52 protein-coding genes and 2 pseudogenes (1 of these 54 running past the window's edge) are annotated in these 56,669 nt (G+C 69.2%); 22 read left to right on the forward strand and 32 right to left on the reverse strand.

Annotated features, from left to right (window positions below; genetic code table 11):
- Positions 1–96: 96 nt before the first annotated feature.
- From ACWGDB_RS22830 to ACWGDB_RS22845, 4 genes are all read right to left on the reverse strand, one after another.
- A complete protein-coding gene (locus ACWGDB_RS22830; protein WP_453824075.1) occupies positions 97–2,709 on the reverse strand; it encodes a LuxR C-terminal-related transcriptional regulator in 2,613 nt (870 codons plus the stop codon).
- A gap of 385 nt (positions 2,710–3,094) precedes the next feature.
- Positions 3,095–3,274 (reverse strand): MbtH family protein, encoded by a 180-nt coding sequence (locus ACWGDB_RS22835; RefSeq protein ID WP_383599709.1) that lies wholly within the window; start codon positions 3,272–3,274, stop codon positions 3,095–3,097.
- A gap of 423 nt (positions 3,275–3,697) precedes the next feature.
- Complete coding sequence (locus tag ACWGDB_RS22840) at positions 3,698–4,090, reverse strand: VOC family protein (protein ID WP_369269323.1); 393 nt, start codon at positions 4,088–4,090, stop codon at positions 3,698–3,700.
- Positions 4,091–4,188: 98 nt separating this feature from the next.
- Positions 4,189–5,055 carry a GNAT family N-acetyltransferase gene (locus tag ACWGDB_RS22845; protein ID WP_453824076.1) on the reverse strand — a complete coding sequence of 289 codons (867 nt, stop codon included), beginning with the start codon at positions 5,053–5,055 and terminating at the stop codon, positions 4,189–4,191.
- 214 nt (positions 5,056–5,269) lie between these two features.
- Here ACWGDB_RS22845 and ACWGDB_RS22850 point away from each other — a divergent pair, with 214 nt between their 5' ends.
- Entirely contained in the window at positions 5,270–5,698 is a 429-nt protein-coding gene (locus ACWGDB_RS22850) for a VOC family protein (RefSeq protein WP_453824077.1), read from the forward strand.
- A gap of 111 nt (positions 5,699–5,809) precedes the next feature.
- Here the strand turns inward: ACWGDB_RS22850 and ACWGDB_RS22855 are convergent, their stop codons facing one another.
- Positions 5,810–7,036, reverse strand: a complete 1,227-nt coding sequence (locus ACWGDB_RS22855) for an NlpC/P60 family protein (protein ID WP_453824078.1) — start codon at positions 7,034–7,036, stop codon at positions 5,810–5,812.
- 273 nt (positions 7,037–7,309) lie between these two features.
- Between ACWGDB_RS22855 and ACWGDB_RS22860 the strand changes: the two genes are divergently transcribed.
- From ACWGDB_RS22860 to ACWGDB_RS22875, 4 genes are all read left to right on the forward strand, one after another.
- Entirely contained in the window at positions 7,310–7,684 is a 375-nt protein-coding gene (locus ACWGDB_RS22860) for a hypothetical protein (protein WP_453824079.1), read from the forward strand.
- Positions 7,685–7,922: 238 nt separating this feature from the next.
- Positions 7,923–10,388 carry a CHAT domain-containing protein gene (locus tag ACWGDB_RS22865; RefSeq protein ID WP_453824080.1) on the forward strand — a complete coding sequence of 822 codons (2,466 nt, stop codon included), beginning with the start codon at positions 7,923–7,925 and terminating at the stop codon, positions 10,386–10,388.
- Positions 10,389–10,448: 60 nt separating this feature from the next.
- Positions 10,449–10,670 carry a hypothetical protein gene (locus tag ACWGDB_RS22870; protein ID WP_453824081.1) on the forward strand — a complete coding sequence of 74 codons (222 nt, stop codon included), beginning with the start codon at positions 10,449–10,451 and terminating at the stop codon, positions 10,668–10,670.
- Positions 10,660–11,415 (forward strand): DUF6338 family protein, encoded by a 756-nt coding sequence (locus tag ACWGDB_RS22875; protein WP_453824082.1) that lies wholly within the window; start codon positions 10,660–10,662, stop codon positions 11,413–11,415. The genes ACWGDB_RS22870 and ACWGDB_RS22875 overlap by 11 nt, the downstream gene beginning before the upstream one ends.
- A gap of 170 nt (positions 11,416–11,585) precedes the next feature.
- On the opposite strand, the gene ACWGDB_RS22880 is transcribed toward ACWGDB_RS22875, so the two are convergent.
- The gene (locus tag ACWGDB_RS22880) at positions 11,586–12,710 is read right to left on the reverse strand and encodes a PP2C family protein-serine/threonine phosphatase (protein ID WP_453824083.1); all 1,125 of its coding nucleotides are present in this window, start codon (positions 12,708–12,710) and stop codon (positions 11,586–11,588) included.
- A 197-nt stretch (positions 12,711–12,907) separates the two neighbouring features.
- Here ACWGDB_RS22880 and ACWGDB_RS22885 point away from each other — a divergent pair, with 197 nt between their 5' ends.
- Positions 12,908–15,649, forward strand: a complete 2,742-nt coding sequence (locus ACWGDB_RS22885; protein ID WP_453824084.1) for a SpoIIE family protein phosphatase — start codon at positions 12,908–12,910, stop codon at positions 15,647–15,649.
- Between the two features lie 121 nt (positions 15,650–15,770).
- Here the strand turns inward: ACWGDB_RS22885 and ACWGDB_RS22890 are convergent, their stop codons facing one another.
- Complete coding sequence (locus ACWGDB_RS22890; protein ID WP_453824085.1) at positions 15,771–17,015, reverse strand: PucR family transcriptional regulator; 1,245 nt, start codon at positions 17,013–17,015, stop codon at positions 15,771–15,773.
- Positions 17,016–17,374: 359 nt separating this feature from the next.
- Here ACWGDB_RS22890 and ACWGDB_RS22895 point away from each other — a divergent pair, with 359 nt between their 5' ends.
- The 4 genes and pseudogenes from ACWGDB_RS22895 (at position 17,375) to ACWGDB_RS22910 (ending at position 21,302) form a co-directional block, all read left to right on the forward strand.
- The gene (locus ACWGDB_RS22895; protein WP_453824086.1) at positions 17,375–18,226 is read left to right on the forward strand and encodes a DUF4394 domain-containing protein; all 852 of its coding nucleotides are present in this window, start codon (positions 17,375–17,377) and stop codon (positions 18,224–18,226) included.
- Between the two features lie 240 nt (positions 18,227–18,466).
- Positions 18,467–18,718 carry a hypothetical protein gene (locus ACWGDB_RS22900; RefSeq protein WP_453824087.1) on the forward strand — a complete coding sequence of 84 codons (252 nt, stop codon included), beginning with the start codon at positions 18,467–18,469 and terminating at the stop codon, positions 18,716–18,718.
- A gap of 237 nt (positions 18,719–18,955) precedes the next feature.
- A pseudogene (locus ACWGDB_RS22905) lies at positions 18,956–20,572 on the forward strand (molybdopterin-dependent oxidoreductase).
- A 70-nt stretch (positions 20,573–20,642) separates the two neighbouring features.
- Positions 20,643–21,302, forward strand: coding sequence for a fasciclin domain-containing protein (locus ACWGDB_RS22910; protein ID WP_453824088.1), 660 nt, complete (start codon positions 20,643–20,645; stop codon positions 21,300–21,302).
- Positions 21,303–21,439: 137 nt separating this feature from the next.
- Here the strand turns inward: ACWGDB_RS22910 and ACWGDB_RS22915 are convergent, their stop codons facing one another.
- From ACWGDB_RS22915 to ACWGDB_RS22930, 4 genes are all read right to left on the reverse strand, one after another.
- On the reverse strand, positions 21,440–23,212 hold the full coding sequence (locus ACWGDB_RS22915) for a SpoIIE family protein phosphatase (RefSeq protein WP_453824089.1): 1,773 nt from the start codon (positions 23,210–23,212) through the stop codon (positions 21,440–21,442).
- Positions 23,213–23,270: 58 nt separating this feature from the next.
- Positions 23,271–23,627, reverse strand: coding sequence for an STAS domain-containing protein (locus tag ACWGDB_RS22920; protein WP_453824090.1), 357 nt, complete (start codon positions 23,625–23,627; stop codon positions 23,271–23,273).
- A gap of 406 nt (positions 23,628–24,033) precedes the next feature.
- On the reverse strand, positions 24,034–24,204 hold the full coding sequence (locus ACWGDB_RS22925) for a hydrophobic protein (protein ID WP_453824091.1): 171 nt from the start codon (positions 24,202–24,204) through the stop codon (positions 24,034–24,036).
- Between the two features lie 124 nt (positions 24,205–24,328).
- Positions 24,329–25,552: a phospholipase D-like domain-containing protein gene (locus tag ACWGDB_RS22930; protein WP_453824092.1), complete on the reverse strand. Its 1,224-nt coding sequence runs from the start codon at positions 25,550–25,552 to the stop codon at positions 24,329–24,331.
- 295 nt (positions 25,553–25,847) lie between these two features.
- On the opposite strand from ACWGDB_RS22930, the gene ACWGDB_RS22935 reads away from it, so the two are divergent.
- From ACWGDB_RS22935 to ACWGDB_RS22955, 5 genes are all read left to right on the forward strand, one after another.
- The gene (locus tag ACWGDB_RS22935) at positions 25,848–26,660 is read left to right on the forward strand and encodes a SigB/SigF/SigG family RNA polymerase sigma factor (RefSeq protein WP_453824093.1); all 813 of its coding nucleotides are present in this window, start codon (positions 25,848–25,850) and stop codon (positions 26,658–26,660) included.
- A gap of 38 nt (positions 26,661–26,698) precedes the next feature.
- The gene (locus ACWGDB_RS22940; RefSeq protein WP_453824094.1) at positions 26,699–27,130 is read left to right on the forward strand and encodes a hypothetical protein; all 432 of its coding nucleotides are present in this window, start codon (positions 26,699–26,701) and stop codon (positions 27,128–27,130) included.
- A gap of 235 nt (positions 27,131–27,365) precedes the next feature.
- Complete coding sequence (locus ACWGDB_RS22945; protein ID WP_453824095.1) at positions 27,366–28,175, forward strand: alpha/beta fold hydrolase; 810 nt, start codon at positions 27,366–27,368, stop codon at positions 28,173–28,175.
- On the forward strand, positions 28,175–29,446 hold the full coding sequence (locus ACWGDB_RS22950) for a PP2C family protein-serine/threonine phosphatase (RefSeq protein WP_453824204.1): 1,272 nt from the start codon (positions 28,175–28,177) through the stop codon (positions 29,444–29,446). Before ACWGDB_RS22945 ends, ACWGDB_RS22950 begins: the two co-directional genes overlap by 1 nt.
- Positions 29,443–29,805 (forward strand): STAS domain-containing protein, encoded by a 363-nt coding sequence (locus ACWGDB_RS22955; RefSeq protein WP_453824096.1) that lies wholly within the window; start codon positions 29,443–29,445, stop codon positions 29,803–29,805. Before ACWGDB_RS22950 ends, ACWGDB_RS22955 begins: the two co-directional genes overlap by 4 nt.
- 27 nt (positions 29,806–29,832) lie before the next feature.
- Here ACWGDB_RS22955 and ACWGDB_RS22960 read toward each other — a convergent pair whose 3' ends face one another.
- Positions 29,833–30,132, reverse strand: coding sequence for a hypothetical protein (locus ACWGDB_RS22960; RefSeq protein ID WP_453824097.1), 300 nt, complete (start codon positions 30,130–30,132; stop codon positions 29,833–29,835).
- A gap of 250 nt (positions 30,133–30,382) precedes the next feature.
- On the opposite strand from ACWGDB_RS22960, the gene ACWGDB_RS22965 reads away from it, so the two are divergent.
- Positions 30,383–30,787 carry an ATP-binding protein gene (locus ACWGDB_RS22965; protein ID WP_453824205.1) on the forward strand — a complete coding sequence of 135 codons (405 nt, stop codon included), beginning with the start codon at positions 30,383–30,385 and terminating at the stop codon, positions 30,785–30,787.
- Positions 30,788–31,090: 303 nt separating this feature from the next.
- Here the strand turns inward: ACWGDB_RS22965 and ACWGDB_RS22970 are convergent, their stop codons facing one another.
- Positions 31,091–31,549, reverse strand: a complete 459-nt coding sequence (locus tag ACWGDB_RS22970) for a MarR family winged helix-turn-helix transcriptional regulator (RefSeq protein ID WP_453824098.1) — start codon at positions 31,547–31,549, stop codon at positions 31,091–31,093.
- A 324-nt stretch (positions 31,550–31,873) separates the two neighbouring features.
- Positions 31,874–32,791: an RNA polymerase sigma factor SigF gene (locus tag ACWGDB_RS22975; protein ID WP_453824099.1), complete on the reverse strand. Its 918-nt coding sequence runs from the start codon at positions 32,789–32,791 to the stop codon at positions 31,874–31,876.
- A 312-nt stretch (positions 32,792–33,103) separates the two neighbouring features.
- Here ACWGDB_RS22975 and ACWGDB_RS22980 point away from each other — a divergent pair, with 312 nt between their 5' ends.
- Complete coding sequence (locus tag ACWGDB_RS22980; protein WP_453824100.1) at positions 33,104–33,601, forward strand: hemerythrin domain-containing protein; 498 nt, start codon at positions 33,104–33,106, stop codon at positions 33,599–33,601.
- A 59-nt stretch (positions 33,602–33,660) separates the two neighbouring features.
- Positions 33,661–34,062, forward strand: a complete 402-nt coding sequence (locus ACWGDB_RS22985) for a DUF2267 domain-containing protein (protein ID WP_453824101.1) — start codon at positions 33,661–33,663, stop codon at positions 34,060–34,062.
- A gap of 107 nt (positions 34,063–34,169) precedes the next feature.
- Here ACWGDB_RS22985 and ACWGDB_RS22990 read toward each other — a convergent pair whose 3' ends face one another.
- The 3 genes from ACWGDB_RS22990 to ACWGDB_RS23000 all read right to left on the reverse strand — a co-directional run bounded on the left by ACWGDB_RS22990 (position 34,170) and on the right by ACWGDB_RS23000 (position 36,836).
- The gene (locus ACWGDB_RS22990) at positions 34,170–35,693 is read right to left on the reverse strand and encodes a diacylglycerol kinase family protein (RefSeq protein WP_453824102.1); all 1,524 of its coding nucleotides are present in this window, start codon (positions 35,691–35,693) and stop codon (positions 34,170–34,172) included.
- A gap of 97 nt (positions 35,694–35,790) precedes the next feature.
- Positions 35,791–36,216 carry a DUF6003 family protein gene (locus ACWGDB_RS22995; RefSeq protein ID WP_453824103.1) on the reverse strand — a complete coding sequence of 142 codons (426 nt, stop codon included), beginning with the start codon at positions 36,214–36,216 and terminating at the stop codon, positions 35,791–35,793.
- Between the two features lie 188 nt (positions 36,217–36,404).
- Positions 36,405–36,836, reverse strand: coding sequence for an STAS domain-containing protein (locus ACWGDB_RS23000; RefSeq protein ID WP_453824104.1), 432 nt, complete (start codon positions 36,834–36,836; stop codon positions 36,405–36,407).
- Positions 36,837–36,988: 152 nt separating this feature from the next.
- Here ACWGDB_RS23000 and ACWGDB_RS23005 point away from each other — a divergent pair.
- Positions 36,989–37,195: pseudogene (locus tag ACWGDB_RS23005) on the forward strand (FhaA domain-containing protein); the annotation flags it as partial.
- 38 nt (positions 37,196–37,233) lie between these two features.
- Here the strand turns inward: ACWGDB_RS23005 and ACWGDB_RS23010 are convergent.
- Complete coding sequence (locus tag ACWGDB_RS23010) at positions 37,234–38,031, reverse strand: YihY/virulence factor BrkB family protein (protein WP_453824105.1); 798 nt, start codon at positions 38,029–38,031, stop codon at positions 37,234–37,236.
- 475 nt (positions 38,032–38,506) lie between these two features.
- Here ACWGDB_RS23010 and ACWGDB_RS23015 point away from each other — a divergent pair, with 475 nt between their 5' ends.
- On the forward strand, positions 38,507–39,340 hold the full coding sequence (locus tag ACWGDB_RS23015; RefSeq protein ID WP_453824106.1) for an NAD(P)H-binding protein: 834 nt from the start codon (positions 38,507–38,509) through the stop codon (positions 39,338–39,340).
- Between the two features lie 27 nt (positions 39,341–39,367).
- Here ACWGDB_RS23015 and ACWGDB_RS23020 read toward each other — a convergent pair whose 3' ends face one another.
- Positions 39,368–40,129, reverse strand: coding sequence for a helix-turn-helix domain-containing protein (locus ACWGDB_RS23020; protein WP_453824107.1), 762 nt, complete (start codon positions 40,127–40,129; stop codon positions 39,368–39,370).
- Here ACWGDB_RS23020 and ACWGDB_RS23025 point away from each other — a divergent pair.
- Positions 40,124–40,495 carry a hypothetical protein gene (locus ACWGDB_RS23025; RefSeq protein ID WP_453824108.1) on the forward strand — a complete coding sequence of 124 codons (372 nt, stop codon included), beginning with the start codon at positions 40,124–40,126 and terminating at the stop codon, positions 40,493–40,495. The two genes, ACWGDB_RS23020 and ACWGDB_RS23025, sit on opposite strands and share 6 nt — an antisense overlap.
- Before the next feature lie 216 nt (positions 40,496–40,711).
- On the opposite strand, the gene ACWGDB_RS23030 is transcribed toward ACWGDB_RS23025, so the two are convergent.
- From ACWGDB_RS23030 to ACWGDB_RS23085, 12 genes are all read right to left on the reverse strand, one after another.
- Positions 40,712–41,452 carry a hypothetical protein gene (locus ACWGDB_RS23030; protein ID WP_453824109.1) on the reverse strand — a complete coding sequence of 247 codons (741 nt, stop codon included), beginning with the start codon at positions 41,450–41,452 and terminating at the stop codon, positions 40,712–40,714.
- Between the two features lie 27 nt (positions 41,453–41,479).
- Entirely contained in the window at positions 41,480–41,944 is a 465-nt protein-coding gene (locus ACWGDB_RS23035) for a hypothetical protein (protein WP_453824110.1), read from the reverse strand.
- A gap of 38 nt (positions 41,945–41,982) precedes the next feature.
- Positions 41,983–43,254, reverse strand: coding sequence for an MCE family protein (locus ACWGDB_RS23040; RefSeq protein WP_453824111.1), 1,272 nt, complete (start codon positions 43,252–43,254; stop codon positions 41,983–41,985).
- Positions 43,251–44,573 (reverse strand): MCE family protein, encoded by a 1,323-nt coding sequence (locus tag ACWGDB_RS23045; protein ID WP_453824112.1) that lies wholly within the window; start codon positions 44,571–44,573, stop codon positions 43,251–43,253. Before ACWGDB_RS23045 ends, ACWGDB_RS23040 begins: the two co-directional genes overlap by 4 nt.
- The gene (locus ACWGDB_RS23050) at positions 44,570–45,673 is read right to left on the reverse strand and encodes an MCE family protein (RefSeq protein ID WP_453824206.1); all 1,104 of its coding nucleotides are present in this window, start codon (positions 45,671–45,673) and stop codon (positions 44,570–44,572) included. The genes ACWGDB_RS23045 and ACWGDB_RS23050 overlap by 4 nt, the downstream gene beginning before the upstream one ends.
- Before the next feature lie 26 nt (positions 45,674–45,699).
- Positions 45,700–46,860, reverse strand: coding sequence for an MCE family protein (locus ACWGDB_RS23055; protein ID WP_453824113.1), 1,161 nt, complete (start codon positions 46,858–46,860; stop codon positions 45,700–45,702).
- The gene (locus ACWGDB_RS23060; protein WP_453824114.1) at positions 46,857–47,909 is read right to left on the reverse strand and encodes an MCE family protein; all 1,053 of its coding nucleotides are present in this window, start codon (positions 47,907–47,909) and stop codon (positions 46,857–46,859) included. The genes ACWGDB_RS23055 and ACWGDB_RS23060 overlap by 4 nt, the downstream gene beginning before the upstream one ends.
- Entirely contained in the window at positions 47,906–49,156 is a 1,251-nt protein-coding gene (locus tag ACWGDB_RS23065; protein ID WP_453824115.1) for an MCE family protein, read from the reverse strand. The genes ACWGDB_RS23060 and ACWGDB_RS23065 overlap by 4 nt, the downstream gene beginning before the upstream one ends.
- Before the next feature lie 8 nt (positions 49,157–49,164).
- A complete protein-coding gene (locus tag ACWGDB_RS23070; RefSeq protein WP_453824116.1) occupies positions 49,165–49,980 on the reverse strand; it encodes an MlaE family ABC transporter permease in 816 nt (271 codons plus the stop codon).
- Positions 49,981–49,983: 3 nt separating this feature from the next.
- On the reverse strand, positions 49,984–50,754 hold the full coding sequence (locus tag ACWGDB_RS23075) for an MlaE family ABC transporter permease (RefSeq protein WP_453824117.1): 771 nt from the start codon (positions 50,752–50,754) through the stop codon (positions 49,984–49,986).
- Complete coding sequence (locus tag ACWGDB_RS23080; RefSeq protein WP_453824118.1) at positions 50,751–51,698, reverse strand: ABC transporter ATP-binding protein; 948 nt, start codon at positions 51,696–51,698, stop codon at positions 50,751–50,753. The genes ACWGDB_RS23075 and ACWGDB_RS23080 overlap by 4 nt, the downstream gene beginning before the upstream one ends.
- Before the next feature lie 143 nt (positions 51,699–51,841).
- A complete protein-coding gene (locus ACWGDB_RS23085; protein WP_453824119.1) occupies positions 51,842–52,888 on the reverse strand; it encodes a sigma-70 family RNA polymerase sigma factor in 1,047 nt (348 codons plus the stop codon).
- Between the two features lie 559 nt (positions 52,889–53,447).
- On the opposite strand from ACWGDB_RS23085, the gene ACWGDB_RS23090 reads away from it, so the two are divergent.
- Positions 53,448–54,842: an MFS transporter gene (locus ACWGDB_RS23090; protein WP_453824120.1), complete on the forward strand. Its 1,395-nt coding sequence runs from the start codon at positions 53,448–53,450 to the stop codon at positions 54,840–54,842.
- A 56-nt stretch (positions 54,843–54,898) separates the two neighbouring features.
- Here the strand turns inward: ACWGDB_RS23090 and ACWGDB_RS23095 are convergent, their stop codons facing one another.
- A protein-coding gene (locus ACWGDB_RS23095; RefSeq protein ID WP_453824121.1) for a helix-turn-helix domain-containing protein crosses the window boundary here: on the reverse strand, positions 54,899–56,669 show its 3' portion. It continues 197 nt past the right edge of the window; 1,771 of the gene's 1,968 nt are visible here — the last part of the coding sequence; the start codon falls outside the window, past its right edge; its stop codon occupies positions 54,899–54,901.

The raw sequence follows: 56,669 nt of genomic DNA on the forward strand, positions 1-56,669 counted from the left end.
TTGGCGGTGTGGGGGCCGTAACCCCAAAACCCCGTGGGTCGGGGCTGTAGTGGGGGGTAGGCCCCCGCCGGCCGCCGCCACCCGCCACGGGGTCTTTCAGCGGGCGGCAGCCGTCCGTCGAGGCCGCGCGATCACCGAGGAGCGGCCGACCATGCTCGCGATCTCGGCGCGCGACGAGACGTTGAGCTTGGTGAAGATCCTGCCCAGATGTGTCTCCACGGTCTTGTGACTGACCTCGAGCTGACGGGCGATCTGCCGATTCGTCCGGCCCTGGCTGACCAGCCGTGCGATCTCGAACTCCCGCTGGCTGAGCATGTACTGCTCCGCCGGGGGCTGCGCCGTCGCCACGGTGGCGGCGTGCAACTCTGCGCGCAGTTCCCGCACCCGGGGTGCGAGGTCGAGCGCCGCGTAGCCCGCGACCGCCGCCTCGGCGGCGTCGAGATGCTTCTCGGCCCCGGCGGGGGCGCCGAGGGCCAGCAGAGCCTGGGACGCCAGCAAGTGCCCCGTCCCGGCCTCCAGGACCTGCTCGTTCGCCGTTCCCGCGTCGATGGCCTCCAAGGCGTGGGCCAGGACCTCGGCCGGGTCGTCGGCCACCCGGGCCCGCGCCATCGCGACCGGACCTGCCCCGCCCGGCAGGCCCAGCTTCTCAGCCGCCGCCTGGTGACGGTCCACCCAGGTGCGCGCTTCGGCCCTGCGGCCCAGGGCGAGTTCCGAGCGGCCCATCAGGTCGTGGGCGCGCGGGTGGTCCCACATCGGGAGTTCGGGCAGCGTCGGGCCGCCCCCGGCGTCCAGGACGGCTGCCAGGCAACCGGCCGGGTCGTCGTTCGCGAGCCGGGCGGCAGCCTGCGCCAGCCGGGCCTGGCGCCATGTGGGGCTGTCCGGGGTCACCGCTTCGCAGGCGGCCCGGCTGTCGGCGAGGGAGTTCAGAACGGCCCCCTCCGCGAGTGCCGTCCGCGCGCGCAGGGTCAGTGCCATCGCGAGCAGGTCTTCGCAGCCGGGGCTCTGTGCCAGCCGGATCGCCTGCTCGGCATGGCTCCGGGCACTCTCGAGGTGCCGTTGCCGCAGGTGGACGGAGCCCAGTCCGACGAGCAGCGGGATCGTCGACTGCCACTGGCCGTAGGCCTTGCTGAGGGCGAGGCCACGGCTGAAGCGCCGGGCGGCCTGTGCGCGGCGTTCGAGATGCAGTTCGATGAAGCCGAGGTGCCACACCGCGTCGAGTCCGTGCGCCAACTGGTCGTCGGTCTGCCGCTCGATCAGCTGCGCCGCCTCGCTGGCACTGCGCCGCGAGACCGCGGAAGCACCCTTGGCGAGGGCGGCCGTGGCGTGGATGGCGAGTGCGAGCGACTGCAACATCTGGTCGCCGCTGCCGACGGCTCCGAGCAGAGCGTCTTCGGACCAGTCCCATCCGGTGTCCCAGACGGTGGTGGCCGCCAGGGCCAGCCGCAGCCGCGTGGAGCCGACCGTGGCGTCGCTGCGGTTCACCGCCCGGTGCAGCATGGCGCGTGCCTCGGTGTACCGGCCGGCGTACCGGGCGAGGACGGCGCGGCACTCGATCGCCATGGCCGCGTCGGCGCTGATGTCCGCCTTGCCCTCGACCAGCGCGTCGCGCCGGCTCAGCGCCTCCCAGCCATCGCTGAGGCGTCCGGTCAGCACGGCGCCGCGGGCCAGCGCGGTGAGCAGTTCACGTCGTCGCTCACGGTGCTCGGATCCATCGCCGGTCAGCCGCAACGCCGTGCGGTACCAGGCAGCGGCGGTGTCCGGGTCACTCAGCTCGATGGCACGGGCCGCGGCGATCAGTGCCGCACCGCGCTCCGGCCCCGCACCACCGACGCGTTCGACATGCTCGGCGATGCGGACGGCCGGCTGGTTGCGGCTGTGCAGCGCGTCGATGGCGCGGGCGTGCGCACCGAGCCGCCAGCCGTCCGGCGCGGTGCGGTAGACGACGCCGCGGACGACGGAGTGACGGAAGCCGAATCGGCCGGGCACCGACGCCGCCTGGATCAGGTCCCGTGCCAGTAGTTCGTCGAGGGCGACCAGTACGGTCGGGTGGTCCAGCTCCGCGACCGCGGAGGCCACTTCGAGTTCGAAGACGTCGCCCACCACCGCCGCCGACTGTGCCACGAGCCGGGCCGTGGCGGAGAGCCGATCAAGGTCCATCAGCATCGGGGCGGCGACCTCGACGGGGATCTGCGCGTCGGTCCTGAGCAAGGACTCGCCACGGCAGTCGGGTCCCTGGCAGAGCGACATCAGGAGCTGCAGATAGCGCGGATTGCCGCCGCTCTCCTGATGCAGCGTCATCTGATGGCGGCCGCACAGGCGTTCCGGGAAGAGTTCCCCGACCGCCTCACCGCTGAGTCCGGTGAGCGGGAGTTCCTCGATGTGCCATTGCGACTGCGCGGCGCCGAGCGCGGCGAGCAGCCGGTTGGCGATTCCCCGGGGCCGGTACGCCAGCACGACGAGGAGATCCGTGCGTGGCGGGTGCCGGAGCAACTGCTCCAGGGCGATGTTGATCTGGTGCGTCGCATCGTGCACGTCGTCGACGAGCAGCACCAGCCCGCCGGGCCCCGCGAGGTCGTGCAGCGGCGGGAGCGAGGCGAGGCCGTCGAACGGGCCCTGCTGGCGCTCGGTGGCGGTGCTGGGCACCACGGTCACGTCCGGGATCTCCGCCGCGATGTCCAGGAACTCCGTCAGCAGCCGGGTTTTCCCCACGCCTGCTTCTCCCGGAATCTTGATGAGCCCGGGCCGACCCTGCCGATTGTGGAGGGCTTTCGCAAGAGTGGTCAACTCTTCCTGCCGCCCGGTGAAACATGTGCCGTTCAATGTGCCGGACAAAACTGATCCCCCGTTACCAATGATTGGTTCGGTTTTCCCTCTTCTGGCCATGAGGTTGTTGAACCGCACACAAATAACCGGCCACGCGTTTGGGGAAGCATGGGCGGCATCGGCCTCCCGCGGACGGGAGGCGGCGGTCATCCTTGGAATCAAGAAAACACAGGGCTCGAGCCGCGGCCCGCTACGGGACCGCGGCTCCATCCCCAAGGGCCGTTCCCCTGGACGGAAACGGCGACACGAGATGCGAGATGCGCGCCGATTCCTACTCGGCCATCGCGTTGCGCAGACTCAGCGGGCGCATGTCGGTCCACACCTCTTCGACGTGGGCCAGGCACTCCTGCTTCGTGCCCGTGACGCCGACCTCCCGCCAGCCGTCCGGCAGGTCACGGCCCACTGGCCAGATGGAGTACTGCTCCTCGTCGTTGACCACCACGGTGTACATGATCTCGTTGCCTGCCTCTGTCACGACATCTCCCCGTTTGGCAATTGATCGATCCGCGCAAACGCGACAGTTCTGCAGCAGGCAAGTGGTTTCACCTGTGCGCACATCGCGTTCAGGTCAGCACATGGGGCCACAGTAAGGACATCCCAAAGGATGTGCCATTACTTTCTCGGGAGAAATGCGTCGCTGTTCAGCCACGCATATTCGACGCGAAAGAGGACCGAGCGGAATCACGAACCCGGGGGTACACCACCCAGTCACCTCGCGCAACGTTCCCCAAGAGCTGGTCAGGCCCCGCCGGTGACGCCGTCTTAGATCCTGAGATAGGTGAGCACTCGTTGTCAACATCAAGCGCGGAACAGCCAGTTCAGGCCATTTCCGCGGCATTGGCCTCTGCTGTGCCCAGGGTCACCATAACGAGGACTACGAGGACATTGGGGGCAGCGCGGCCCGTTCGGATTCAGCCAGGAGGATGCAGAACTCGTTGCCCTCCGGGTCGGCGAGTACGACCCATCCCCAGCCGTTGGGCTTGCGGTGGTCGGCGACAAGGGCGGCTCCCAGGGCCAGCAGCCGCTCCACCTCCGCGTCCCGCGAGGTCTCGGGACGCAGGCACAGATGAAGCCGGTTCTTGCCCGCCTTCGGCTCCGGTACCTCGTTGAAGTGCAGGGCCAGACCACCCGGCAGCATGATCTCCGTCTCGTCGTCGCCGGGTTCGTCCTCGGGATCGAGTGGATGCCCGGTCACCTCGCTCCAGAACCGGGCCAGTTGGTACGCGTTTGCACAGTCCACCGTCATGTTCGTCACTGTTGCAACCATGCGGGTGATCCTCTCCGAGGGATGGGACGGACGCCACCGGATGTGCCGAATCGACGTGATGTCGCGGGCCGGTTGGCGGACTTCGGGAAAAGCGGCGGTCAGGGTGCGAGACCGAGGACCTCGTGCCCCGCACCCCGCAGGGCCGCACATGCCTCGCGCCGGAGTGACCTCGGCACCAGCACCAGGTCCGCATGGTAGGTGGAGGCCACGAAGACCGGCACGGCCGCACCGGCGAGGGGGCTCACGACCGCGGCCAGGAGCCCCGGTACGTCCAGGCCGTGACCGGCATCGGCGTCGTACAGGCCGATCCAGCGTTCGCCCTCCGGAGTGCTCGGGTCCGCCTCCTTGATCACGGTGAGTCCCTCCGGCGCCCGCACCAAGGCATGCCAGGTCCGGTCCACCAGCTCCCCGCGATCGGCGCGGAGTTCCAGCGCGAAGACCGGCTCGAGGATCCTCAGGCGGAGCGCGACGCCGCCACTGGATGTGCCGTCCGACGGTCCGATGCGGTGCTGGGGGCGCGCGGCGACGTCGAGCTCGACGGTTGACGTCTCAGGCGCCGGCACGAATCCGAGCCGTTCATGGAGCATTGCGTGGCCTGCGCCGACAACCGCGTCGGACCGGACCACTCGGCGGCCCTGCGCCCGTACGGCAGCGAAGAACATCTCGTACAGCACCGTCGCCACGCCCCGCCGGCGTACTCGGGGAGCCACGGCGACCTGGTGGACGTACGCCGCGCGCCGGTCGCTCTGCGAGAAGGAACCGATCAGGAACCCCGCGAGTTCACCGGCCGCGTTCTCGGCCGCAAAGCAGGTGGCCAGGAAATCCTCGAAGAGGAGCCTCGACATCGGCATCTCATACCTCGCGTCGTCCGGCCCGCACCAGGCATCGAGCGCGGAGAGCACCTGTGTGTAGTCCTCGGCACGGGCGGGGCGGACGGTCAGATCTTCGGGGAGTTCTCTGGTCACCAGCCGAACATGCCGGTACGCGATTCCGCTCCGACAGTCGGGAACTTCCCTGGCGAAGCCCACCGGGTGGTGCGCGTGCGGGGCCCGCCACGCCGGCCCGGCCGACGACGCCGCCCAGCCCTCCCTTGGCCGTCGCACCCCTGGTCGGCCAACCCCGGCTCCGTGGCCACGGTCCGGTCCGGAACGACGGAGGTGTCCTTGCTAGGGTGCGCCGATGTCGTCGATCAAGCAGTTCCAGGTCACCTTTGACTGCGCGGAACCTGAGCGTGTCGCTCGCTTTTGGTGCGAGGTGCTGGGGTACGTCCTGCCGAAGCCGCCGGAGGGGTTCGCCTCCTGGGACGATTACAACCGCTCGCTGCCTGCGGAGGATCGGGGTGCATGCGCCGCCTGCAGTGATCCCTCGGGTGTCGGACCGCGACTGTTCTTTCAGCGCGTTCCCGAAGGCAAGGTCGTGAAGAATCGGGTTCATCTCGACGTGCGGGTCGGCACCGGGCTCGTGGGTGAAGAGCGCCTCGCCGTGCTCGAGGCCGAGTGCGCACGCCTGATCCCGCTCGGCGCGGTACGCGTGCAGCTCCTGTACGACGGCAACGACTCGTGCATCGTCATGCAGGACATCGAGGGCAACGAGTTCTGTATCGACTGAGCATCCTCCGGGACTGGTGCCGCCCCTCATGTGCCAAGGCGCCGGCCGGCTCCGGGATGGAAGGGTCCAGTGGGGGCGCTCCCGGAACCGGCCGGACCGGCCGTCGTTGGGTCAGAACCAGCCGGTGCATGCGATGGCGCCGCCCGGGCCGTTGGTGCCGCAGGCTCGCATGACGAGGCCGGCGTCGTTCCACTGGGTGGTGTACGCGTCGCTGCCCGAGGTGATGGTGGTGAAGCCGAGCATCGAGTCCCAGGTCTCGCCTCCGTCGGAGCTGCGGTCGACCCAGATCTCGTCGCCGACCGTGCCGCCGACGATGCGGCCCCAGGCGCACTGGGTGGTGCTGCTGTAGCGCAACTCCACGGTGCGGCCGAAGACGGTGGTCGACTTGGCCGTCCAGGCGCCCGTGGAGTTGGGCTCCGTTCCGTCGCCGCAGGACGTGTTGTTCTCCGCGCCGGCCAGCGTGCCGCCGATCTCCGGGTAGTCACCGCAGGACGGCACATCCTTGAGCACGGCCGGACCCTGCACGAAGAGGTTGCTGATCCAGCTGTGGTAGTCCGGCAGGAACGACCAGACGTTGTTCACCATGCCGTCGACCGTGGCCCGCTCGCCCACCCGCTGGCACAGCACCCGCACCTTCACGGAGATGCCGTTGCCGTTGGTGAAGTTGATACCGCTGCTCGTGTTCGAGTTCTGCCGCAGGTTGGGCCGGCCCCAGGTCTTGTGGAACCCGCCACGGCCGTCCCAGGACCAGACCGCCGGCGCGACGTCGGCGTGCGGGCGGAAAGCACCCTGGAAGCGATCCCAGCGGGCACTGATGTCGTTGACCTGGATGTTCGATCCCGACTGGGGTGCCTCGACCATCTTGCCGTTGCCGAGGTAGAGCGCGACGTGCGTCGGGCCGAAGCCCTCACGACCGAAGTACATGATGTCGCCGGGCCGCAGGACGGCCGAGCCTTGCGACTTCAGGAATTTGGTGTGCGCGTACCCCGGCGCCGCGAAGGTCGCCTGTGTCGTGCGCTCGGTGATGAGGTCCCGGCCGGTCGCCTTGTACCAGGCCCAGCGCACCAGGCCGATGCAGTCGAAGCTCCACAGCTCGGGGTCCGCGTACGACGCGGGGTCCGTGCGGTCGACCATGCCCTGGCTCGGGCCGGGCACGCCCTGTGCGTGACCGCCACCCCAGGCGTACTGCTGACCGACGTACCGGCACGCGACCTCGACGGCCGCCTGCGCCGCCGCGCTCGCACCCGACTCGAGCGGCGCGCACCCGGGGGCTGCGGCCGCCGGCGTGGCCGAGACGGCCGGCAGGCCGAGACTCATCACCGTGACGATCGCGGCCATGAGGAGCCGCACCCGACGACCCCATGACCGTTCTCCCCACCCCGTTCTTCCGGACCCTGTTCTTCCAGACCGTGTTCTTCCGGTCACTCGGACTCTGCGCACTCTGTTGATCACAGGACTCCCCCTGGGCTCGGTGGTCTCCCGCGAACGTACGGACCGCGTCGACCCGCCGGTCCCTGTCATCTGTCAGGATGCGACCCGCCTGCCTGCTCCCTACGGTTTCCAGCGATCGGACGCACACCCAACAGCCCCACAGGAGAGGCAGAACCCCCTATGCGCAGCATGCTGAGACGCGCCGCCGCCCTGGTCTTCGCGACCGCCACGACGGCCCTGATCGCAACAGGTACCGCTCAGGCCAAGCCGGCCGCCGACTGGGCCGGTTGCCCGTACGGGGCCGTCTGTGTCTACCCCCAGAACCAGAACCCGGCCGTGTCGCCGAGCCACATCTACTGGACCTATGGCGCGCACAACCTGAACAACCAGTACGGGAACCACTGGGTGCTGAACAACCAGTACGACGGCGCGGTTGTCGAGCTGTGCCTCAGCTACAACGCGAACGACTGCACGTCCTCGATCGCGGCGGGCCATGGTGAGTACCGGGACCTGTCGCCCATCAACTCGCTCCATCTGAGGCCGCATTACAACTAGGGTCCATCTTCAAGGACCAGTTGGTCACGTTTGCCGATTCCGTCACTCTCGTCTCCCTCTGTCCGTAAGCTCAGCGTCCTACGCCCAGGCAGACCGTGGGCGGAGGCCGGGGGCGGGGGGCGTCGTGACGCACGTTGGCAGGGGTCAGGAGACATCCACCGAGAAGCAGCCGACTCGCTTCTCGTGGCGAGGATTCGTCGGTGCGGGGGTGTTCTCGTACCTCGTCTCCCGTGCCGTCATGGGTGGTTCGTGGTACCCGCCGGTCGTGTTCCTGGTCGCGGTAGTCGTCGTGTTCGCGGTCCGACACGGCCGGCAGGGGCCGATGGTCGGCGTCAAGGAGGTCCGCCGCGAGGCCGTGCATCTGAAGCCGTTGACCGATCGGCTGAAGCGGGCGATGGAACTGGGCGAGGCAGGAGATCTCGCCGCCGCCGTCGAACTGATCGACTCCGTCGCCGCGCATCCGGCCACACAGCGGCTGCCGCTGGTGGCCGCGAACGTGGCCATGCTGCGCAGCGACATCGCGGTGGCGCAGGGCGACCTGCCCACCGCCGAACGGGAGGCCGTCACCGCGGTCCGCCACCACGAGCAGGGCACGAACCGCTCCACCTGGTCCGAGGCGCTGGAGAAACTCGGCAGGATCCAGCTCACGTTGGGACGTAACGACGACGCCCACCACACCCTGACGCGGGCTTTGGAGGTCGGCGGGGGATTCATGTACCGGCTCAGCCGGGTCCGCGTGGAGCTCTACCTCACCAACATCGCCCTCGACGCCGACGACATCCCTCGTGCCCTCGAACATGCCACGACCGCACGGAAGTTGGCCGCCAAGTGGCGTTGCAGACCGCAGCACGCGAGCGCGTGCGACATGCTCGCCATCCTGGCCCTCGCGGAGAACCGTACCGAGGACGCCGCTCGGTTGACAGGCGAGGCCGCACGAGTCCTGGGGCACGACGACTGCGCCCTGCCCCATCGCGTCCGCCACCTCATCGCCACCGCCCTTGTCGCGCACGCACAGGGCAACGACCAGGAGGCGCTCGCCGCTTACCTGGCCATGATGCGCGGCGTCGCCGAACTACGCGCCGGCTGGGGCTGGCGCGACGCGCAAACGTTCTACGTCGACCTCTACAGCGAACACGAGTTCAGTGCCTACGCCACCGCCCACACCCTGCACCTGAACGGCGACCAACAGGCCGTGGAGGCCTACGCGTTGCTCCTGGAACTCGGCAACCGGACCGCCCTGCGCCGCATGCTCCGCGGCGAACTGATCCTGCGGACACCTGACGACATCGAGCAGGAAGGCATGGCCGAGATCGTCGGGCTGCTGACCACGCTGGCCGGCGCCGAGGGCACGACTCCACCGGAGGCGGCGCGGGCCGCCGAAGTGCATACGCCGGCCTCGTCTCCGGGCGCCGGGCAGCAGCAGGTGGCGCGTGCGTATGAACGACTGGAGACGCTGGTTTCCCTGCGGTTTCGGTGGGCGCTGAGCGCCGGCGACGAGGGACGGACCGGAGATCCCCGCGCCTACGCGAAGCGCTGGAGCAGCCATGTGCTGCAGGTTCGACTCGTCGGCAACGGCCGGACGAACTGCATCGCCGGCCTGTGGACGGACCCGTACGGCACACAGCATCCGTTCCTCCACCCGGTCGAGGGCGCCGCAGGGGTACTGCTCGGCGAGGTCACCGGAGTCCAGGACCTGCGCCCGGGCCCGACGCCTCCGACGCCGGCCCAGGTCGTGCCGGACAGCGCGGACGGCGAAACGGAGGGGGTCCGCGCGGAAGCTCCCGACTGGCGCACGACACCACGCTTCCGCCATCTGACCGCCCGCGACAACACCCCCTGGGCGACCCTCGCCCGGCTCCTGCTGCCACCCGGCCTGATGGACCTGCTGCGGAACACCGCCCCCGCAGGCACGGTGCCGAAGTTGCTCGTCGTACCCGACTCACGCCTGTGGCGGGTGCCGTGGGCCGCGCTCAGCGTCGAACCGGACGATCCCGAGGGCTACGTGCTGGACCGCGCGGTCCTGGCCATGCTGCCCAGCCTGTCACTCGCGGAGAGCACGGCCCCAGGGGGCGACGATCGAGCAACCGGCGCCGCCGAGAACCGCGCTTTCGCGTATTTCGCCGGCGTCAACGCCGAGGGCCTGGACCTCGAACGGAACGCTCTCGACGCCGCGTACGGCACCGAGGTCGTCCATGCCCGCACCGCCGCGGAGCTGCTGACGGTGCTCGGCCCGGACAGCACCGGTTTCTCGGTCGGCGCTGCCTCCGTACACGGCAACGACAGCCCCGGCCTGGCCCATGCGCTTCGCCTGGACCGGCGCACTCAGCTGTCGGCGGCCCGCATGCTCACCCTGCGTTTCCCGCGGACTCTGCTCATCAACGCCTGCCTGTCCGCCGAACTCGACGAGCGCCGCGGCACCGACCCGCTCGGCATTCCCACGGTCGCCCTGTGCCGCGGCGCCGAGACGGTCATCGGTGGGATCTTTCCGCTGCCGGACGGGAGGGCAAAGAACCCCCGGTACAGCCACCCCACCGCCCGCATCCTGGCCGTCCTCTACCGGCTCCTGGCGGAGGGCGCCCCGCCCTCGACGGCCCTGCGCACCGCCCAGCGGCGATACCGCGCGGAAGTCGGCCCGGTGCCGCCGCGGCTCTGGGCGGGACTCGTCAGCATCACCACGACGTTCGAAGACCCTCACCGCACTTGAACTTGCGGACGACCGGCACCGCATTGATGAGCGCACCTGCACAGGAAGGACGCACGCCCCATGGCGACCGAGCACCACAAACCCGCGTACGGATCCGGGCCTGACGCGACCGACGGGTCCGGCAGCGAGGACTGGGAGGACGAGTTCGGCCTGGACGACAGGCATTTCGTCGTGGAGGACCTGATCGACGAACCCGACCTCGAGTTGCCGCCCGCCGTGACCGGCGCGCCGCCCGCCCAGCCTCCTGACACCGGCGCCCAGGGGCAGCCTCGTGCCCAGTAGCGTCATCGCCGCGGTGATCCTCCTCGCCGCGATGACGCCGGGCTTCGCGTTCCACCAGGCACTGCGCCGCTACCGCCCGCAGGACACACGGTCGTCGACCATCGAGGTCGTCCAGCTGTTCAGCGTCGGCGCGCTGGCGACGTCCGCCGGACTGCTGCTGACGCTGCTGGCCGGGGACCTGGTCACCTTCCTCGTACCGGTCGACGCCCTGCACAGGGCGCCGGCCGACTTCCGGGACCGCCCCTGGTCGTGGATCGGCGCCGCGCTGGTGACCATGACGCTGAGCACGGTGCTCAGCACCCTGGCCGGGGTGTACACGGGACGGACGTCGCCCAGGCGCACGGGCGCGGGGCTGCAGGACGGCACGGTGGCGGTGTACGCCCTCACCGACCGGGCCGGCCCGGACCGGACACGGAAGCCCTTCGTGGCCGTCGAACTGTCCGACGGGCGCCTGGTCGAAGGCTATGTGCGCTACGTGTCGACCGACCCCGACCCGGCCCGGCGCGATCTCGTGCTTCAGCAGCCGATCGCCTGGACCGGGCCGGATGACGTACCCCGCACCCGCTCGAGGGCGGTGTGCGTCTTCGTGCCGGGTTCGCTCGTGCGTGTGGTGCACATCAGCTACCCACCACAGCCGGCGCACCAGTCGGCTCCCGGCACCACCGTCGCGCCCTCACCGGCCGCAGGCGCGGCCTCCCCGCCGGGCAGCAACGCCGCACCCACTGCCGGAGGCACGACGCAGTGACCGGGAGGGCAGTGGCAAGAGGCGGACCTTCACCTCCCGGCTCCGCCACGCCGTCACGTGAACCGCCGCTCCACCTGTGGGCGTCCATCCACACGTCGGCGTCCGGCGCCGGACTCCGGCCCTGACACATGCGGTCCGCAGGAGCCCGCATCAGCAACGGACCGGCACCGTCATGCCCGTTCCACGCCGACGGCTCCCCGATCCTGCGCGTCGACGCGCCTCAGCGCGAGGGCCGCGATGTCGTCGTCGAGCCTTCCGCCGCTGTGCCGGAGCAGATCCCGGTGCAGCTGGTCGAGCAGCTCGCGGGGCTGCTCCCGGCCCTGCCGCTCCATCCAGTCCGGCAGCGGAAAGAACTGGCCGGCGCGGTCCCGGGCCTCCGATACGCCGTCCGTATAGAGCAGCAACTGGTCACCCGGGGCGAAGGCGACACTGTCGACCCAGTAGCGGTCACCGATGAGCGACGCGAGGTTGAGGGGCGGGGAGGCGATTCTGGGCTCCAGGACCTGGACCTTGCCACGATGCGCGATCAGCGGCGGGGGATGTCCGCAGTTGAGAAGTCGTATGTGACCGCCGTCGTGCGGGATCTCGGCGAGGAGAGCGGTGGCAAAGTGCTCGGGCTGGTCCTGGGCGGGAAACACCGCGCTGTGGCGCGTGACGGTGGTCTCCAGGCGATGGACGATGCCCTGCAGGTCGTGCTCGTCGTACGCGGCCTCCCTGAAGCAGCTGATCACCGCCGAGGCCACTCCCACTGCGGACAGGCCCTTGCCCCGTACGTCGCCTATGAGCAGCCGGACCCCGTGCGGTGTACCGATTGCTTCATAGAAGTCGCCGCCGATCCGGGCCTCTTCCTGGGCTGCCAGATACAGCGACTCGATCTCGATGTCCTCGATGCGGCGCGGCATCGGGCGCAGCAGCACCTTCTGGGCCGCGTCGGCCACGAGCCGGACGTGGAAGAGTATTTCCTCTCGCTGGAGTCGGACATGGCTCCCGTACGCGGCCGCCAAGGTGACGGCGACGATCGCGGCCGACGTGTACTGCGTCCCCAGATCGGTGTAGAAGAGGCTGAGGACCATCATGAGCAGTAGGCAGAACGCCCCCAACAGGATCGTGGGGAGCACGGGCCACATCGCGGCGGCAAGAGCGGGTGCGGCGGGCAGAAGGCGGCTGATGGCGATCTCCCTGGGGGTGGAGAACGCCAGGCCGGCGATGAGGACGGTCAGGACCACGGGTGACAGCCGGACGGCTTCCCATCGGCCGCTGTAGGCGGGGCGACGGCGCCTCAGCCGTGCAGACATGATCACAAAATGCATCATATCGGCCTAAACGGTCATCGGGCGCGGAGAAACCATGCGCCACGCGTCGGCAGCCGCGGCGGATGGCGCCGCCTGGAGAAGCCAACGCCGCGCGAGGCATGGCACAGACTCCCGTGGCCGACCGGGCAAGGATCGGGCGGGCCCTGGCCGCTCGGGATCACCAGTGTTAAAAAGGTCGCATGGCGAACCGTTTCGCCCATTTTCCACACCTATCGGTCAAACGCGTGGTCGGCAAGAGCACGCGGAGCGTGGCCGGGCAGGTGTTGATCTTCCAGGTGGCACTCGTGGTGCTGCTCGTGGCGTGCGGCGTTTTCGCCCTCATCCTGCAGTCGGAGCGGGACAGCAACGCAGAGGCCAGGCGCCGCTCCACGGCCGTGGCACAGACCTTCGCGCACTCACCGGGTGTCCTGGCGGCATTGCAGACCCCGGATCCGAGCAAGATTCTCCAGCCGCTCACCGAGGCGGCACGTCGGGCCGCCGGTGTTGACTTCATCGTGGTCATGGACACCGAGGGCATCCGGTACACGCACCCTCTGCCGGACCGGATCGGGAAGCGGTTCGTCGGCGAGATCGGACCGTCGCTGGCGGGGAAGGTCTATGTCGAGAGCGTCGACGGCCCGCTCGGTCGCGAAGTGCAGGCCACGGTCCCGGTCGAGAACGCCGACAACAAGGTGGTGGCCCTCGTCTCGGCAGGGATGAAGGTCAAGAACGTCGAAAGTCAGTTGACCCGGCAACTACCGATCATCCTGGGTGCGGGGGCCGGAGCGCTCGCGTTGTCCACCGGAGTGACGGCACTGGTGGGCAGGCGGCTGCGACGGCAGACCCACAGCCTGGGCCCCGACGAGATGACCCTGATGTACGAGCACCACGACACGGTGCTCCACTCCGTCCGGGAAGGGGTCCTGATCGTGGCCGCCGACGGGCGGCTGATGCTGGCGAACGATGAGGCCAGACGACTGCTGGAGCTGCCCCCGGACGTGGAGGGACGGCACATCTCGGGACTGCCGGGCCTCGATCCCGAGACGAAGGCGCTGCTCGTCTCCGGGCGCGAGGCCACCGACGAGGTGCACCTCGCGGGCGATCGGCTACTCGCGGTCAACCAGCGGCCCACGGATCGCAAGGGCGGCCCCAAGGGAACGGTGGTGACGCTGCGCGACTCCACCGAGCTGCAGGCAGTGACCGGCAGGGCAGAGGTGGCACGGGAGCGGCTCAGGTTGCTGTACGACGCCGGACTCCACATCGGCACCACCCTGGACGTGCTGCGCACCGCCGACGAACTGGCGCGGGTCCCCGTTCCTCGCTTCGCGGACTTCGTCACCGTGGACCTCGCCGACACCGTCCTGCACGGCGACGAGCCGGCCCCCACCGGGACGGACATGCGACGCGCGGCCGTGTGCGGCATCCGGGACGACCACCCGCTCTCCGAACAGGGCCGGCTCTTCGACTACCTTCCGTCCACTCCCCAGGCACGCGGCTACGGCAGCGGCCACTCCCAGTTGGTGAGCGATCTGCCGACCGCCACGGGCTGGCGCCTGCAGGACCCGGAGCGCGCCCAGGCGATCATTGACTACGGCATCCATTCCCTCATCACCGCCCCCATCCAGGCCCGTGGCGTCGTGCTGGGCATGGCCAGCTTCTGGCGCGGGCAGCAGCATGAGCCCTTCAACGAGGAGGATCTGTCGCTGGCGGAGGAGCTGGTGGCCCGGGCCGCGATCAGCATCGACAACGCCCGCCGGTACACCCGCGAGCACGCCCTGGCCGTCACCCTCCAGCGCAGCCTGCTGCCACAGGCGATGCCCGAGCAGAACGCCCTCGACATCGCCTACCGCTACCTCCCCGCCCAGTCGGGCGTGGGCGGAGACTGGTTCGACGTGATCCCCATGCCGGGGAGCCGGGTGGCACTGGCCGTCGGCGATGTGGTCGGCCACGGCCTGCACGCCGCCGCCACGATGGGCAGGCTGCGGACCGCGGTCCACAACTTCTCCGCGCTCGATCTGCCACCCGACGAGCTCCTGAGCCATCTGGACGACCTGGTCGGGAGCATCGACCAGAACGAGACGGCAGAAAGTGCAGCGGGCGTCGTGGGTGCCACCTGCCTGTACGGGATCTACGACCCCGTGACGCGTCGCTACGTCATGGCCCGTGCGGGGCATCTGGTGCCCGCGCTGGTCCACCCTGACGGAACCGTCACCTTCCCGGACGTACCGGCCGGTCCGCCCCTGGGCCTCGGCGGCATGCCGTTCCAGACCGCGGAGCTGTGCCTCGCCGAGGGAACCCAGCTCGTCCTGTACACGGACGGCCTCATCGAGGACCGCAGGCGCGACCTGGACGTGGGCATGGAACTGCTGCGCGCTGCGCTGACGGGCCACCCCGGCCGACCGCCCGAGGAGACCTGCCAGGACGTGCTGGACAGCCTGCTCCCCGGGCGTCCCAAGGACGACGTCGCCCTGCTCGTCGCCCGCACGCGGGAACTGCCGCCCGATCGGATCGCCGACTGGGACGTACCACCGGAGCCGGCCGCCGTCGCCGGTATGCGCGAGGCCGTTTCCCAGAAGCTCGAAGCGTGGGGCCTGTCGGAGTTCGGCTTCACCATGGAACTCATCCTGAGCGAGCTGGTCACCAACGCCATCCGCTACGGCGCCGGACCGATCCACGTGCGGCTGATCCGCGACCGCACGCTGATCTGCGAGGTGGCCGACAGCAGCAGCACCTCACCACATCTGCGCTACGCCGCGACGACGGACGAGGGAGGCCGGGGCCTGTTCCTGGTCTCGCAGATGACCGAGCGCTGGGGCACCCGGTACACCCCACAGGGCAAGGTGATCTGGGCCGAACAGGCACTGCCCGAGGTCATGCAGCAGCCCGCCCCGGACCCGGCGGACGTGGACACGCCCCTGGACGAAGAGGCGGCCGACCCGTGAAGCCGGCCGCCGCGGACGTAGTCGGTGTCGACGACGTGTGCTCTCCGCGCAAGCGGGGGTGACCCGGTGCGCAGCGGGCCGAGCCCCATGGACCGCCACCGGTCCGGCCCGCCCGACGCGTTCAGCGCCACGCTCCCGACAGGCGCCGGGTGACGACGGCAGTGAGTGTGCGCACGCCCCGTGTCGATCCAGGGTCGATGCCCGTCAGCTCCCGGACCCGGCGCAGGCGGTAGTCCAGGGTGCGGGTGTGGACGTTGAGCGCGGTCGCCGTGGCACCGCGGTGCATGTCGTGGCGGTAGTACGCGTCGAGGGTGGTGAGGAGGTCGGGGCCGGCCTCCAGGCGGCGGGCCACCGTGCGAAGCCAGTCGTCGATGAAGGGCACGTCCGCGACGGCGAGTTCGACGAAGACGTCCGCCAGGGTGTGCGGCCGCAGCCCCGCGGACGCCCGGCGCAGCGGGGCCACCCGGCTGATCCGCCGGGCGCGCACGAGAGCTTCGGCCAGTTCCGGCAACGGTGCGGTGGCCGTGCCCACGGCGCATGGACAGCCGAGGGCACGGGCGAAGTCCCGTACGAGATCCGGCAGGTGGTCGGGGGTGAGGTCGGGTAAGAGGTCGGGAACGACGTGCGGCGGTGCATTTTCCGCCGCCACGACGCCGGAGAACAGGGGAAACAGGGCGATCAGCTCACCGCTCCCGTCGCCGCTCTCCGGTCCCCACATGACCGGCGCCCGGTGGGTCTTCACCATCGTCCCGATCTCGTTTTCCAGGAAACGATCGATGGTGGGCCGGTCCGGAATCCGGAACACCGTCACCGCGTAGCGATCCGGGAGTTCCATGTCGACGGCCACGGCGAGTTCCGCCGAAATCGGATCTCCGTTCAACAATGATCGGGCCAGCAGGGCGGCCTGCTCGGTGTACGGAATTCGGCGGCGCAGTACACGCACGAATCCCTGGCGGTAGGCGGCGATGCCGCGTTCGCCCTGCGGGGCGAACCAGGTCATCATGCGCATGAGTTCGTCGACACCGCCGCCGCGCTGGGCATCGGTCGCCTCGTTGATCTCGTGGAGCATGAGGGCGGTGTGCACGCGCAGCACCCGCTGCCGCGCATCGAGCGACATCCCGGCACCTGCCCGCAGCTCCCCCATCGACGCGATGTAGCCGAGATCGTCTCCGCTCAACTCACTGTTCTCCGGCGAAAGTTCAACAGTGCGACGCCGGAACCACATCGAGTGTTCCAGTGTCTCGGCCCGCGCCCGGCGGTCCTTGTCCAGGAACCCGAACTCCGGGATCTCACGTATGTATGTCTCGACCTCCCGGCGGGCGTTGGTCGACGCCTGCCGGGCCAGCTCGGCGAAGAGGCTCCCCATGAACGCGAGCATGCCATTCAGGACAAGCGGGCCGACAGAGGAGATCCGGACGGCGTTCATCACTTTGCACAAAACGGTGGCAAGTGTATCGGCAGGGCCTTTGTCACAGTGCGCAAAGTTCCCGGATCGGGGCGTTTTCGTCAACCCTTCTGCTTGTGGAGGAACTGTGAAACGGCCTTAATGAGAACCGCCTGCACGCCCGCCGGAAGAACATCACCGGAATCGCTCCGGCGCAACTCCGGCAGGACCGTGGCGATCAGTGCGGGCAGGAATAGGGGAATTCGCAGCCAGGCGCCTCGAATGGCGCCCGCCCAAACGGGAGGGAAACACCGATGAAAGCAGGCACGAGAAAGAGAATCATGGCGGCGCTCGCGGTCATGGTCACGTCGGCGGCACTCATGCTCGGCACACCCGGCACCGGCTCGGCCGCCCCCGCCGCCGCCGCACCCAGCCTGCGCGCCTTCGGGATCAGCGGCGACGGCACCCTGATGGCCACGTTCAGGACCGACCGGCCGCAAGTCCTCGACTGGGTCAGGGTCGTCACCGGTCTCAGCGGCGACACAGGCCTGATCGGGATCGACTTCCGGGTGCAGGACGGCCTGATGTACGGAGTCGGCAACAAGGGCGGCATCTACACGATCAAGACGCCGCCGACCACCACGGACGTCGTGGTCACCAAGGTGTCCCAGCTCCAGTACGCGCTGCACGGCGCGAACTTCGGCGTCGACTTCAACCCGGCGGCCGACCGCCTGCGCGTGATCAGTGACAACGGCCAGAACCTGCGGCACAACCTCAACGACCACAGCACCATCCAGGACCTGAACCTCACCACCCCGCCGATCGAGGGCACGACCAAGGGCGTCTCGGCCGCGGCGTACACGAACAACGATCTCAACGGGGCCACCGCGACCACCCTCGTCGACATCAACACGACCACCGACCAGGTCGTTCTGCAGTCCCCGGCGAACAACGGCACGCTCGCGCCGACCGGCAGCCTCGGCATCGACGCCGGGATCAACGCCGGCATGGACATCTACAGCACCCTGTCCGGCGGAAAGACGGTCGACAACGCCGCCTTCGCCTCCCTCACCCCGTACGGCGCCGGCACCCCCTCGCTTTACAGCATCAACATCTTCACCGGCCAGGCCACCTCCGTCGGCCAGTTCCCGCTGAACATCACGGACCTGGCCATCTCTCTCACGGGATCCTGATCCCCGGTCCTCGGCACGTCCTCGCCGCGGCCCGGCCACCGCTGGACCGCGGCGAACCGGGGCCACCGACGCAACCTCCAGGGCACGGCCGCCCCACCGGCTCGGGCACGGCACCGTACAGCGTCAGTCCGCGCAGGAGCAGCTCCTACGAGGAGGAAGTCCGCCCGGGCGCCGGCTGCGCGGGCCCGATGGACGAAGGACTCCGACGCGCGCAGGGTCGGTGACGCGGTCCCGGTCCCCGTGGACCACGACGAGGCCCGTGTCACGCAGGTGGGTCACGGGCTCGCCGTCCGGGCACCGGGGCGCGAGGGTCGGAACGGCCCGGACCTGCGGCACCTCCGCGACGCGGAGGGCGGCGCGGCCCCTCATCGCGTGGCCCACGAGGACCACCGGGACGTCACCGGCGCGGTCGGCGAGCTCGCTGAGCGCCCGCCGGACGTCCCGCAGGGCGTCTGCGTTTCGGCGCGGTTCCAGCCCGCGCAGGCGGTATAGCCCACCTCGCACAGGAAGATGCCGTCGTCCGGAAGTGCCGCGGCGACGGCCCGAACGTAGGGTCTCATCCGCAGGGACGCCGGGTGCCAGGGACGAGACGGGGCGCGGCTCTCGGCGCTGTCGCCGCACGACGGCATTTGATCCGTCGCGTGACCGGATTTGGATTGGTCAGGGAAACAGATTCATCCGATCGGGTGGCCGACCAATCCGCGCGGCTTTCAGGGCCGGATTCCCCACGTGACGGAGAACGAGAAGAAATCGCGGAGTTCCTGGAGCCCGCTGCGGCCGGCGCTCGGGGCGCTCAGCGGTGCTCTGGCCGGGTTTGCCGCGCTCGCCGTGGCCGAACTCGTGTCGGTTTGGGTGCGCCCGCAGGCCGGTCCCGTCACCGCGGTCGGAGGCGCGGCGATCGACCGTACACCCGCCGGGGTCAAAAGACTGGGCGATCCGGAATTTCGGCAACGACGACAAGCTGGTTCTGCAGCTCGGAATTCTCCCGTTCTGGCGCTCTTTGCGCTCGCGCTGGGAATTCTTGCCCTGCGACACCGGCGAACCGGAGCGGCCGGCGTCCTGCTGTTCGGGGTCGTCGGGGCCGTGGCGGCCACCAGTCGGCCGGACTCGGCCGGTCCCGCCGATGCCCTGCCCTCCGTGGTGGGCGCGGTCGTCGGCGCCGTGGTCCTGTTCCTGCTCGTCGGCCGCCTCATCGTCCGCACCGCCAGCTGGGGTCGAACCTCCGCTGAGGACACCGGTGCAGCCACGAACCCCGGATGGGATCGCCGCGGATTCGTGATCGCGGCGACCGCTGTCGCCGCCGCGTCCGCCGGGGCCGGGGCACTTGGCCGGTTCCTGAACGGGGCGCGCAGCCGTGACGCGGCCGCCTCCCGCAAGGGCCTCGTACTGCCGGCACCGGCCTCACCCGCCCCTGCGGTGCGCAAGGGCGCACAGCTGCGGATCCCGGGGATCAGCTCTTTCACGACGTCGAACCAGGATTTCTACCGCGTGGACACCGCACTCGTCGTGCCGAAGGTGGACGTGACCACATGGCGGCTGCGCATCCACGGCCGGGGTGTGCCACGGCCGGTCACGCTCACTTTCGACGACCTCCTGCGGCGGGAGTTGGTCGAGCGCGACATCAACCTGACCTGCGTGTCGAACGAGGTTGGCGGCCCCTACGCGGGCAACGCCCGCTGGACCGGCGTACGGCTGGCCGATCTGCTGGCCGAATGCGGGGTACGACCGCCGTCCCGGGGCGGACCGGCCGACCAGCTGGTGGCCCGCTCGGTGGACGGCATGACGATCGGCAGTCCGGTCGAAGACGTGCTGGACGGCCGCGACGCGCTCCTCGCCGTCGGCATGAACGGCGAGCCCCTGCCCTTCGAGCATGGCTTTCCGGTGCGCATGGTGGTGCCGGGCCTGTACGGGTTCGTCTCAGCCTGCAAGTGGATCGAGAACATCGAGCTCAGCACGTTCGACGCCTACGACCCCTACTGGGTCAGGCGAGGGTGGGCCCGCAGAGCGCCGGTCAAGACCCAGTCCCGCATCGATACCCCCAAGCCCTTCGCCCGCCCGAGGAGCGGCACCGTCATGGTCGGCGGAACCGCCTGGGCCCAGAACCGCGGCATCGGCAATGTCGAGGTCCGCGTCGACGACGGCCCCTGGCAGGAGGCTCGGCTCGCGGCCGAGGACTCGCGGGACACCTGGCGCCAGTGGTCCTTCGCCTGGCGGGCCACCAAGGGCAGCCACACCCTCACCGTGCGCGCCACCGACCGCACCGGTGCGGTGCAGACCGACAAGCGCACCCGCACCATCCCGGACGGGGCCGACGGCCGGCATTCCGTGGTCGTGACCGTCGACTGAGCCCAACTCAAGGGCCAATCACCCCATATCAAGCCGACTTCGGCTGTGAACAATCATGAGGAGAAACACCATGAACACCCGTACTCGCATGCGCCGCGTCGCTGTGACCGTGGCAGCCGTCGCTGTGCTGCCGCTGACCCTGAGCGCGTGCTCGGACGACGCCAGTGACTCCGCCAAGTCGGAGTCCTCCGGCAAGGCGTCCGCCTCGGCATCCGACGACCGTATGGACGACTCCACCGGCGCCTCCCCGTCCGACGAACCCTTCGGCCCGGCCTGCTCGGCGGTGCCCGCGGACGGCGCCGGCTCCTTCGACGGCATGTCCCAGGACCCGGTGGCCACCGCCGCGTCCAACAACCCGGCCCTGTCCACCCTGGTGACGGCCGTGAAGAAGGCCGGATTGGTCGACACCCTCAACAACGCCCAGAACATCACGGTGTTCGCGCCGACCAACGACGCCTTCGCGAAGATCCCCAAGGCGACCCTGGACAAGGTCCTCAACGACAAGGCGCAGCTGACGAAGATCCTCACCTACCACGTCGTCGGCCAGAAGCTGACGCCCGGTGACCTGGAGAACGGCTCCTTCGACACACTGGAGAAGTCCAAGCTCACCACGTCCGGTTCGGCCGAGTCGTACACCGTGAACGACGACGCGAAGGTCGTCTGCGGCAACGTGAAAACCGCCAACGCCAACGTCTACATCATCGACACCGTTCTGATGCCCAGCAGCTGACAGGTCATCAAATTTCAGGAACAGGGCAGGGCACCGCGTCGGCGGGTGCCCTGCCCTTTCCCGTTACCAGGCACGCTGCACATTCTGAGCCGCCCGGCACCTCGGCAGAACGGGCCCTCACTCCTCAGCGGTAGCCCTCAGGTACGTATGCCTTGATCAGAGGTTGGGCGTTCGGCCTTCTGCCAGGTGTCCGTTTCTTGACTCGGGTGGGTGGGTGTGCGTGCGGCGATGAGGGTGATGTCGTCGCGTGTGTCGCCGAGGTTGCGGGCGAGTTCGACGACGAGCTGGGGCAGCGGCAGGTGCCGGTGGGTGGTGGCGTGTTGACGCAGTCGGGTCATGCCGGTGTCGAGGGACTGGGTACGCGATTCGACCAGGCCGTCGGTGTAGAGCAGCACGGTGGTGCCGGCCGGGAGGGTGGTGCGGGCCGTAGGGCGCTCGGAGTTGGGTCGTACGCCCAAGAGCATGGCGTGGCAGTCGGTGAGGTAGGTGGCGTGGCCGTCGGCGCTGATCAGCAGGGGTGGGGGATGGCCGGCGACCGACCAGGCCATCTCCCAGGTCTTGTCTCGGGTGAAGTGCAGGCGGGCGAGGACGGCGGTGGCGGAGTCGGCGAGGGTCAGGCGGGCTTGGGCGGTGTCCAGGCGGCGCAGGATCTGTCCGGGTTGCTCTTCGGGGCGGTCGACGGCCAGCGCGCGGAGCATGTTGCGGAGCTCGCTCATGCGGGAGGCGGCCTGGATGTCGTGTCCGGTGACATCGCCGATGACCAGGGCGAGGTCACCATCGTGGAGGAGGAAGGCGTCGTACCAGTCTCCGCCGATTTCGGCCGCATGCTGGGCCGGCCGGTAATGGGCCGCCAGATCCAGGCCCTCGACGGTGGGCAGGTCGGTGAGCAGGGCGCGCTGCATAGTGGCGGCAATGTCGGCCTGGGCGGCGTGCAGACGAGTGTTGTCCAGGCCCAGCGCGGTGCGACGGGCCACTTCCTCGGCCAGGACACGGTCGGCTTCGGTGAAGGGCGGGCTGGCCGGGGCACGGGTCAGGGTGAGGGCGCCGAAAGTGATGGCGTGCAGTCGAAGCGGGATGATCAGTGCCTCCTGGGCCTCCACCAGCGCGAAGAGATCGGCTCTTGCCGCGGTGGCTGGCAGAGGGGCCTTGAGATGCTGGGTTCCCGCGCCCTGGAACACCTGCCCGAGTGCCCGGGTGTGGGCGGGGTGGTCGGGCAGCGGTGCAGAGTCGTCCAGCGGCTCCGGCAGGATGCCGGGAGCGTGGTGGGCGCCGGCGCTCCGGCGGCGTGCTTGGCCGTCAGCCAGATCGATGAGGGCGGTGTCCGCCAGGCGTGGGACCAGCAGGCGCACCAGGCGTTCGAGTGCTTCGTGCGCGTCCAGGGTGCTGACCATGGCCAGCGTGAGTTCGCTCAGCCAGGTGACCTCGGACAGGTCGTATTCGGCTTGCTCACGCATGGTCTCGCTGTGTGCGTAGCGGTCCGCGCGGCGCTCGGCCCGCTCGCGTTCGGCGGACGCGTCGTGGAAGACGACCACCGCCCCCTGCCCGTACCCGACTTCCGCGGGGAGCGGCGCCGCGGTCCACCACACCTGTAGCGCGCTGCCGTCGGCCCGCAGGAGCACGGCCCGGTCTCCGCTGGCCCTCCTGCCGAGCGTGATGTCGGTGAGGATGGGGCGCTGAGCAGGCAGACCGCTGTGGTCGCCCGTCGGAGGATGCAAGGTGCGGTGGGCATCGACGCCGATCAGCGTGCCCGGTGCGTAACCCAACAGCTGCTCGGCCCATGGATTGCAGGCGATCACCAGACCGTCGGCGTTCACGGCGTACACGCCGGCACCCGCCGCGTCGAACGAGGCGGCCATCAGCGCCTCGGCGGAGACGGCTGGGACGGCATCCGTCTCCGGGGGACTGTCCACGCCCCGTATTCTGCCTGCTCCTTGTGGAACATTTGAAGGCTCCCGGGTGGCCGCTGCATCAGCGGCAGGGTTCTTGGCACGCCGCGGCGGCATCGGCGAAAACCTCGATCGCGGCGTCCAGCCCGGTCAGATCCAGCAGCCGTCGGACCTGATCGCCAGGGCCGGCCAGCCGTAGCCGACCCCCATCTGCCTCGGCACGCCGCAGTCCGTAGACCACAACCCCCAGCCCGGTGGAGTCCATGAAGGTCACCTGTCCCAGATCCAGCACGATTCGGGACCGGCCCTCGCTGATCAGCACGTCAACAGTCCCTCGCAGGGCGGGAGCCAGGGGGAGCGCCACCTCGCCGGCCAGGACCACGACCGTCCAGCCCTCGCGGTCCTCGACCTCACATACGCCGGACTCCGGAACCAGCACAGTGGTTCCTCCTCACCCTGGAATACCCCGATCATCCCACCCGGCGACGCATCACCCACCACTGCTCTGCCGGGCGCCCCACGATGCTCGAGAACTCCCTTTGCGGGGCAGGGTTGAAACGCGGTGCCGTAGGGCTTACGCACTCGCCCCCAGGGGCTGTCCCCTTTGATGACAGACGCGGGCAAGCGCATACAGCCCGCGGAGGACCCGGAAACGGCCGGAACGGATGGTGTTGGAGGCCAAGGATCCCTGCGAAGCACCGCCCGCTCCGTCCACCCGAATACGCCTGCCCCGCACATACGCCCCCATTGGCCCGATGTGGAATTCCGTGGACGCGTGCGCCGCGACGGCATACCGAAGGGCCCCGACGACGATCGCCGACGGGGCCCTTCGCGCTGCGTGTTGTCTACCAGCGGTACCAGCGGCCCTTGCGGCCGCCGTGGCCCGCGGGCCGGACCACGAAGCCCAGCAGCCACACCACCAGGACGATGACGGCGATCCACCACAGGGCCTTGAGGGCGAAACCGGCGCCGAAAAGGATCAGCGCGAGAAGCAGAACGACAAGCAGGGGAACCATGATTATCAACCTCCGCACACTCAGGTGCCCCGCAAATTCCCCTTCACGCTCGAAGACTCAACGCATGATTCCGCGATTCCAGGGAAATCAGATGCGCTGCGAGCGAGCCGCATCCGCGGCGTTGCTAAAGAAATCGCCGGATGGGCATGACGGCGACCTCACGCGCTTGCTGCAGCACGGAGCGGCGCTTCCAGCGTCCCTTACGGATCGGCGTGGAGGCCTTCAGGTCCTTGTCGAAGTGGCTGTCGAGGATGGCCGTGAACTCCTGGTCCAGTACGGCGAGCATGATCTCTTCGTCGTGGTCGAGGGAGCGGCGGTTGAAGTTGGTGGAGCCGACCAGTGCGGCGACGCCGTCGATGGTGATGACCTTGGCGTGCATCATCGTCGGCTGGTACTGGTAGATCTTCACGCCGCAGGCGGTGAGGGCCTCGTAGTGGTGCTGGCCTGCCAGTTGGCAGACCCGCTTGTCGGTGTGCCGGCCGGGCAGCAGGATCTCCACCTTGACGCCCCGCCGGGCGGCTGCGCACAGCAGGTCGATGAAGTAGGCGTCGGGTGAGAAGTAGGCGGTGGCCAGTCGGAAGCGGTCCTCGGCCGACTCCAGCATCACCCGGATCAGGGTCTGCATGTCCTGCCAGCCGAAGCTGGCCGACCCCCGCACCACCTGCACCACCGCGCCGCCCTGCGGGCGGTGCGGTACGAACCGGTCGCGGACGTCGAAGAGTTCGTCGTGGCACTCGGCCCAGTTCTGGGCGAACGCGGCGGCGATGCCGTCCACGGCCGGCCCGCGGACCTCGACGTGGGTGTCGCGCCACTCGTGTTCGTCGCGGGCGTTGCCGCACCACTCCTCGGCGATGCCGACCCCGCCGGTGAAGGCCGTCTGCTCGTCGACGACCAGGACCTTGCGATGGCATCGATGGTTCTGCTTGAACGGCGACAGGAGGAGCGGCCTGCGGAACCAGGCCACCTGCACCCCGGCCCGTTCCATCTCCGCCAGCAGATCCTTTTCGATCAGCCGGCTGCCGAACCCGTCCAGCAACAGCCGCACCCGCACCCCCGCCCGGGCCCGGCCGGCCAGGGCCTGCGCGAACTCGCGGGCGATGGCCCCCTTCCAGTACACGAACGTCATCATGTCCACGGTGTGCTCGGCGGACCGGATGGCGGCCAGCATCGCGGGGAAGATCTCATCTCCGTTGCGCAGGGCTGTGAGCGCGTTGCCCTCGGTCGCCGCGATGCCGATCAGCCGCTCCAGTCGGCGGCGTATCCGTGTGGTGCGTTCCTGGACTGAAGCCAGTGCCTGCGCATCGGCGCCGGGGGCGGACAGCTCCGGCTCGTCCTGCGTACTGGTCATGGCGTCACCTGGCCGGCGCCCGCAGAAGACAGGGGAGCCACACTGCCCGGTCCGGCGCGGGGCGCAGCGAGCAGACTGTACCCCCACTTCGCACCCGAGACGCGTGGGCGGTGGGAGACCCGGCATCCATACCGTGCGTTTCCTGCCCCGTACACAATGGGCGGGGCAGCGCGGACATGCATGCGGCCGGGGCGGGCAGGAGGTGCTCAACCTGCTTTCCACCTAAGGCGGCACCGTGACGTCCTGTGTGAACGCCCCCGAGTCATCGGCCTGCAGCACGGGATCAACGGAGGTCATGGCCGACCTGCCCTGGATCGAGGACGGTGGCAAGGTCGCCCCCAAGGACGCGCGCGTGCTGTCCCGGCTGTTCCTGGACCGCCTGCAGGTCCTGGAAGAGGGCACCCGCGAGTACCAGTACGCCCGCGACACGCTGATCGAGATGAACCTGTCCCTGGTGACCTTCGCGGCCCGCCGCTTCCGCAACCGGGGCAGCGGCGACATGGAGGACATCGTCCAGGTCGGCACCATCGGCCTGATCAAGGCCATCGACCGGTTCGACCTGTCCCGCGAGGTCGAGTTCACCTCCTTCGCGATCCCCTACATCGTCGGCGAGATCAAGCGCTTCTTCCGCGACACCACCTGGGCCGTGCATGTCCCGAGGCGCCTTCAGGAACTGCGCGTCTCCCTCGCGAAGGGCAAGGAGGCCCTCGCCATCTCGCTGAACCGCGCACCCACGGTCAGGGAACTCGGAGCCCATCTGGGCCTGACCGACGAAGAGGTCATCGAGGGCCTGGTGGCCGCCAACGGCTACCTCGCCAGTTCGATCGACACTCCCGGCAGCGACGCGGACTCCAGCGACACCGGCCCGAAGTACGCGGACACTCTGGGGGAAGTCGACCCGGCGATGGAACTGTTCGAAGACCTGCACGCGCTCGGCCCCATGCTGCAGCAACTCGACGAGCGAGAGCGGATCATCATCGAGATGCGCTTCGGCCAGGAGATGACCCAGGCGGAGATCGGCCGCGAACTGCATGTGTCGCAAATGCACATTTCCCGCCTGCTCACCCGCATCCTCACCAAGCTCCGCTCCGGCCTCCTCCCCGCATGACCCCTGCTCCGCTCGTCCCCAGCGAAAGAGGCCCTGGCGTGAATGCTGAGCACGATCCCCTGCATCAGCCGGCCGCGCCCGTTGTCACCGAGCCGGTGCCAGACGTCCAACTGCAAATGCTGGTACGGCTGATCGGGCAGGACGCCAAGGCCGCGCTGCCGATCACGCTCGTCGTCGGGGGCTGCTTCCTCCACGGCGACCTGGTCTCCCACGAGAGTTGGCGAGCCGACTGGGCGCGCAGCCTGAGCGGCATCGACGGGCCCGGCGCGCGGTTGCTGGAACGCTTCCCGGAGCAGGTGGACGAAGCAGTCGCCGACAAGCAGGGCAACGGGGTTGCGCAGCGGCTGCCGCAGTGGATCCATCTGCGTGACGCCACCGGCACAGCCGCATCAGGCCGCCCCGTGGTCATGCCCCTATGGCGCGGCCGGCTCACCGATGTCTCCGGCTGGTCCCTGGGCAGGCCCGAGTAGCCGCCGAAGACGGGCACCACCGGCAACACGCTGCACCAGCTCGCCCGCCATCACGCCGGCGAGCTGACCGCGCAGCCTCACGCCAGATCCCGGGCATCGTGTGCCGCCCCTGTCCGGCCATGAGTACGGGCGCGGGTCCCGCGCAAGAAGGCATCTGCCGTCACCGGGACTGCACCATGTGAGCGGCGTTCGGGCGCGGTCATGGTGAAGGAAGCGTTCTGCGAGGATGTGCCGCATGACTGTACGCAGCAGGAACCAGGTGACGGTATCCGGCCGTACCGGGGGGCCGGTGGTGGTGCTGGCGCACGGGTTCGGGTGCGACCAGAACATGTGGCGGCTGGTGGTACCGCTCCTGGAACGCCACTTCACCGTGGTGCTCTTTGATCATGTGGGAGCCGGCCGTTCCGATCTGTCGGCGTGGAGCGAGGAGCGCTATTCCACGCTGGAGGGCTATGCCGAGGACGTACTGGAGATCTGCCATGATCTCGCGCTCGGCCCGGTGACGTTCGTGGGGCACTCGGTGAGCGCGATGATGGGGGTCCTGGCCGCGGCACGGGAGCCGGATGCGTTCACCGGTCTGGTGCTGCTCGCCCCGTCGCCGTGTTTCATCGACGATCCCGGCGCCGGATATCGCGGCGGGTTCAGCGCCGAGGACATCGACGAACTCCTGGGCTCCCTGGAAGCCAACTATCTGGGCTGGTCGGGCGCCATGGCTCCGGTGATCATGGGGAACCCCGACCGGCCGGAACTGAGCGAGGAGCTGACCAACAGCTTCTGCCGCACCGACCCGGACATCGCCCGCGTCTTCGCCCGTGTGACGTTCCTGTCCGACAACCGCGACGATCTCGCCAAGGTCACCGTTCCCACCCTCGTCGCACAGTGCTCCAGCGATGCGATAGCACCGCCGGAGGTGGGGGCCTTCGTGCAGTCCCAGATCGCGGGAAGCCGGCTGGTCACCCTGAACGCGACCGGCCACTGCCCCCAGCTCGCCGCACCGGAGGAAACGGCTGCCGCAATCACCGAGTTCGTCACCGTCGCGCGATGATGCACAAGTCGGGGGACGGCGAGAGCGGCGAACACCCGCTTCCCGAGGAACAACCGGGTGACGACCGTGCGCGCTTCTCCGCGCTGCTGGAGGACAGCGCCGAGGACCTGTACGAGCACGCGCCGTGCGGCTACCTGTCCACACTGCTCGACGGCACCATCGCGAAGATCAACACGACCCTGCTGGACTGGCTCGGCTACACCCGCGGCGACGTGGTCGGCCGAACGACGTTCGCCGAGCTGCTGACCGTGGGAGGCCGCCTCTACCACGAAACCCACTTCGGCCCGCTCTTGCGCATGCAGGGAGAGATCAGCGGGATCGCCCTGGAACTCAAGGCGGCCGACGGCAGCCGGCTCCCCGTGCTGGTCACCTCCACGGTCAAGTCCGGCGGTGACGGGCAGCCCCTGCTGATCCGCACCACCGTCTTCGACGCCCGTGACCGCCGCGCCTACGAAGCCGAACTGCTGCGTGCCCGGAAGCAGGCAGAACACGAACGCGAAGAGCTCAAACGCCTCAACGCCACCCTCCAGCAGACCCTGCTGCCCCCGACGCTGGTGAGCGTGCCCGGACTCGACGTGTCCGCGCACTACCACATCGCCTCCACCGACAAGGTCGGCGGCGACTTCTACGACCTCTTCCCACTCGCCGCCGGCACCTGGGGGATGTTTCTGGGCGACGTATGCGGCAAGGGAGCCGCCGCGGCGGCCGTCACCTCCCTGGCCCGCTACACCCTGCGCGCCGCCGCCGTCTACGACCCGGATCCGGCCGCCGTCCTGAGCAACCTCAACACCGTTCTCAACCACGAATACAACGGCACCGACCCCCGGTTCTGCACCGTGATCTTCGGACTGCTCTCCCCCGACACCGATGAGGGCGGCTTCCGGATCACCCTGGCCGCAGGTGGCCACCCCCCGGCGCTGCTCATGCGTGCGGACGGCAGCGCCCGCTATCTGCCCACACCCGGCGGACAGCTCATCGGCGTGCTGCCCGACGCCCACGTCGCCACTACCACCGTCCACCTGGAGGCGGGTGACACCCTGCTGCTCCACACAGACGGCCTCACCGAAGCCCACACCGCTTCGGACAAGGGCGACGACCGCTACGGCGACGAAGCCCTCCTCGACTTCGCCCAGTCCCTCGCGCCCACCACCGCGGCCGCCACCGTCGCCGCGATCCGCGACCTGCTCGACACCTTCGGCACCGGCGTCGACGACGACACCGCCGTCCTCGCCATCAGCGTGCCCCGACCCACCAGTGAAGAGCAGCAGTGAGCCACCTTGCTATCCACACCCGAACCACCACCGTCGGGCCCGTCATGGAACTGACCGGCGAACTCGACTACGACAACTGCACCCAGGTCCGCGACCTGCTGCCCCGCCTGACTCTTGAGCCGGGCCAGCAACTCGTCATCGACCTGACCGGCATCACCTTCTGCGACTCCAGCGGCATCACCGCCCTCATCGCCGCCCGCAACCACGCCCTCGCCGCCCAGGCCGGCATCACCCTGGCAGCAGTCCCCCACCCCATCAGCCGCATCTTCAGCATGGTCGGCCTGGACCAGGTTTTCGTCACTCATCCCACCGCACAGGCAGCCGAAGCAGCCTGGACACCCCCCGCACCCCGCCCCTGAAACCCTCACGCCGGAGCCCGCACGAGGTCAGATGCCCCGGCCACACCACCCGCGAGACTGGGCGCTGGGCCCGTCATGGACTTCGACCAGGTAGGGGTCGTCGGCGATGGAGCGGATGTGGGCAGTACGGCCTGATTGAGGCCAGTCGGCCGTGAACGGCTCGTCGAGGTCGGCCTCCTGCTCGGCTTCTTCGATGGTGTCCAGAAGCCGACCCAAGTCTTTGAGGTCCTCTGAGTCGAGTCCGAGGTGAACCGTGCCGTTCGCGAAGCCGCTGATGACGATGGCATCCGCCTCGTGATCCCGGCGCCCTGGGGTTTCGAGGCCCATTCCGGGCATGCTGACGGTCACTTCGGCGTCGCAACTCTTGGCGGTCTTTACCGGGCAATAGGGCACTTTCCCCGTCCCGGCGGAACTTCGCCGCAAGGTCAACTGAACAGAGTTCCATCCTCGGATACTGACGCCATGGGGCAGGAAGGATGTTCATGAGGCTGGCCACGGTTTCGGACGTTCGGGGATGGCCTGAATCTCTCGGGGAACGCGAAGAAGGTCGGAGTATTCAGCACACCGAAGGCTTGTGATGATCGATTCATCGGAGGAAGAAGACGAGGGGCGGGAGCCTCTGCAAGAGGCAGGCGTGCGGACCGCGGACCAGGCAAGGGTTGTGACGCGCGGGTTCCTTTCCGTTGTGGGCCCAGCGAGCGGGCCAGATGTGGATGCAGTGCTGCTGGTGGCATCGGAACTGGTGACCAATGCAGTACGGCACGCCGGCGGCGTGACCCGGTTCCGCCTGGTGGCAGGCCCAGGAACGGTGACCGTGACGGTGGAAGACGCCAGTGCCGCTGTTCCACGGCTGCGGCGCAGCGATCCAGGCAAGCCGGGCGGGTTCGGCTGGCAGTTGGTCCGGGAACTGTCCGAGGACGTAGAGGTCAGTACCCGGCCGGGTGGGAAGTCGGTGTCCGCGGTCCTGCCACTGTCTGCATGACCGGGCAGCAGGACGGAAGCCCGCGTCCAAACTCGTTGTCCGACAACGGAATTCAGCGCCGTGCGCGCTGAACGGTCAGGGTCTGCGCCACTGCCGGCATCCTGGCGGGCCGCTGGACCGTTTCGGGCAGGTGCTCGTGATCCGTCACGGCCCGCTGCACTTCCCGCTCGCGCGCATCACGTACAACGCGCAGAGGAGTCAGGGTTGCCCTCCGTGTTGCCGGAGGCTTGGTCTTCGCACCATTCCCGTGGGTTGACGGGGTTCCGTCGGCCGGGGTGACCATCCGTCCACAGTGACTGCCCGTCATGCGGGTGTGCGGGGCCCAGGCACCCGAGCTCCTGAGCCCGCGAAGCCACACACAAGGTTGAGTGCATCCCTAAGCAGGCGCTGCTCAGGTGACGGGCTCACGCTCAGAGCGTGCTCCAGAAGTTGACGGCGGCGCCGGCGAGTTGCTTCCAGAACCGTCCTTCCGGAACCCGTGAGGGACACTCTGACGTGGCGCCCCTCTACCGTACGACGTACCAGGGCGCGCGCCTCCAGACGGTTGCACATCCGGGTCGCTGACGAAGGGCTGACCCCCAGACGGTCCGCAAGTGCGGTGAGGTGGCAGGATTTCTGCGCCAGTACGGCCAGCGCACGCATCTGCTGCTCGGAGATGGTGGGTGCGATGTCTCTACGGGCGCGGTGCCACAGCTCGATCATGGATTCGGCTGTCTGCTCGACCACCGCCACGGCATCAACAGCCTCACGGTGTGTGGACATGCTCTGCTCCTTCCTCGGCGTCAGATCCAACGCGTCTACCCGCCTTGTGTCGCACCACCCATGAGCCCGTCCTCACCAACGAGTTCGAAACCGGTGCGACCTGGCCTTGCGCCTCGCGGCCTTGGAACAACCGCCAGCCACTCGGATGAAAAGCCACAGTCCGGACTGTCCGTCGACAGCCGCAGGAGAACATCTCAGGCTGCATCGATCACCTTGCACCTGGCCGAAGCGCCGTCGGCTTTCCTGTCGTTGACCAGGTCGGCGATCCGCGGACGAGGTGGCCCGTCACCGTGTTCTTCGTGCCTCACGGCGCGGCCGGGCGGGTCAGCCCGGATTGAGTGGTGTGGCGAGTTCCTCCCGCAGTCGGTTCAAGGTTCGGTTCAGGATGCGGGAGACGTACATCTGGGAGATCCCGAGTTCCTTGCCGATGGCGCTCTGCGTCATGTCGGCGGCATAGCGGAGGGCGAGGATCCTGCGCTCGCGCTCGGGGAGGGCGGCGAGGAGGGGTTTGAGGGCGTGCAGGTCCTCAACCTTCTCCAGGTTCAGGTCCGCGTAGCCGATGTGGTCGGCGAGAGCGTCATCGGCGTTCTCGCTATCGCTGGGAAAGTCGAGGGACGCGGTGGTGTAGCCGTTGGCGGCGACCAGTACCTCGATGATCTCGTCGGGATCACGGTCCAGATCCTCGGCGAGTTCCGCCACAGTCGGCGGGCGGCCGTGGGCCTGCTCCAGCCGGGACGTGGCCTTGGCCAGGTCGAGATGGAGTTCCTGCAGGCGGCGCGGGACGTGCACGGCCCAGGAGGTGTCGCGGAAGTACCGCTTGATCTCACCGATGATGGTGGGCATCGCGAAGGTCGGGAAGTTCACTCCGCGTTGCAGATCGAACCGGTTGATCGCCTTGATCAGCCCGATGGCGCCAACCTGTACGACGTCGTCATACGACTCGCTTCGCACCCCCATGCGGCGGACTGCGTAACGAACCAGCGCGAGGTTGAGCTCGACCAGCGAGTTGCGCACGTAGGCGTACTCCGGCGTGCCCTCTTCCAGCGCGTCGAGGCGTGCGAACAGCGTCTTGGACAGTGCTCTGACGTCGGCCGCGTCGACGACGGCGAGATCGGTTGGCAGGTCCTCGAGGCCCGGAACGACCGCAGCGGCGGCGCTCGGACCTCTGGTATGTCGGTCCGCGTAGGGGGTCTGGACGGGATTGCTGCTGGTCGCGGTCGTGATCGGTGTCGCGGTCGCCATTGTCGCTCCCGAAACGATGAAGGCGCCCACCGGCAGAGGGCGCGTCGTGGACTGGCTGTTACCCCTTGACTGGCTTCACATACCGACGACTTGACTAGTCATACAGTCAGTTCAATGTGCACGTCGGTGCGGGGTCCTCAGCGTCTGTGGTGCCCGCCCTTCGAGGGCGGGTTTGTTGACTCCGAGAGGCATGAGGTCTGCGCCGAACCTTTCTGACCTGCGGACTTGACGCATATGGGGTAATGGGGGCTCTGGCACGGCGACGGATTGGGTAGCAGCGGTGCAACCCACTGCAGGCAGGAGGTGTCTCTCATGACCCCGTCCCAGGATGTCGTCGACCTGATCCTCGAGGATCACCGGACGATGGAAGACCTGCTCCGCATGATGCGCAGCATCGAAGCGGATCGCCAGGCCGCGCTGCACGCATTCGCCGATCTGATGATCGCGCACGGCGAAGCCGAGGAGACCACGGTCTACCCACTGCTCAGCCGATACGACGACACCGACACCGTCGATCACGTCGAGTCGGGCCACCGGGAAGCCGCCAAGATTCTGCTCGCTCTCCTGAAGGTGCCGGAGATCGGCTCCGTCGAGTGGGACTGGAGGCTGAAGCAACTGGCCGCGGTCACCTCCCGCCACATCGACGAGGAAGAACGAACCCTCATCAACAGGGCATGTGCAAGCCTCACCCCCCAGTGCCGGGAGGAACTCACCGCCGGCTTCACCAGCGCCCGCGGCGAGCTGTTGAGGGAGAGGTGTGGCCGAGTCGGAAACGTGCACCGCATGGTCCACTCGGGGGCACCGGCGTGAGGCCACGGACGGGCGCGCATTCCAGCGTCATGATGAGGCCGCGGACGACAGGAGTCGCCATGCTCAGTACGTCGGACACCTTGGACGGCTTCCTTGCCCGGGTCGCGGACCGCGGGGGCTACGCCTGTGCCCAGCAGACGGCCAGGGCCGTCCAGCACGTGCTGGAAGTCCTGGGCGCACACCTCGTCGGCGACGACCGTACCGACTTGGCCCGGCTGCTGCCTCATCACTGCGGCCCGCTGCTGAGTGCCACCGAGCCGGCCAGTGAGCCGCTGCCCCCGGACGGTTTCGTGCAAGCTGTGGCCGAGCGGGCCGATGACGACATCTCCGAAGCCAGGCGTGCGGTGACTGCCGTGCTGCCGACGCTGGCGGAGTTGGTGGACGACGCGCTGCTGCGCCGTGTCCTCACCCAACTCCCCCCGGGGCATGCGGGCCTGTTCGGGCGCACCGATCCGGCCTGACCGACGCCGGGCCTGCAGGCAGCCACGACGAGTGCTCCAGGTACTGCCGGGCTCGCCACCGTACCCGGCGCTGCGTACGGTCCGCCGAGCTCCGGCCGGGGCCGGCCTCAACCGACGGTCGGCCGGTACACGGTGAGTGCCTCCGTGAGCTTGTCGACCAGGAACGCCGTGGGGGCGGGTGCGACCTCGCCGTCATAGGCCATCTGCGCGCCTTCCGGAAGTCCGGTGATCAGCAGCCTGCGTGGCCGGGCAGCGGCGTAGAACCGGGTCCTGGTCAGCTGCCCGGCTAGGGCGGCGGCCAGCAGGCGGGTACGCGCCAGTCGGCCGGCTCGCGCGATACGGATGTCGAGGAGGCCGTCGGCCAGGTCGTGGCGACGTACCGGAGCGATGCCGATGCTGCGATAGGCACCGTTACCCGCGAACAGCAACCACATCGAGCGGCGCTGTCCGTTCACGGTCGCCTGCACGGGGCGACCAGTGCGCAGGATCCGCGCCACACTGAGCAGCGTGGCGGGCGGACCGCCTACCCGAGGGGACCACTGCTCCCGGATCCGGACGAGGTCGGGGTAGGCACCGAGGCTGAAGGTGTTGAGGAAGTACGCCGGTTCAGGCAGGGTCGTACCGTCCTGACCGATCCCGACCAGGGGCTTGATGCGGCCGACGTCCGCCAGGACAGCGCTGCCTTCCGCAACCGCGGCCACCGCGTCGGCGACCGTGTCGACGCCAAGATCGGCGGCGAAGTGGTTGAACGTGCCGCCCGGCAACACCATCAGCGGCACCCGGTGCTGCAGGGCGGGCGTCACAGCGGCGTTCACCGTGCCGTCTCCTCCGCACACCCCCAGGACGCCTCCGCGCTGGGCGGCTTCCCGGGCCGCCTCGGCCAGGACCTTGTCCAGTGGACCATCCTCCTCCTCGTACAGCACCACCTCGGCGCGCGGCAGAAGACTCTTCACCTGCCGTACAGGATCCGCCAGTTGGGGCTGACTGCCGGATGAGGGGTTCACCACCAGGATCAGGCCGTCGCCGTCCGGCAGCGCGGGTGCGTCGGCGCAGGACCGAGCCGGCGGCGGCATCTGGGCGCGGGACGGCACCAGTCCGCGCACCGCGTAGGCGGCGCCCACCCCCAGCGCCGCACCAACCAGAACGTCGCTGGGATAGTGCACGCCGGTGTAGACACGGGAGAACGCCACCGACGCCGCGACCGGCGCCAGCGCCATCCCCCAGCCCCGCGACTCCAGAGCGACCCCGGTGGCGAACGCCGCCGCCGAGGCGGCATGCCCCGATGGGAACGAACTCGTGACCGGTTGGCGAGGAAGGTGCCGGATCAAAGGTACGGAGTCGAGCAGCGGCCGGGAGCGTCGTACCGCGCCCTTGCCCAGCGTGTTGACGGTAGCCGACGCCAATGCGAGTGAGGCCACGCCGCGTACCGCGGCGCGTCTGCCGCGTGCACTGCCCAGAGTCCAGATTCCGGCCGCGGCGGCGCACCACAGCAGTCCATGGTTCGCACTGCGGCTCAACCGCGGAAGCACAGGCTCCGCGGCCGGCCAGGACCGGGACGCCACCTGGTGAAACACGGACAGGTCGGCGGTGGCGAGAATTTGGCGGATGCGGCGCCTCGCGAGAGCGTTCATGGACTCCGCTTACCCCGCCGGTCGCAATTGACCGCAGCGTCGCACGGCCACAGAAGCGGAACCTCAAGCGCCGGGCCACTCAGGGCAGGAGGGCGGCTCAGTCGGCCAAAGCCCGCGCGACATCCTGCGGATCCAGGCCGGTGAGTTGCACGATGCGCGGCGCGGGAATCCCTGCGGTCACCGCGCGGTGTACCAGAGCTTCCCAGTCCTGGGTGGTGTCCCGGAAGCCGAGCAGCTCCGACTCCATGTCGGTGACGGGCGTGGGCGCACAGGCCTGCTCCACCCGCACCTTCTCATCCTCGCTCAAGGGAACCGGCAGCCGCTCCGCATCGTCGGGAACCAGCACCTCCGCTCCCGCCGGAACAATCCTGACCCGCCCGGAGGACACGGGAATCCCGTGCGCGTGCAGCCAGCCCCGGACTGCGGGCGTCTCCACGCACTCCAGCTCACCCACCGCGGCCAGGGCAGCGCCCATCCGCGGGTGATCGTCAGGAAGTACGAACAGCAGAGCGTCATCGGCCATCGTGATGAGACCACTCTCTCGGTAGGCGAAGCTGGCCCGATGCTAGCGCCTCCGGCATGCCCCTCTGCGCCAGTCCGCATCGCAAAGGCGCAGCACAGCGGGGCATGTTGCCCCGCGACGAGCAGCCGCACATGCGATCGACGGACGCCGAGGAGCGCATTCACTGCCGTCCGCCGGGCTCTGACGGCCTACGGCTGTTCAGGTTCGCCATCGTGGGCATTACGCCCAGGCTGTGCGGGAGGCCAGACGGGGCGCTCCCGAGGAGGCAACTCGATCAGTGCCTGGCCGACCGCTCGATAGGTGGGCAGAAGACGGGTGCTGCCGGTCTGGGCCAATAGCTCCGTCAGGCGGCGCCCTGCTCCGGCCAGAAGCAGTTTTCCGCTCCGCCGGGCCAGCAACCATCGTATGGCGAGCAGGCAGTTGAGTCCGCGCGAGTCGCAGAAGACCAGGGCGGTGACATCCAGCACCAGATGCCGGTGGCCGGCTGCGACGCTGGCACCGAGCGTGGCCAAGAAGTAGGTCTCGCAGCTCTGGTCGAGTTCACCGCTGAGCCTCAGTACCGCGCAGTCGTCGCAGCTGGCGACCTCGGTGATGGTCAGGCGGTTGGTCTGCGTGGACATTGCACCTCCATCCGGCCATCGCGCGGAGGACCACGAGAATCACACCGCGTCGACACCTGCTTCCGGACCGAGCGGACGGCTTGACCCGGCGCTGGCAGGCCGGCCACGTCGCTGCGGCACGAGTGCTCCGAAACAGCCTGGACGGCACTCCTATGGGTGCGTGTGCCCCGCATTACGGCGGGCAGCGGGAGAAGGTGAGAACTCTCTGCCGCAAACACACCGAACACGCGGAAGTGGTGCGGATACTACATCAGGAGTGCGACGACCGCGCCCTGCTGCTGGGACGGCAACGGACTCCGGCGCCCAATGCCTTCGTCGTCGAGCTGCCTCCTGCCTCGCATCACCAACTGTTCGGTAAGAGCGAGCAGTGCGCCGCGTGGGTCCCCGCTTGGACGGGTCAGCGGTCACCGTTCTGCAGTTTGACAAGCTCGGCGTTGAACTGCGCGCCGGTGAGCAGGGCAAGGTTGGACACCCACAGCCATACGAAGAAGACGATGATCCCGGTCAGCGAACCGTAGAGGCGGCTGTAGGTGCCAACGAGCGAGGCATAGAGGGCGAAGCCGACGGATGCGAGCAGCCACAGGACCACGGCGAGGGCACCGCCGAGGGCTCTCTGAACCAGACCGCGCGCCGGGGCCGGCCCTGTGTTGAACAGCACCAAGACCAGAACAGCGGCCAGGAACAAGAGCAATGGCCATTTCACGATGCTCCAAGTGGTGTCGGCGGCCTCACCCATTCCCATGAGCCGGCCGACGGTGCGCGCCAGTTCCCCGGTGAGCATCAGAGCCCCGGCGCTGGTGACGAACAGCCCCAGGAGCACAAGAGCGGTGATCACGATGCGGGGAGCGGTCCGCCACACCGGTCGACGATCCTCGACCCCATGCATGGCATGCAGCGCCCGACGGAACACTGCGAGGTAGCTCGAGGCGGACCACAGTGCTCCTGTGGTCCCGAACACGACCACCAGCCAAGTGGCGGCATGCCGGTCGGCCATGCCACTCAGGGCGTTCTCGATTACGGCACGCGACTCCGCCGGTACGACAGCGTTCACGTTCCCGATGAGGTCCCGGACGGTCCCGGCGCCGGTGAGGCCGACGAGCGAGACGGTGACGAGAAGCGTCGGAAAGATGGACAGCACCGCGTAGTAGGTGAGCGAGGCGGCCCAGTCCGTCACATCGTCGTTCCAGATGGACACGGGGGTCCGCCGCAGAGCCGTCAGGTTGCGCCGGTATCCCCCGCCTCCCTCCCCGAACCACGGTCCCTCGGCGGCAGGGACCGTCAAGGGGCGAGACGTCCTGCCCAGCATCATGCGCCTGCCGCGGGAGTGGGCGACCTCGCCTTCGTGGTCAAGGCCCGGCTCGCCCGTCTCGACGTGAGTCAGCTCGGCCGCCACCGGCTTGGCGCGGTGCGCCGCCACAACGGAGAACCTGTCCCAGAGCCGTGCGCCGAGAATGACCGATCCCAGCTGTCGCACCGTACGCACCATGAAGGTTCGGATACCCGCCACCGCTGAACTCACCCAGACCGGCCGGGACCATGGCGCGGACGTCGCCGGCGATGTCCGTGCGCGTTCCTGGCAGCAGGACAACACCGAATCTCCTTGACCTGAAGTGCGATTGAGCTTCTAGCGTTTCCTCAAGCTGATCATGTGACGACAGGAGAACGCGCTCGTGATCCTCGTGACCGGAGCCACCGGAAACATAGGAAGTGCACTGCTGAGGCAGTTGCACCGATGCGATGTGGGGCCGCTAAGAGGATTCACCCGCGACGCCGCACTGGCCACGTTCCCCGAAGGTGTCGAGACCGTTGAGGGTGATTTCACGGAGACGGAGTCGTTGAGACCTGCTCTGGAGGGGGTGCACTCGCTGTTTCTCGTGTCACGTCTGGGTTCGGACGCCGACATCCTCGAGGCCGCCCGGCTGGCGAAAGTGGAGCACGTGGTGCTGGTGTCGTCCATCACGGTCCAGACCCATCCGCATCTGGGCCCCGCCGGCGAGAACCTGGCCGTCGAGCGGCTGCTCCAGGACAGCGGCTTGGCCTGGACGATCCTGCGGCCGACGCAGTTCGCCTCGAACGCTCTGATGTGGGCGGCGTCGATCCGCGACCGTGAGACCGTCCGTGCGCCGTATGCGGACACCGGGCTGCCCACGATCCACCCTGCGGACATCGCGTCGGTGGCACGGGTGGCGCTGACCGAGCCCGGCCACCGGGGGCGGACGTATGCCCTGACCGGTCCCGAGCCGGTGACCGCCCGGCAGCAGGTCGAGGCCATCGCGGCAGCACTCGGGCGGGATGTGCCCTTCACCGAGATCAGCCGGCAGGAGGCTCGCGCTCAGATGGCCGCAGTCTTCGGAGACGGGGCCGCGGATGCGGTGCTCGACGTCACGGGCGGAGACGTCAATGACGAGCTGCTGGCGGTACGCGACACGGTTTCACGGGTCACCGGCTCCGCGGCCAGACCGTTCCAGCAGTGGGCCGCGGAGAACGCCGACTTCTTCCGCTGAAACACCCGGCCCTTCAGAGCCGGGACCCTACGCTTCCGCGCGTCGCAGAGAGGCGGGCGTGCGCCCGAGGAAGTCCCGTGCAGTACGGGTGAGGTGGGCCTGGTCGGCGAAGCCTGCGGTGGCTGCGGCCATGGCTGCACTGGAACCCGCCAGATCGGCGATCGCGGTACGGAGCCGTCCCCATCGACGCAAGCGGGTGAGCGCGATGCCCACGTCCTGCCGGACAAGGGCGCGAAGCCGCGCTGTCGACAGGCCGACCTCGATGGCGATGGAGGTGATGGGCATGTCCGGATCGCGGGACGTACACAGGCGGACAGCGTGGGCGACTCTCGGATCGAGCGGGGTTGGGCACCCGGCGAGTGCCCGAAGCTCGGTGTGTCCGGCGGCCAGGTCCACGCAAGTGCTGGGGCCGTTGGAATCGGTGGTGCCGAGCGCGGCGAGTAAACGGCGGACCTGGCCTGCATCAAGCCGTATCGGCCCCGGGCAGGAAGGCAGCAGCCATGAGTCGACGAACAGGACGATGTAGGGGGAGGTCGCCGCGCAGGCGTGGGCCAGCTGGGGCGGAACGATCAGCCCTGGCGCCGCCACCATGGGCCTTCCCGACTGGAGGAGTTGAGCGTGGCCGCTGATCGGCAGCACGGCTTTCCACGCAGGCAGCCGGTGTTGGGCGACGCGGAACGGGCGGGACTCGGCAAACATCGTCGCCTCGGTGCCGGAGGCGAAGACGAGGCGGCGATCGTTTTGTTCAAGTGCCCAGGCGCGAGGTGAACGGATCATCGTGCCATGCACGCTATCGCTGCCGTCGGATTGGCGGTGTTCCTGGCCGTCACGGGGCTCATACATTTCCTGGCCCCCGACTACTTCCGCATGCTGGTACCCGCATGGCTCCGCCGGGCACGGCTCCTCGTGGCCGTCAGCGGGGCGGCGGAGGTCGTCGTGGGTGCGCTGGTGCTGGTTCCGTGCAGCAGACCGGCCGGGGGCTGGGCCGCCGCTGTCCTGATCACCTGTTACCAGGTGTCCCACGTGGACGCGCTGCGACGTGCACGGCCGGACCGGCCCCGGCTGCTGGAGCGGCCGCTCGGGGCGGTGGCTCGGCTGGTGGTGAACGTCCTGTACATCGCCTGGGCGGTTGCAGTAGCCAGGTCAGCGACCTGACGCCGATGCGCGGCGGCCGATCGTCCGAAGGGCGCCGTCATCCGCCCGTAGTCACAGAGGAAGTCATGCCATCAGTCACCGCCTTGTTGTCTTAGGCGCCGGTTGCGTCGGGGGATGTCTGTCATTCGCGCCGCTGCCGCCCAAGACACGATGCTGCAGGTATGCGCAGGCGGTCCCCCGCGCGAGGAACGGCTTGTTGCCGCACTCGCAGGCCGGTCAGAGGGCGTCGACCGCGCTCACCTTCCACCCCTCCGCCGTGCGCGTCATCGTCATCCGCACTCGGTTCAGGTCCACGCGGGATCCGGAGACCTGCGTGCTCTGTGTGACCTGGTTGACGAAGAGCAGGACCACAACCTTGTCCGGGGAGGCCGAGACGACGGAGGTCGCCGGGGTGCCGGTGGCAGGGGCCGCGATCGTCGCCTTCACCACTCCCCGGTACTTCCTGGCCGCGGGGCCGACCACGGTCTTCGTGGTCTTCCCGTACTCGTGGCGGAAGTCGCCGGTCAGGTGGGTACCGGCCGCCGCGAAGTCCTTGTCCAGGTGGCGGTGGTCGTACGAAAGGACGACCGGTGCCGCCTTCCGGGCGGCCGCGACTGCCTGCGTCCGGGCGCTCTCTGTGCGGCCTCCCTCCCGGTACTGCCAGCCGAGTACTGCGACCGCCATCAGGCCGGCCATCAAGAGGGCGCCGAGCACCGCGGTGAGCTGCCGGCGCCGACGACGGGGCCAGCCCCTGTCCTCTGGTGGCACGTCCTCATCGAATGACTCCAGCGACGGCTCGGGCGGGTCCTCCCAGCCGTCCTTCGGGGCCTCGATGAGCACGGTGCGTCCGGCGACAGCGGGCTCCGGGGTGGGTTCGCGGTGGCCACGCGCCGCTCGCTTGGCCGCTGCGCGGGCTGCCGTCGTCATGGTGCGCCGGGTGCCGGAACCGGGGGCGCGGCCGGTGGTTGTCTTCGCCATGGTCGTACTCCTCAGTGGTGGTGCCTGTCAGCCGACGAACTCGACGTCCGACGTCAGCCAGCGGTCGTCCCGGTGGACCAGGTCCAGCTGCAGGCGATACGTGCGCGCCTCACCCTGGGGCGCAGCCGTGTTGGTCACTTTGCTGTCGGTGACCACCAGGACGCGGGCCGAGTTCTCGTCCGAGCGGACGATGCCGGCCTCCAGGACCTGGCCCTCGGACACGGACTTGTTCGTCACGACGAGCTGCGTCAGCTGCTCCGTCTGGGCGGCGAACTGTTTCTTGAAGTCACCGGTCGCGCCCGCCAGTACGTTCGCGCTGTCGCGGTCGTAGTGCCGGTAGTCGAGCGAAGTGAAGTTCAGTGCCGACTGGCGGGCCGCGGCCAGGATGTCCTGGCGGCGCTGGTCCGCCTCGCGCTGGGAGGAGACGGTCAGGGCCAGCCATGTCGCGAGTGCCGTGGTGAGGATCGTCGCCGTGACGAGTCCCGCCGTCATCGCTGGATGACTCCTCACGCCCTTCAGACCCTTCAGGTTCATGCCATGGGGCCAACGAGCAGCCATTGCCACGACTCCTTTCCGAACGCGGCCTGCTGGCCGCCTGTCGAGCCGACCTCGACGGTCCTTCCGTCCGGGCCGATGGTGGTGCCGGTCTCCGGGTCGTACGGGGTGACGTACGTCGCCTGATTCGCGCCGCCGGACGCGGCACCTGGGGCGTTCTGTGCACCCCGTACCGACGACTCGCTCCCCCGCGGCAGCGTGCAGCGGGCGTCGGTGTTCGCCTCTCGGGTGCTGGTGTCGGCGGGGTCGCGGCGCGCCGTGCCGTAGCCCTGAGTGCAGGCCGGCGGATCGTCGGCGTTCACCACCAGGCCGAAGTGGGTCGTCCCGTCGCCCGGTACGACCGTGTAGCTGCCCGCCACCATCACCGGGAAGGTGACCAGGGCCTGTTCCACGCCGGGCAGGCGGGCCAGCGTCACCTGGCCGCCGCTGATCAGGTTGGCGAGCAGGACCGACAGCTCCGGCCCGGCCGACTTGAGCAGCGAGTTCACCTCCAGCGCCGCCGGCCGCGCGTTGCCGATCAGCCTGCGCAGGTCCCCGTCGCTCGCCTTCAACTGGGCCGTGAGCGCCGCCAGATCGCCGGCGAACGACTTGATCGACGAACCCTGGTCGGCCTGTGTCTTCAGTACCTTCCGTGAGTCCTCGATGAGCGCGATCGTTTCGGGCAGCGCGTCGGACGCCGACTCCACCAGTTCATTGCCCGAGTCCACCAGACGGCTGAGGTTCGGGCCCGTTCCGGCGAAGGCCTTGCCCAACTCGTCGACCGTGACCTGCAGATCGTCCTTGCCCACCGAGTTCACCAGGCGGTCCAGGCTGAGGATCAGGTCCGTCGTCGGCAGCGGCACGCGTGTGCTCTCGCGCGCGATCGTGCTGCCGTCGAGCAGATACGGGCCGTGGGATGTGCGAGGTTGCAGGTCGACGTACTGCTCACCCACCGCCGAGCGGTGCGCCACCACGGCGAACGTGTGCGCCGGGATGCGCGGTGCCCCGTCCTCGATGTCGAGGGCGACGGACACGCCGTCGGCGCCCGTCAGGTGCAGCGCGCCCACCCTCCCCACCGGCACCCCGCGATACGTCACCTCGGCGCCGGGGAAAATGCCCCCGGACTCGGCGAAGTCCGCCTGGACCGTGTAGCCGCGGTCCAGGACCTCGTCCACCAGCCCCGTGTACTCGGCGCCGACGAACGACACCCCCACAACGGTGATGGTGGTGAAGGCGAGCAGCTGGGCCTTGACCGTACGTGTGATCACGGCTGGATTCCCTTCAGCATCAGCTCGGCCAGTGCGAGGTTGATCCCCTTCGGCCAGTCGCCTCCGGTGCCGTAACTGCCGTTGTCGCTGTAGCTGCTGGTGGACACCGGCGGGCACAGCGGGTCGCCGCCGCCGTCGGAAGGGGACGAGGGGGACGACGGCACGCTCGGTGTGCTCGGGAGGGTGGTGGGTGTCGGGACGCTCGGCAGGCCCGGGAGATCCGGTACGTCCGGGAGGTCTGGGATCTTCGGGAGCTCGGGCCCCCGGGGCTTCCCGTCGCCATCCCGACTGCCGCCCGGCTTCTCCGTCACGTTGCCGTAGATCCCGGCCAGATCGAGGTCAGCCGTGATGTGCAGGTTGACGTAGTCGCCCTTGATGGCGTCCACCGCGTTGCGGGGGAAGGGATAAGTGGTCAGCAACTCCAAAGCGTTGGGCAGGTCGCTTCCGGCCTTGTTGAGTTGTTGCAGGATCGGGCGCAGCCGCTTCAGGTTCGCGACTGTGTCGTCGTGCGCGTCGTTGACCACCTTGGTGCCTGTCTTGCCGAGCTTCGACAACGCCGTGAGCATGCGCGTCAGGTCGCGTCGCTGGTCGGCCAGGACCTTCAGGGCCGGCGGCATAGCGTCCACGGCCTCGGCGATGGTCTTCTTCTCCTTGCCAAGGCGCTTGGCGAGTCGGTCCACGGCCTTCAGCGCCCGGACGATGTCGCCCTTCTGCTGGTCCAGGCCGCCCAGGAACGTGTTCAGTTCCTTCAGCAGCGACCTGACCCGGTTCTCCCGTCCCTCCAGCGCCTTGTTCAGCTCCACGGTGATTGTCTTGAGCTGCGCCACTCCACCGCCGTTGAGCAGCGCGGACAGGGCGGACAGCACCTCCTCGATCTCCGGATTGCGGCCGCTGCGGGACAACGGGATCGCGTCGCCGTCGCCGAGGCGTCCCACCGGTGTGGTGTCCGTCGGCTCGGACAGCGCCACGTACTTCTCGCCGAGCACGCTGGTCTGGCGTAGCTCCGCGATCGCATTGGCGGGCAGCTTGACCGAGTCGGCCACCCGGAGGCGTACGCGCGCGTGCCAGCCGTCCAGTTCCACCTTCTCCACCGCGCCCACAGTGACGTTGTTGACCTTCACCGCCGACTGCGGCACCAGGTCGAGAACGTCACGGAACTCGACGGTGACGTGGTACGCGTTGCCGTCCGAGGCCGCTCCGCCGGGCAACTGGACGTCGTACCAGCCGTTGAACTCGCAGCCGGAGAGGAGCAGCGAGCCGATGGCCGCCCAGGCCGCCACCCCAGCCTTGCGCGGCGCGCCCACGCGCAGGACACTCATGCGCCCGCCTCCAGGATTCCGCCGAGGGTGCGGTCGACCGTGCCGGTGGCCGCCGGGCCCTGCGGGACCTTGGGCAGGGAGTCGAACAACTCCCTGAGTTCCTTGCAGTCCGGGTTCCTTCCGCCCTCGTCCCCGGTCGTCCTCAGCACCGAACACAGCAGCGAAGCCGGATCCTGCGCCTGATCGGCGTTGTTACGGGTGTCGAGCGTGCCGGCCGACGGGTTGTAGGCGTTGTTGAGGTTCGACATGCCGGTCGGGGTCACCTCCAACAACTCTTCCAGCGCGGCCCGTTGGGTGACGAGCACCTTCGTCACCTTGCTCAGCCCCTCCACGTTCGCGGTCAGCGACTTCTTGTTCTTCTTCACGAAGCCGGACACGTCGCCCAGCGCCGTCCCGAGGTTCTTCAGCGCCGCGGCCAAGTCCTGCCGCTCGCCCGCGAGTTGTGCGGCGACCTTGGCGAGACTGCTGTTGAACGACCGCACGCTCTTGTCGTCGGCCGCCAGCGCAGCCGTGAAGACCTGGAGGTTCCGGATCGTGCCGAACAGGTCCGTGCGGCCGTCGGACAGGGTCGTGACCGCCTTCGAGAGGTCCTCGACCGTCTGGTTGAGGTTCTTGCCCCGGCCGTCAAGGTTGTCCGCGCTCACCCCCAGCAGCCGCGACAGGGAGCCGTCCTTGTTGGCGCCCTTGGGGCCGAGCGCTTCGGCCGTGGTGTGCAGGCTGTCGAAGACACGGCCCAGCTCGACCGGTACGGCCGTGCGCGACTCGGGGATCTCGTCTCCGTCGCGCAGCACCGGGCCGCTCCGGTACACCGGCAGCAGCTGCACGTAACGGTCGCTGACCACCGAGGAGTTGATGATCGCCGCCTGGGCCTCGGCCGGGACCTTGCGGTCCGCCTCGTACTCGAGCTCCACCCGCACCCGGCCGCCCTCCGGCGTGATCTCCTTGACCTCGCCGATCCGTACGCCCAGGACACGGATGTCCGAGCCGGGGTAGATGCCGACCGTGCGCGGGAAGTACGCCGTGACACGGACCGGCTCGGGGCGTGGCCACAGGACGTACGTGAGCGCGCCGGCGAGGGTCAGTACGGTGAGCAGGGCCAGGCGCTTTCTCACCCTGACAGGGATGTTCACTGCGCCCCTCCCGTCCGCGGTACCACCGGAGCGGCGACCAGGTTCTGGACGTACGAGTCGAACCAGCGGCCGTTGCCGAGGGTGTTGGTGAAGACTCGGACATAGGGCGCCAGGAGCCTGATGCTCCGGTCCAGGCTGGATTGGTTCCGTTCGAGCATCTCCACCACTCGGTTCAGGCCCTTGAGCGCGGGGCCGATCTCCTTGTCGTTGTCCTGGACCAGGCCGGAGAGCTGGATGCCGAGCGCGGCGGAGCTCTTCAGCAGTTTGTGGATCGCGTCGCGCCGCTTGCTGATCTCCTTGAACAGCTTGTCGCCGTCCTTGACCAGGGCGGTGAAGTCCCCGGAGCGATCGGCCAGTACGCCCGTGACGCCGTTCGCGTGGTCGAGCAGCTCGCGCAGCGCCTTGTCGCGAGACGCCACCGTCCGGGAGATCTGCGACAGGCCCTTGAGTGACGCCCGTACCTCTTCCGGTGAGTCCTCGAAGGTGGTGGAGATCGTGTCCAGGGCCTTCGCCACGCGGTCGGTGTCGACCTTCTCCGTCGTGGTGGTGAGATCGCTGAAGGCCTGCACGACGTCGTACGCGGGGACCGTGCGCTTCAGCGGTATCTCGCTGCCGGGTGCCAACTGGCCCCTGCCCTTGGGGTGCAGCGCGAGGTACTTCGCGCCGAGGATCGTCTTGACCCGGATCGACGCGCCGGTCTCGGTGCCGAAGTCCGACTCGCCCTTGATCTTGAAGGTGACCTTGACGTGGTCGCCGTCCAGGTCGACCTCCTCGACCTTGCCGACCTTGACTCCGGCGACCCGCACCTCGTCACCGGGCTTGAGCCCGCCCGCCTCCGCGAAGGCCGCGCTGTACGTCTCGCCGTCGCCGATCACCGGCAGGCGGTCGGCGTTGAACGCGGCCACGGCCAGCAGTGCGAGGGCGGTGAGGCCGACGGCGCCGATGACGACAGGGTTGCGGTCGCGGAAGGGGATGAGGCGTGGGCGACGGAACCACGGCTTCGGCAGCTTGGGCGGCTCGACGCGCACCTTGAACAGCGGCCGCGGACGGGGTCTGCGGTGCGGCAGGAGCCGTATCTTCGGCAGACGTATCCTCGGCAGCCTCGGTGGCTCCACACGCACCTTGAACAGCGGCTCGGGACCTTGTTTGCGGCTCATGCCCCGCACCTCGCCCTCGCCACATGCAGGTCAGGTGTGAGCACCTGCTGTGACGTCGGCTTCGTCTTCGGAAGTACGATCCGCCCGTCGAAGTCGCACAGGTAGAAGTTGAACCACGAGCCGTAGGACGCCGTCCCCGTCAGCTCGTTGAGCTTGTTCGGCAGCCGCTTCAGGACGCCCTCCACGGTCTTCTCGTTGTCGTTCAGCGTTCCGGTGAGCTCGGTCAGCTCGGCGATGTCGTCCTTCAGGGGTGGACGCGCGTCCTTCAGCAGCCCCGAGGTGGCCTCGGTCAGATCGCCGATGTTCACCAGCGACTGCCCGATGGGCTTGCGGTCGGCGGACAGGCCCGAGATGACCCGGCGTAGCTGCTTGAGGAGGCCGGAGAAGCGGGTTCCGCGTTTGTCGAGCGTCTTCAGCACGGTGTTGAGGTTGTCGATCACCGACCCGATCAACTGGTCGCGGCCCCCCAGCGTCGAGGTGAGCGACGCCGTGTGCACGAGCAGGCTGTTGACGGTGCCGCCCTCGCCCTGGAGGGTCTTGATGATCTCGGTGGCGAGCTGGTTGACATCCTTCGGGCTCAGCGCGGCGAACAGGGGCTTGAAGCCGTTCAGCAGCGCGTTGAGGTCCAACGCCGGTTGGGTGCGCGACAGCGGGATCGTCGCGCCGGGACGCAGCAGCCGGGTGCCGTCGCCCGTGCCCTCGGTCAGCGCGACATACCGCTGCCCGACCAGGTTGCGGTACCGGATGACCGCGCCCGTGCTGGTCAGCAGCGGACGGTTCTCGCCGACGGTGAAGGTGACCTCGGCCAGCGTCCGGTCCTTGATCCGGATGCCCTCGACCTCGCCGACCCGTACTCCGGCGACGCGGATGTCGTCGCCCTCCTCCAAGCCGGTGACGTCGCTGAACACCGCGCGGTATCTGTGCTTCGGGGCGAAGGAGATGTTCACGATGGTGGCCGCGAGAAGGGCCGTCGCCAGGACGGTCACCAGCGCGAAGACGCTGAACTTGATGAGCGGAGCAGCGGACTGCCGCGCGCCTGTGGTCCTCATGCCACACTCACCGCCGTCCCGCGCGCCAGCGGCCCGAACAGCAGAGTTGTGACCGGCGGCACCTCGTCGGCGGGTACACCCAGGACAGGGGCCACCAGCGAACCGACAGCGCGCTGCTCGGCCCGGGTGGCGGAGACGCCGAGCGGGCCGCCCGAGGACGAACCCCCGGACTCCGAACCGTCGTTGAGGTGGGCACCGGGCGCCGGCACCGGAGGATGCGGCAGATCACGGCACTTGGGCCCCGACCGCTCACCGTAGCGCGGTTCCTCGCCCGGCTCGTACGCCCCCTGTGGCTGTACGACCTCCAGCGTGATGTGCATCTTGCCGCCCCGGAACGCCTCTTCCGAGGCCTTCTCCTGCCGGACCAGACCGGCCAGCAGGCACGGGTACTCGGGGGAATAGCGGGCGAACAGCTCCAGCGTCGGGCGGGAGACCCGGCCGAGGGTGATCAGCCGCTCGCCGTTCGCGTCGAGGAAGTCCTCCGCCGTGCCCGCGACCGCCGCCGTGGTCTGCAAGGCCGCTGCCAGTCGGTCCTTCTGCTCGACGATCGTGCGGCTGGTGGTGACCGTGTTGCGCAGGATCCTCATCAGGTCGGGCGCCGCGTCGCCGTATATCTCGGCGACCTCGGCGAAGCGGGCGATGTCCTCGGTGAGGGACGGCAGATGGGGGTTGAGGCGGCGCAGGTAGGCCTCCAGGCGCATGAGGTTGTCGCCGATCCGGTCGCCTCGGCCTTCGAGGGCGGTGGCGAACGCGGAGAGGGTGGCGTTGAGCTTGCCGGGCTGGACCGTTCGCAGGAGGGGCAGCAGGTCGTTCATGAGTTGCTGCACCTCGATGCCGACTCGGGTGCGGTCCTGGGTGATGACATCACCGGCGCGGATGGCGCGAGCTGAAGAGGACGCGGAGCGCGCGGGGGCGACCAGGTCGACGTATTTTTCGCCGAACAGCGTCTTGGGCAACAGTCGCGCATGTACGTCCGACGCGATGTGGGGCACGTACTCCGGCTTGAGCGCGATGTCGAGCATGGCCTTCGTCCCGTCTGCCCGCACCTCGCGCACCTCGCCGACCAGCACCCCGCGCAGCTTGACGTCGGCCCGAGGATCCAGCTGGTTGCCCAGGCTGTCGGCCTCCAGTGTGATCCGCACGACGGGCGTGAACGCCTGCTGGTACACCGCGACCGACAGCCCCAGCAGCAGCGCGAGTACGGCGATGAAGACGACTCCGTACATCCGCAGTCTCAGCACTCTCATCCGGCGGCTCACCCCGCGATCCGTACGGTCGTGTTGGCGCCCCAGATCGCGAGCGACAGGAAGAAGTCGAGGACGTTGATCGCCACGATCGAGGTCCGCACCGCACGGCCCACCGCCACGCCGACGCCCGCCGGGCCACCGCTCGCGTAGTAGCCGTAGAAGCAGTGGACCAGGATGATCAGGACGGCGAAGACGAGCACCTTGCCGAAGGACCACAGCACGTCGACCGGTGGCAGGTACTGGTGGAAGTAGTGGTCGTAGGTGCCGGCCGACTGGCCGTAGTAGACGGTGGTGATCGTTCGCGCGGCGAGGTACGAGGACAGCAGCCCGATCACGTACAGCGGGATCACCGCGACGAACCCGGCGATCATCCGGGTCGTGACCAGGAACGGCAGCGAGGGCACGCCCATCACTTCGAGCGCGTCGGTCTCCTCGCTGATCCGCATCGCGCCCAGCTGTGCGGTGAATCCGGCGCCGACGGTCGCGGACAGGGCGAGCCCGGCCACCAGGGGGGCGATCTCGCGGGTGTTGAAGTACGCCGAGAGGAACGCCACGAAGTTGGAGGTGCCGAGCTGGTTGAGGGCCGCGTAGCCCTGGAGGCCGACCTCCGTGCCGGTGAAGAAGGACAGGAAGGCGATCACGCCGACCGTGCCGCCCACCACCGCCAGCGCGCCCCGGCCGAAGCTCACCTCGGCGAGCAAGCGCAGGATCTCCTTCTTGTAGCGGCGCAGGGTGCGGCCCGTCCAGGCCAATGAGCGTCCGTAGAAGGCAAGTTGGACGCCGAGCGCTTCGAGTGAGCGCAGGGGTCTGTCGAGAAGTCTCATCGGCTAACCCCTCTGCGGGACGACCTGGAAGTACACCGCGGTCATCACGAAGTTGGTCACGAACAGCAACATGAAGGTGATCACCACCGACTGGTTCACCGCGTCACCCACACCCTTCGGACCGCCCTTCGCGGTCAGCCCCTTGTAGGAGGCGACGATCGCGGCGACCGCCCCGAAGACGAGCGCCTTGATCTCGGCCGCCCACAGGTCGGAGAGCTGGGCGAGGGTGGTGAAGGAGGCGAGGTAGGCGCCGGGGGTGCCGTTCTGCAGGACGACGTTGAAGAAGTAGCCGCCCGCGACGCCGACGACCGACACCAGGCCGTTGAGCAGCACCGCCACCAGCATCGACGCCAGCACACGCGGCACGACGAGGCGATGGATTGGGTCGATGCCGAGCACCTGCATGGCGTCGATCTCGTCGCGGATCTTCCGCGCCCCGAGGTCCGCGCAGATCGCCGTGCCGCCGGCGCCCGCGATCAGCAGCGCGGTGACGATCGGCGAGGCCTCGCGCAGTACGGCGAGGACGGAGGCGGCCCCGGAGAAGGACTGGGCGCCGAGCTGCCGCGTGAGGCTGCCGATCTGCAGGGCGATGACCGCGCCGAAGGGGATGGAGACGAGGGCCGTCGGAAGGATCGTCACGCTCGCGATGAACCAGGCTTGCTGGATGAACTCCCTGGCCTGGAACGGCCGCCGGGGGATCGTCCGGGCGACGTCCAGCGCCATCGCGAACAGGCTCCCCGAGTGCCGCAGCGCTCCGATGGGTGAAAGGCTCATGCGCCGACCACCGTCTTCTGGTGCAGCGCGGCCTCGCGTCGGGCGATCGCTTCCCAGCGGGGAGACCGCGGGATACCCGGCCCCGGCAGTAGGCGGGGGGTCGGAGTCCGGCTGCCGGGAGGCTCTGTGCCCTTGGCGTCGTCGCCGAGGGCGGCCAGCTCCTGCTCGACCTGGGCGGCGTCCTTCTCCTCCGCCATGCCGATCGGGCCCTGCATGCGGCCGTTCAGGAACTGCCGTACGACGGGCTCATCGCTGGTCAACAGTGCCTCGCGCGGCCCGAACGTCACCAGCTCGCGGCGGAACAGCAATCCGATGTTGTCCGGCACCTGGCGGGCGGAGGAGATGTCGTGCGTGACGATCAGGAAGGTCGCGTCGATCTGGGCGTTGAGGTCGACGATGAGCTGGTTGAGGTAGGCGACGCGGACCGGGTCGAGGCCCGAGTCGGGCTCGTCGAAAAGGATGATCTCGGGGTCGAGCACCAAGGCCCGGGCCAGTCCCGCCCTCTTCCGCATCCCGCCGGAGATCTCGCCGGGCAGCTTTCCCTCGGCGCCGATCAGCCCGACCATGTCCATCTTCTCCAGCACGATGCGCCGGATCTCGCTCTCGGACTTACGGGTGTGCTCGCGCAGGGGGAAGGCGATGTTGTCGTACAGGTTCATCGAGCCGAACAGCGCGCCGTCCTGGAACAGCACGCCGAAGAGCTTCCGTACCTCGTACAGATCATGCTCACGGAGCCTGGTGATGTCGCGGCCCTGGATCGTGATCGATCCTCGCTCCGGCTTCAGCAGTCCGACAAGCGTCTTGAGGAACACCGACTTGCCCGTGCCCGAGGGGCCGAGCATGACCGAGACCTCCCCGGCGGGCAGCGTCAGTGAGACGTCCTGCCAGATGACCTGGTGGCCGAAGGACTTGGTCAGCCCTTCCACACAGATCTCGACACCCATCCGGTCCACCCTTCGGCCCCTGGAGCAGCTCTGACATCTGCTCTACGGGGAGGGGCGGAGCGTCCGTCGCTCGGGTGGCGACTTTTTTTCGAGCGGGACTCGGGGCGGGGATTTCGGGTGGATCTACGACTGCCCGACCGGAGTTACGGCTGAGGGGGCGCCGTGGGGAGCGGGAGGGACGCGGACGGCACGGCGGAGGGCTCGACCGGCGGCTCGGGAGTCCCGGCCAGTTCCGGGATCTCGGGCAGTTCCGGCACGCCGGGGACACGTGGCACCTCCGGCGCGGACAGCTCTGGCAGCGGGGACACCGAGACCTTCGGCACCGCCACTTCCGGCAGCGACGGCACGGACAGCGGCCGGAACGATTCTCCTGACGGCGACCGGGCCGCCTTCGGTTCGGCCGCCGAGGCCGCGGGGCGGTTCCCCTGAGGAGCCCTGCCGCCAGCGCCGCTGTCCGGCCGCAACGCCTCCGCACCCGGCGGAGCAACCGTGGGCCGCGGAGCCGTACCGCCTCCGCCTCCGCCCCCGTCGAGCGTGTACGGCAGCACGAACCCCGCCACCGCCAGCGTCGCCGCCGTCGAAGCCACGGCCACGGCCTGCACCTTGCCACCGCCGCGCGGCCGCCCCCACCCGATCAGGAACAGCGCGCACCCGAGCGTCGCGGCCAGCGACTGCCGCAGCGTCCGCCGCGCCCGGGCCAGCAGCGACTCGACGGTCCGATAGCTCAGCCCCATCCGGACGGCGACCTGGCCGACGTCGAGGTCCTCCGACTTCAGCCGCAGCGCCTCGGCCTGCCGGGCGGGCAGCTCACCGCTGCGCACCGCCAGCCACTTCGCCTCGGCCCGGTCACACACCGCTTCCTCGACGGGCACCGGGCCGGGGGCAACGAGGGTCGGGCTGGTGCGCACCTCGGCCTCCCGGTTCACCTGCCGGTAGCGGTCGACGCACAGGCGCATCGTGACCGTCGTCAGCCAAGCGGCGAGCCTCTCGTCGTCCAGGTCGGGACGCTCGGCGGCCCGCAGCATCGCCTCGTGCACCGCGTCTTCGGCGTCCTCAGCACTCATCGACCTGCGCCGGGCCACCCTGAGCAGTTGCTCACGGTGGTTCCACATGCGCTGCCAACGGTCGTCGGCGGCGTCCATCTCCGCAGGTGTTCCTGCGGGTATGTCCGCAGGCGTGTCCGTCGCCATGAGGGCCCCTTCGCTCTCACCCACCGGTCTCGTGCCGTCCGGCGGGGGGCGACATTACCGCCGAGTATCGGCGGTTGTGGAGGGGCTGGCGGTCATCGAGTCCGCGCTGTTACTGGTCAGGGGGCCGCCGCCGGACAGCAGGTCGCCGCCGGGGAGCTCGATGTCCGGGGCGGGAAGGGGGAGTTGCGGCACCCGGCCGCGGGGCCACTGTGTCCCCTCCCGCCCTCCTGGCCTGCGGGCGCCGCACCGACCTCGGCTGTACCCCAGCGGGCCGCCGACGACCGCCGACCGACCGTGCAGGGCCCGCTACCACGATGAACACCAAGTCAGCACCCGAGTCATCACCGGGCTGCCAAATCATCCCGAACTACGCATCCCTGGCATTGCTCGTTCCAGTGCCTGGCGAGCCCCTAGTTCGTAGCCCGAGAGGCTGACGTAGAGGCCACACTTACACTCTGGCCCCGAACTATGTTGTCCCACCACATGTGCGCCTGACCTGCAGATTCCTACGGTGTGCGAACACGTACCCGTCCCCACCGCACACGAGGAAGTGGCGCTCATGGCCTCCGCAGCATCCGCTCCCCCAACGCCCGGCACCCCCGGCAACCTGAAGCGCATCGTCGCCGCCAGCCTCATCGGCACTACCATCGAGTGGTACGACTTCTTCCTCTACGGCTCCGCCGCCGCCCTCGTCTTCAACAAGCTGTTCTTCCCGGGCTCCGATCCGCTCGTCGGCACACTGCTGTCCTTCCTGACGTACGCCGTCGGGTTCGCCGCGCGTCCGCTGGGGGCGCTGGTGTTCGGGCACTACGGTGACCGGCTCGGCCGCAAGAAGCTGCTGGTGTTGAGTCTGCTGCTGATGGGTGGGGCGACCTTCGCGATCGGGCTGCTGCCGACGCACGCGACCATCGGCACCGCGGCGCCCGTGCTGCTGACCGTGTTGCGCCTGCTGCAGGGCTTCGCGCTCGGTGGTGAGTGGGGCGGGGCCGTGCTGCTGGTGTCCGAGCACGGGGACGCGCGGCGGCGTGGCTTCTGGGCCTCGTGGCCGCAGACCGGCGCGCCCGCGGGCCAGTTGCTGGCCACCGGCGTGCTGTCGCTCCTGACGGCCTTGCTGTCGGACAGCGCCTTCGTCAGCTGGGGCTGGCGGATACCCTTCCTGCTCTCCGGTGTACTGGTGATCGTCGGTTTGTGGATTCGTCTGTCTGTCGATGAATCGCCTGTCTTCAAGCAGGCGTTGGCCCAGGCGGAAGCACGCAAGGTCACGCATGCGGCCCCGGCCGAGAAGCTGCCGCTGGTCTCCGTACTGCGGCACCACTGGCGTGATGTGCTGGTGGCGATGGGCGCGCGGATGGCGGAGAACATCAGCTACTACGTCATCACCGCCTTCATCCTCGTCTACGCCACCACCTCGGCCGGCGTCTCCAAGCAGACCGCCCTCAATGCGGTACTGATCGCCTCCGCCGTGCACTTCGCCGTCATTCCGGCCTGGGGTGCGCTGTCGGACCGGATCGGCCGCCGCCCCGTCTACCTGCTGGGCGCCGTCGGCGTCGGGCTGTGGATGTTCCCGTTCTTCTCGCTCATCGACACCGGCGGCTTCGGCAACCTGATCCTCGCCGTGACCGTGGGACTGGTACTGCACGGCGCCATGTACGCACCCCAGGCCGCCTTCTTCTCCGAGATGTTCGCGACCCGGATGCGCTACTCCGGTGCCTCGATCGGCGCGCAGTTCGCCTCGGTCGCGGCGGGCGCACCCGCGCCGCTGATCGCCACCGCCCTGCTGGCCGACTACGGCAACTCCACCCCGATCTCCCTGTACGTGATCGCCGCAGCCGTCCTCACGGTGATCGCGGTCGGCCTGGCCAAGGAGACCCGCCACCGCGACCTGGCCGACATCGAGCCCGCGGACGACGCGGAGCCTGTGCCGGCCCGGCCGGCGGACGCGCACACCGTCTGAAGCCCCACGGACCTCGGTCCGGGAACCGGCCCCCGTACGCCCAGCGCGTGCGGGGGTCAGCGCTGTGCCGGTGTGGACAACCGGTGCAGCCGCAGGGCCAGCTGTATCTCCAGGGCGCGGGCGGGGCTCTGCCAGTCGTCGCCGAGGAGGCGGCCGACGCGTTCCAGTCGCTGGGCGACCGTGTTCACGTGGACGTGCAGTTCGTCCTTGGTGCGGGCCGGGCTCATCCCGCAGGCGAAGTATGCGTCGAGGGTGCGCAGCAGGTCGGTGCCGCGGCGGTCGTCGTAGGAGACGACCTTTCCGATCGTACGGTCCACGAAGCCCGCGATGTCACGGTCGCCGGCCAGCAGCAGGCCCACGAATCCGAAGTCCTCGGCGGCGGCGCCCTCCCCGGAGCGGCCGAGCAGCCGCAGGGCGTCGAGGCAGCGCCGGCCTTCCTCGTAGGCGGCGGCCACGGCGTCCGGGTGGGCGGCCAGGTTCTCGACCGGGGCGGAGGCACCGACCGTGACCGCCTCGTGGACGGCCGTGCCGAGATGGCGGGCGGCGCGGCGGGCCAGGTCGGTCGCCGTGTCCGACGCTTCGAGGGGGAGCAGCAGAACCGTGCCGCCGTCGCGGGCGGCGGCCAGACCGTGCCGGGTGGCGGCGAGGTGGGACGCGGCGGACCACAGGCGTCTGCGGGCGGCGGCCTCCTGGTCCGCGTCGGCCGCGGTGGCTTCGAGGCGGGCGGCGAGGACGACGTGGGTGGCGTCGAGGTCGGCGGCCAGCCGCGCCGCTCGCTCGCGCAGCAGACGCGGGTCGCGGTCGCGGGCGTCGAGCAGGTCGTCCAACAGCTCGCCCCGGACGCGCTGTTCGGCCTCGGCGGCGGAGCGCCGGGCGAGCAGCAGGAGCGAGGTGACCATCCCGGCCCGTTCCAGCGTGCGCTGGTCGACGGGGTCGAGGCCCGGGTGGCCGCGCAGGACCAGTGCGCCGAGGAGTTCGCCGCCCGCGGCCACGGCTGCGATCCAGTCGTCTTCGTGCCGCACCGCGTGGCCTTCTACGCGGGAGATCTCCAGGGCCCCGGCCGGAACGGCGATGGCCTCCTTGAACTCGACCGTGCCGTCGAGGACTTCGGAGACGGCAGCGGCCACGTCGTGGACACCGCCGCCGCGCAGCACGAGTTCGGCGAGCCGGTCGTGCACGTCCGAGGCCCGTTCGATGACTCCGCTGCGGTCACGGATGATCTCGTTGGCCCGCTCCAGGTCTGCGAGGGCCGAGCGCGTCTCGGTGAGCAGGTTCGCGGTGTCGATGGCCGCCGCGGCGAGGGCGGCGAAGGAGCCGAGCAGCGCGATCTGCTCCCGCTCGAAGACCCGGGCGCGCCGGTCCGCCGCGAAGAGGACGCCGATCACATGGTGTCCGAGCATCAGCGGGACCCCGAGAATGGCGACCAGCCCCTCGTCGCGCACGCCGGAGTCGATGGCGAGGGTGTGCTGGAAGCGCTCGTCCTTGAAGTAGTCGTCGGTGACATACGGGCGGGCGGTCTGGGCGACCAGCCCGCCGAGGCCCTCCCCCATGCCGAGCCGCAGCTGCTGGAAGCGGGCGGCGACCGAACCCTCGGTCACCCGCATATAGGTGTCGCCCCTGGCCGGGTCGTTCAGGCTGAGGTAGGCGACGTCGGTGCCGAGCAGCGACCTGGCACGCTGCACGATCGCCTGCAGTACGGCGTCCAGGTCCCGGAGCCCGGCCAGGTCGTGGGCCGTCTCGAAGAGGGCCGACAGTTCGGCCTCGCGCCTGCGGCGCCCCTCCAGCTCGGAGCGCACACGCAGCGCGAGCAGCTTGGCCTGCTCGAGC

This window comes from Streptomyces sp. NPDC055013 (genome assembly GCF_053608645.1).

Coding starts and splice junctions, on each gene's coding strand:
- ACWGDB_RS22835 (WP_383599709.1), bottom strand. CDS start 3,274: ATGTACACCGTGGTGGTCAACGACGAGGAGCAGTACTCCATCTGGCCA.
- ACWGDB_RS22840 (WP_369269323.1), bottom strand. CDS start 4,090: ATGGTTGCAACAGTGACGAACATGACGGTGGACTGTGCAAACGCGTAC.
- ACWGDB_RS22850 (WP_453824077.1), top strand. CDS start 5,270: ATGTCGTCGATCAAGCAGTTCCAGGTCACCTTTGACTGCGCGGAACCT.
- ACWGDB_RS22855 (WP_453824078.1), bottom strand. CDS start 7,036: ATGGCCGCGATCGTCACGGTGATGAGTCTCGGCCTGCCGGCCGTCTCG.
- ACWGDB_RS22860 (WP_453824079.1), top strand. CDS start 7,310: ATGCGCAGCATGCTGAGACGCGCCGCCGCCCTGGTCTTCGCGACCGCC.
- ACWGDB_RS22865 (WP_453824080.1), top strand. CDS start 7,923: ATGGGTGGTTCGTGGTACCCGCCGGTCGTGTTCCTGGTCGCGGTAGTC.
- ACWGDB_RS22870 (WP_453824081.1), top strand. CDS start 10,449: ATGGCGACCGAGCACCACAAACCCGCGTACGGATCCGGGCCTGACGCG.
- ACWGDB_RS22880 (WP_453824083.1), bottom strand. CDS start 12,710: ATGTCTGCACGGCTGAGGCGCCGTCGCCCCGCCTACAGCGGCCGATGG.
- ACWGDB_RS22885 (WP_453824084.1), top strand. CDS start 12,908: ATGGCGAACCGTTTCGCCCATTTTCCACACCTATCGGTCAAACGCGTG.
- ACWGDB_RS22890 (WP_453824085.1), bottom strand. CDS start 17,015: ATGGGGAGCCTCTTCGCCGAGCTGGCCCGGCAGGCGTCGACCAACGCC.
- ACWGDB_RS22895 (WP_453824086.1), top strand. CDS start 17,375: ATGGCGGCGCTCGCGGTCATGGTCACGTCGGCGGCACTCATGCTCGGC.
- ACWGDB_RS22910 (WP_453824088.1), top strand. CDS start 20,643: ATGAACACCCGTACTCGCATGCGCCGCGTCGCTGTGACCGTGGCAGCC.
- ACWGDB_RS22925 (WP_453824091.1), bottom strand. CDS start 24,204: ATGGTTCCCCTGCTTGTCGTTCTGCTTCTCGCGCTGATCCTTTTCGGC.
- ACWGDB_RS22930 (WP_453824092.1), bottom strand. CDS start 25,552: ATGACCAGTACGCAGGACGAGCCGGAGCTGTCCGCCCCCGGCGCCGAT.
- ACWGDB_RS22935 (WP_453824093.1), top strand. CDS start 25,848: ATGGCCGACCTGCCCTGGATCGAGGACGGTGGCAAGGTCGCCCCCAAG.
- ACWGDB_RS22945 (WP_453824095.1), top strand. CDS start 27,366: ATGACTGTACGCAGCAGGAACCAGGTGACGGTATCCGGCCGTACCGGG.
- ACWGDB_RS22950 (WP_453824204.1), top strand. CDS start 28,175: ATGCACAAGTCGGGGGACGGCGAGAGCGGCGAACACCCGCTTCCCGAG.
- ACWGDB_RS22960 (WP_453824097.1), bottom strand. CDS start 30,132: ATGGGCCTCGAAACCCCAGGGCGCCGGGATCACGAGGCGGATGCCATC.
- ACWGDB_RS22965 (WP_453824205.1), top strand. CDS start 30,383: ATGATCGATTCATCGGAGGAAGAAGACGAGGGGCGGGAGCCTCTGCAA.
- ACWGDB_RS22970 (WP_453824098.1), bottom strand. CDS start 31,549: ATGTCCACACACCGTGAGGCTGTTGATGCCGTGGCGGTGGTCGAGCAG.
- ACWGDB_RS22975 (WP_453824099.1), bottom strand. CDS start 32,791: ATGGCGACCGCGACACCGATCACGACCGCGACCAGCAGCAATCCCGTC.
- ACWGDB_RS22980 (WP_453824100.1), top strand. CDS start 33,104: ATGACCCCGTCCCAGGATGTCGTCGACCTGATCCTCGAGGATCACCGG.
- ACWGDB_RS22985 (WP_453824101.1), top strand. CDS start 33,661: ATGCTCAGTACGTCGGACACCTTGGACGGCTTCCTTGCCCGGGTCGCG.
- ACWGDB_RS22990 (WP_453824102.1), bottom strand. CDS start 35,693: ATGAACGCTCTCGCGAGGCGCCGCATCCGCCAAATTCTCGCCACCGCC.
- ACWGDB_RS22995 (WP_453824103.1), bottom strand. CDS start 36,216: ATGGCCGATGACGCTCTGCTGTTCGTACTTCCTGACGATCACCCGCGG.
- ACWGDB_RS23000 (WP_453824104.1), bottom strand. CDS start 36,836: ATGTCCACGCAGACCAACCGCCTGACCATCACCGAGGTCGCCAGCTGC.
- ACWGDB_RS23025 (WP_453824108.1), top strand. CDS start 40,124: ATGCACGCTATCGCTGCCGTCGGATTGGCGGTGTTCCTGGCCGTCACG.
- ACWGDB_RS23030 (WP_453824109.1), bottom strand. CDS start 41,452: ATGGCGAAGACAACCACCGGCCGCGCCCCCGGTTCCGGCACCCGGCGC.
- ACWGDB_RS23035 (WP_453824110.1), bottom strand. CDS start 41,944: ATGACGGCGGGACTCGTCACGGCGACGATCCTCACCACGGCACTCGCG.
- ACWGDB_RS23045 (WP_453824112.1), bottom strand. CDS start 44,573: ATGAGTGTCCTGCGCGTGGGCGCGCCGCGCAAGGCTGGGGTGGCGGCC.
- ACWGDB_RS23055 (WP_453824113.1), bottom strand. CDS start 46,860: ATGAGCCGCAAACAAGGTCCCGAGCCGCTGTTCAAGGTGCGTGTGGAG.
- ACWGDB_RS23060 (WP_453824114.1), bottom strand. CDS start 47,909: ATGAGGACCACAGGCGCGCGGCAGTCCGCTGCTCCGCTCATCAAGTTC.
- ACWGDB_RS23065 (WP_453824115.1), bottom strand. CDS start 49,156: ATGAGAGTGCTGAGACTGCGGATGTACGGAGTCGTCTTCATCGCCGTA.
- ACWGDB_RS23070 (WP_453824116.1), bottom strand. CDS start 49,980: ATGAGACTTCTCGACAGACCCCTGCGCTCACTCGAAGCGCTCGGCGTC.
- ACWGDB_RS23075 (WP_453824117.1), bottom strand. CDS start 50,754: ATGAGCCTTTCACCCATCGGAGCGCTGCGGCACTCGGGGAGCCTGTTC.
- ACWGDB_RS23080 (WP_453824118.1), bottom strand. CDS start 51,698: ATGGGTGTCGAGATCTGTGTGGAAGGGCTGACCAAGTCCTTCGGCCAC.
- ACWGDB_RS23085 (WP_453824119.1), bottom strand. CDS start 52,888: ATGGCGACGGACACGCCTGCGGACATACCCGCAGGAACACCTGCGGAG.
- ACWGDB_RS23090 (WP_453824120.1), top strand. CDS start 53,448: ATGGCCTCCGCAGCATCCGCTCCCCCAACGCCCGGCACCCCCGGCAAC.